The sequence below is a fragment of the Pseudoclavibacter sp. VKM Ac-2867 genome, from assembly GCF_015351275.1.
GTDB lineage: Bacteria > Actinomycetota > Actinomycetes > Actinomycetales > Microbacteriaceae > Pseudoclavibacter.
Genome location: NZ_JADKSL010000017.1, coordinates 1 through 56,643, shown reverse-complemented (window position 1 = coordinate 56,643; position 56,643 = coordinate 1). Strand labels below are relative to the sequence as shown.

Annotated in this window: 53 protein-coding genes (1 of these 53 only partly in view); 22 read left to right on the top strand and 31 right to left on the bottom strand. The window is 67.9% G+C overall.

Annotated features, from left to right (window positions below):
* The 7 genes from ITJ67_RS15330 to ITJ67_RS15300 form a co-directional block, all read right to left on the bottom strand.
* On the bottom strand, positions 1–554 hold the 5' portion of the coding sequence (locus ITJ67_RS15330; RefSeq protein WP_194678217.1) for a Gfo/Idh/MocA family protein. 445 nt of this gene lie to the left of the window's left edge; 554 of the gene's 999 nt are visible here — the first part of the coding sequence; its start codon is at positions 552–554; its stop codon lies off the left edge, out of view.
* Positions 539–1,633, bottom strand: a complete 1,095-nt coding sequence (locus tag ITJ67_RS15325) for a LacI family DNA-binding transcriptional regulator (RefSeq protein WP_194678216.1) — start codon at positions 1,631–1,633, stop codon at positions 539–541. The genes ITJ67_RS15330 and ITJ67_RS15325 overlap by 16 nt, the downstream gene beginning before the upstream one ends.
* The gene (locus tag ITJ67_RS15320; protein ID WP_194678215.1) at positions 1,623–2,159 is read right to left on the bottom strand and encodes a gluconokinase; all 537 of its coding nucleotides are present in this window, start codon (positions 2,157–2,159) and stop codon (positions 1,623–1,625) included. Before ITJ67_RS15320 ends, ITJ67_RS15325 begins: the two co-directional genes overlap by 11 nt.
* Positions 2,149–3,387, bottom strand: a complete 1,239-nt coding sequence (gene manD, locus ITJ67_RS15315; RefSeq protein WP_194678214.1) for a D-mannonate dehydratase ManD — start codon at positions 3,385–3,387, stop codon at positions 2,149–2,151. Before manD ends, ITJ67_RS15320 begins: the two co-directional genes overlap by 11 nt.
* A 32-nt stretch (positions 3,388–3,419) precedes the next feature.
* Complete coding sequence (gene uidA / locus ITJ67_RS15310) at positions 3,420–5,213, bottom strand: beta-glucuronidase (RefSeq protein ID WP_194678213.1); 1,794 nt, start codon at positions 5,211–5,213, stop codon at positions 3,420–3,422.
* A gap of 88 nt (positions 5,214–5,301) precedes the next feature.
* Entirely contained in the window at positions 5,302–6,573 is a 1,272-nt protein-coding gene (locus tag ITJ67_RS15305) for an MFS transporter (protein WP_194678212.1), read from the bottom strand.
* A gap of 14 nt (positions 6,574–6,587) precedes the next feature.
* Positions 6,588–7,814 carry a family 1 glycosylhydrolase gene (locus tag ITJ67_RS15300; protein ID WP_194678211.1) on the bottom strand — a complete coding sequence of 409 codons (1,227 nt, stop codon included), beginning with the start codon at positions 7,812–7,814 and terminating at the stop codon, positions 6,588–6,590.
* A gap of 98 nt (positions 7,815–7,912) precedes the next feature.
* On the opposite strand from ITJ67_RS15300, the gene ITJ67_RS15295 reads away from it, so the two are divergent.
* A complete protein-coding gene (locus ITJ67_RS15295) occupies positions 7,913–8,533 on the top strand; it encodes a TetR/AcrR family transcriptional regulator (protein WP_194678210.1) in 621 nt (206 codons plus the stop codon).
* Here ITJ67_RS15295 and ITJ67_RS15290 read toward each other — a convergent pair.
* The 7 genes from ITJ67_RS15290 to uxaC form a co-directional block, all read right to left on the bottom strand.
* On the bottom strand, positions 8,509–9,972 hold the full coding sequence (locus ITJ67_RS15290) for a glycoside hydrolase family 43 protein (protein WP_194678209.1): 1,464 nt from the start codon (positions 9,970–9,972) through the stop codon (positions 8,509–8,511). The genes ITJ67_RS15295 and ITJ67_RS15290 overlap by 25 nt on opposite strands.
* Positions 9,969–10,799 carry an ATP-binding cassette domain-containing protein gene (locus ITJ67_RS15285; RefSeq protein WP_194678208.1) on the bottom strand — a complete coding sequence of 277 codons (831 nt, stop codon included), beginning with the start codon at positions 10,797–10,799 and terminating at the stop codon, positions 9,969–9,971. Before ITJ67_RS15285 ends, ITJ67_RS15290 begins: the two co-directional genes overlap by 4 nt.
* Positions 10,796–12,592 carry a dipeptide/oligopeptide/nickel ABC transporter permease/ATP-binding protein gene (locus ITJ67_RS15280; RefSeq protein ID WP_323741482.1) on the bottom strand — a complete coding sequence of 599 codons (1,797 nt, stop codon included), beginning with the start codon at positions 12,590–12,592 and terminating at the stop codon, positions 10,796–10,798. The genes ITJ67_RS15285 and ITJ67_RS15280 overlap by 4 nt, the downstream gene beginning before the upstream one ends.
* A gap of 29 nt (positions 12,593–12,621) precedes the next feature.
* Complete coding sequence (locus ITJ67_RS15275; protein WP_194678207.1) at positions 12,622–13,563, bottom strand: ABC transporter permease; 942 nt, start codon at positions 13,561–13,563, stop codon at positions 12,622–12,624.
* A 54-nt stretch (positions 13,564–13,617) separates the two neighbouring features.
* Complete coding sequence (locus tag ITJ67_RS15270; RefSeq protein WP_194678206.1) at positions 13,618–15,168, bottom strand: ABC transporter substrate-binding protein; 1,551 nt, start codon at positions 15,166–15,168, stop codon at positions 13,618–13,620.
* A 132-nt stretch (positions 15,169–15,300) separates the two neighbouring features.
* On the bottom strand, positions 15,301–16,668 hold the full coding sequence (locus tag ITJ67_RS15265) for a mannitol dehydrogenase family protein (protein ID WP_194678205.1): 1,368 nt from the start codon (positions 16,666–16,668) through the stop codon (positions 15,301–15,303).
* Positions 16,665–18,146: a glucuronate isomerase gene (gene uxaC, locus ITJ67_RS15260; RefSeq protein WP_194678204.1), complete on the bottom strand. Its 1,482-nt coding sequence runs from the start codon at positions 18,144–18,146 to the stop codon at positions 16,665–16,667. Before uxaC ends, ITJ67_RS15265 begins: the two co-directional genes overlap by 4 nt.
* A 147-nt stretch (positions 18,147–18,293) precedes the next feature.
* On the opposite strand from uxaC, the gene ITJ67_RS15255 reads away from it, so the two are divergent.
* From ITJ67_RS15255 to ITJ67_RS15240, 4 genes are all read left to right on the top strand, one after another.
* Positions 18,294–18,923, top strand: a complete 630-nt coding sequence (locus ITJ67_RS15255) for a FadR/GntR family transcriptional regulator (RefSeq protein WP_194678203.1) — start codon at positions 18,294–18,296, stop codon at positions 18,921–18,923.
* 168 nt (positions 18,924–19,091) lie between these two features.
* The gene (locus ITJ67_RS15250; protein ID WP_194678202.1) at positions 19,092–20,948 is read left to right on the top strand and encodes a flavin-containing monooxygenase; all 1,857 of its coding nucleotides are present in this window, start codon (positions 19,092–19,094) and stop codon (positions 20,946–20,948) included.
* Positions 20,945–21,976 (top strand): SMP-30/gluconolactonase/LRE family protein, encoded by a 1,032-nt coding sequence (locus ITJ67_RS15245; RefSeq protein ID WP_194678201.1) that lies wholly within the window; start codon positions 20,945–20,947, stop codon positions 21,974–21,976. Before ITJ67_RS15250 ends, ITJ67_RS15245 begins: the two co-directional genes overlap by 4 nt.
* A gap of 59 nt (positions 21,977–22,035) precedes the next feature.
* Entirely contained in the window at positions 22,036–22,524 is a 489-nt protein-coding gene (locus tag ITJ67_RS15240; RefSeq protein ID WP_194678200.1) for a MarR family winged helix-turn-helix transcriptional regulator, read from the top strand.
* A 28-nt stretch (positions 22,525–22,552) separates the two neighbouring features.
* Here the strand turns inward: ITJ67_RS15240 and ITJ67_RS15235 are convergent, their stop codons facing one another.
* Positions 22,553–24,013, bottom strand: a complete 1,461-nt coding sequence (locus ITJ67_RS15235; RefSeq protein WP_228503038.1) for an MFS transporter — start codon at positions 24,011–24,013, stop codon at positions 22,553–22,555.
* Between the two features lie 116 nt (positions 24,014–24,129).
* On the opposite strand from ITJ67_RS15235, the gene ITJ67_RS15230 reads away from it, so the two are divergent.
* Both ITJ67_RS15230 and ITJ67_RS15225 read left to right on the top strand, forming a co-directional pair.
* Positions 24,130–24,579: a MarR family winged helix-turn-helix transcriptional regulator gene (locus ITJ67_RS15230; protein ID WP_104301490.1), complete on the top strand. Its 450-nt coding sequence runs from the start codon at positions 24,130–24,132 to the stop codon at positions 24,577–24,579.
* A 74-nt stretch (positions 24,580–24,653) separates the two neighbouring features.
* Entirely contained in the window at positions 24,654–25,700 is a 1,047-nt protein-coding gene (locus tag ITJ67_RS15225; RefSeq protein ID WP_228503035.1) for an NADPH:quinone oxidoreductase family protein, read from the top strand.
* Between the two features lie 32 nt (positions 25,701–25,732).
* Here the strand turns inward: ITJ67_RS15225 and ITJ67_RS15220 are convergent, their stop codons facing one another.
* Positions 25,733–27,034 (bottom strand): type II toxin-antitoxin system HipA family toxin, encoded by a 1,302-nt coding sequence (locus ITJ67_RS15220; protein ID WP_416362331.1) that lies wholly within the window; start codon positions 27,032–27,034, stop codon positions 25,733–25,735.
* Between the two features lie 14 nt (positions 27,035–27,048).
* The gene (locus ITJ67_RS20465) at positions 27,049–27,366 is read right to left on the bottom strand and encodes a helix-turn-helix domain-containing protein (protein WP_194678197.1); all 318 of its coding nucleotides are present in this window, start codon (positions 27,364–27,366) and stop codon (positions 27,049–27,051) included.
* A 196-nt stretch (positions 27,367–27,562) separates the two neighbouring features.
* On the opposite strand from ITJ67_RS20465, the gene ITJ67_RS15210 reads away from it, so the two are divergent.
* The 4 genes from ITJ67_RS15210 (at position 27,563) to ITJ67_RS15195 (ending at position 33,337) form a co-directional block, all read left to right on the top strand.
* Positions 27,563–28,387 (top strand): PRD domain-containing protein, encoded by an 825-nt coding sequence (locus ITJ67_RS15210; RefSeq protein WP_104332752.1) that lies wholly within the window; start codon positions 27,563–27,565, stop codon positions 28,385–28,387.
* Between the two features lie 106 nt (positions 28,388–28,493).
* Positions 28,494–30,446: a beta-glucoside-specific PTS transporter subunit IIABC gene (locus ITJ67_RS15205; protein WP_194678196.1), complete on the top strand. Its 1,953-nt coding sequence runs from the start codon at positions 28,494–28,496 to the stop codon at positions 30,444–30,446.
* Positions 30,443–31,990 carry a glycoside hydrolase family 1 protein gene (locus tag ITJ67_RS15200; RefSeq protein ID WP_194678195.1) on the top strand — a complete coding sequence of 516 codons (1,548 nt, stop codon included), beginning with the start codon at positions 30,443–30,445 and terminating at the stop codon, positions 31,988–31,990. The genes ITJ67_RS15205 and ITJ67_RS15200 overlap by 4 nt, the downstream gene beginning before the upstream one ends.
* 135 nt (positions 31,991–32,125) lie before the next feature.
* Positions 32,126–33,337, top strand: a complete 1,212-nt coding sequence (locus ITJ67_RS15195; RefSeq protein WP_194678194.1) for an MFS transporter — start codon at positions 32,126–32,128, stop codon at positions 33,335–33,337.
* Between the two features lie 78 nt (positions 33,338–33,415).
* On the opposite strand, the gene ITJ67_RS15190 is transcribed toward ITJ67_RS15195, so the two are convergent.
* Positions 33,416–34,345, bottom strand: a complete 930-nt coding sequence (locus ITJ67_RS15190) for a DMT family transporter (protein ID WP_323741481.1) — start codon at positions 34,343–34,345, stop codon at positions 33,416–33,418.
* Positions 34,346–34,781: 436 nt separating this feature from the next.
* On the opposite strand from ITJ67_RS15190, the gene ITJ67_RS15185 reads away from it, so the two are divergent.
* From ITJ67_RS15185 to ITJ67_RS15170, 4 genes are all read left to right on the top strand, one after another.
* Positions 34,782–35,108 (top strand): ribbon-helix-helix protein, CopG family, encoded by a 327-nt coding sequence (locus ITJ67_RS15185; protein ID WP_160074545.1) that lies wholly within the window; start codon positions 34,782–34,784, stop codon positions 35,106–35,108.
* 56 nt (positions 35,109–35,164) lie between these two features.
* A complete protein-coding gene (locus ITJ67_RS15180; protein WP_160074547.1) occupies positions 35,165–35,911 on the top strand; it encodes a DUF429 domain-containing protein in 747 nt (248 codons plus the stop codon).
* A gap of 66 nt (positions 35,912–35,977) precedes the next feature.
* Positions 35,978–36,742, top strand: coding sequence for a class I SAM-dependent methyltransferase (locus ITJ67_RS15175; RefSeq protein WP_160074549.1), 765 nt, complete (start codon positions 35,978–35,980; stop codon positions 36,740–36,742).
* Positions 36,743–36,787: 45 nt separating this feature from the next.
* Positions 36,788–37,225, top strand: coding sequence for a VOC family protein (locus tag ITJ67_RS15170; protein WP_160074551.1), 438 nt, complete (start codon positions 36,788–36,790; stop codon positions 37,223–37,225).
* Positions 37,226–37,619: 394 nt separating this feature from the next.
* On the opposite strand, the gene ITJ67_RS15165 is transcribed toward ITJ67_RS15170, so the two are convergent.
* Together ITJ67_RS15165 and ITJ67_RS15160 are read right to left on the bottom strand one after the other, a co-directional pair.
* On the bottom strand, positions 37,620–38,471 hold the full coding sequence (locus tag ITJ67_RS15165) for an SDR family oxidoreductase (protein WP_160074553.1): 852 nt from the start codon (positions 38,469–38,471) through the stop codon (positions 37,620–37,622).
* Positions 38,468–38,839, bottom strand: coding sequence for a winged helix-turn-helix transcriptional regulator (locus tag ITJ67_RS15160; protein WP_104244573.1), 372 nt, complete (start codon positions 38,837–38,839; stop codon positions 38,468–38,470). Before ITJ67_RS15160 ends, ITJ67_RS15165 begins: the two co-directional genes overlap by 4 nt.
* Before the next feature lie 179 nt (positions 38,840–39,018).
* Between ITJ67_RS15160 and ITJ67_RS15155 the strand changes: the two genes are divergently transcribed.
* A complete protein-coding gene (locus ITJ67_RS15155) occupies positions 39,019–39,663 on the top strand; it encodes an NAD(P)-dependent oxidoreductase (RefSeq protein WP_160074555.1) in 645 nt (214 codons plus the stop codon).
* A gap of 173 nt (positions 39,664–39,836) precedes the next feature.
* On the opposite strand, the gene ITJ67_RS15150 is transcribed toward ITJ67_RS15155, so the two are convergent.
* From ITJ67_RS15150 to ITJ67_RS15140, 3 genes are all read right to left on the bottom strand, one after another.
* Entirely contained in the window at positions 39,837–40,862 is a 1,026-nt protein-coding gene (locus ITJ67_RS15150) for an NAD(P)-dependent alcohol dehydrogenase (RefSeq protein ID WP_194678192.1), read from the bottom strand.
* Between the two features lie 131 nt (positions 40,863–40,993).
* Positions 40,994–41,656 carry a GAP family protein gene (locus ITJ67_RS15145; RefSeq protein ID WP_194678191.1) on the bottom strand — a complete coding sequence of 221 codons (663 nt, stop codon included), beginning with the start codon at positions 41,654–41,656 and terminating at the stop codon, positions 40,994–40,996.
* A gap of 258 nt (positions 41,657–41,914) precedes the next feature.
* Complete coding sequence (locus tag ITJ67_RS15140; protein WP_201297757.1) at positions 41,915–43,246, bottom strand: aspartate aminotransferase family protein; 1,332 nt, start codon at positions 43,244–43,246, stop codon at positions 41,915–41,917.
* A gap of 235 nt (positions 43,247–43,481) precedes the next feature.
* Here ITJ67_RS15140 and ITJ67_RS15135 point away from each other — a divergent pair, with 235 nt between their 5' ends.
* The 3 genes from ITJ67_RS15135 to ITJ67_RS15125 all read left to right on the top strand — a co-directional run bounded on the left by ITJ67_RS15135 (position 43,482) and on the right by ITJ67_RS15125 (position 46,414).
* Positions 43,482–44,531, top strand: coding sequence for a phosphotransferase enzyme family protein (locus ITJ67_RS15135; RefSeq protein WP_194678190.1), 1,050 nt, complete (start codon positions 43,482–43,484; stop codon positions 44,529–44,531).
* A gap of 154 nt (positions 44,532–44,685) precedes the next feature.
* On the top strand, positions 44,686–45,939 hold the full coding sequence (locus ITJ67_RS15130) for an ammonium transporter (RefSeq protein WP_160074565.1): 1,254 nt from the start codon (positions 44,686–44,688) through the stop codon (positions 45,937–45,939).
* Positions 45,940–46,075: 136 nt separating this feature from the next.
* Positions 46,076–46,414, top strand: a complete 339-nt coding sequence (locus ITJ67_RS15125; protein WP_104332770.1) for a P-II family nitrogen regulator — start codon at positions 46,076–46,078, stop codon at positions 46,412–46,414.
* A gap of 186 nt (positions 46,415–46,600) precedes the next feature.
* On the opposite strand, the gene ITJ67_RS15120 is transcribed toward ITJ67_RS15125, so the two are convergent.
* From ITJ67_RS15120 to ITJ67_RS15085, 8 genes are all read right to left on the bottom strand, one after another.
* Positions 46,601–47,209 (bottom strand): 2'-5' RNA ligase family protein, encoded by a 609-nt coding sequence (locus ITJ67_RS15120; protein WP_323741480.1) that lies wholly within the window; start codon positions 47,207–47,209, stop codon positions 46,601–46,603.
* Between the two features lie 18 nt (positions 47,210–47,227).
* Positions 47,228–48,121 (bottom strand): dihydrodipicolinate synthase family protein, encoded by an 894-nt coding sequence (locus ITJ67_RS15115; RefSeq protein ID WP_228503033.1) that lies wholly within the window; start codon positions 48,119–48,121, stop codon positions 47,228–47,230.
* Positions 48,114–48,833: an NUDIX domain-containing protein gene (locus ITJ67_RS15110; protein WP_194678189.1), complete on the bottom strand. Its 720-nt coding sequence runs from the start codon at positions 48,831–48,833 to the stop codon at positions 48,114–48,116. Before ITJ67_RS15110 ends, ITJ67_RS15115 begins: the two co-directional genes overlap by 8 nt.
* 55 nt (positions 48,834–48,888) lie before the next feature.
* Positions 48,889–49,533, bottom strand: a complete 645-nt coding sequence (locus ITJ67_RS15105; RefSeq protein WP_194678188.1) for an HAD-IA family hydrolase — start codon at positions 49,531–49,533, stop codon at positions 48,889–48,891.
* Between the two features lie 102 nt (positions 49,534–49,635).
* On the bottom strand, positions 49,636–51,096 hold the full coding sequence (locus ITJ67_RS15100; RefSeq protein WP_160070622.1) for a PTS ascorbate transporter subunit IIC: 1,461 nt from the start codon (positions 51,094–51,096) through the stop codon (positions 49,636–49,638).
* Between the two features lie 72 nt (positions 51,097–51,168).
* On the bottom strand, positions 51,169–51,459 hold the full coding sequence (locus ITJ67_RS15095; RefSeq protein WP_160070623.1) for a PTS sugar transporter subunit IIB: 291 nt from the start codon (positions 51,457–51,459) through the stop codon (positions 51,169–51,171).
* Positions 51,456–51,905 carry a PTS sugar transporter subunit IIA gene (locus tag ITJ67_RS15090; protein WP_160070624.1) on the bottom strand — a complete coding sequence of 150 codons (450 nt, stop codon included), beginning with the start codon at positions 51,903–51,905 and terminating at the stop codon, positions 51,456–51,458. Before ITJ67_RS15090 ends, ITJ67_RS15095 begins: the two co-directional genes overlap by 4 nt.
* Positions 51,906–51,911: 6 nt before the next feature.
* A complete protein-coding gene (locus ITJ67_RS15085; protein ID WP_160070625.1) occupies positions 51,912–52,667 on the bottom strand; it encodes a GntR family transcriptional regulator in 756 nt (251 codons plus the stop codon).
* A 153-nt stretch (positions 52,668–52,820) separates the two neighbouring features.
* Here ITJ67_RS15085 and tkt point away from each other — a divergent pair, with 153 nt between their 5' ends.
* The 3 genes from tkt (at position 52,821) to ITJ67_RS15070 (ending at position 56,571) form a co-directional block, all read left to right on the top strand.
* Positions 52,821–54,887: a transketolase gene (tkt, locus tag ITJ67_RS15080; RefSeq protein ID WP_194678187.1), complete on the top strand. Its 2,067-nt coding sequence runs from the start codon at positions 52,821–52,823 to the stop codon at positions 54,885–54,887.
* Positions 54,888–55,052: 165 nt separating this feature from the next.
* Positions 55,053–55,634, top strand: a complete 582-nt coding sequence (locus ITJ67_RS15075; protein ID WP_194678186.1) for a nitroreductase family protein — start codon at positions 55,053–55,055, stop codon at positions 55,632–55,634.
* Positions 55,635–55,791: 157 nt separating this feature from the next.
* Positions 55,792–56,571 carry an isocitrate lyase/PEP mutase family protein gene (locus ITJ67_RS15070; protein WP_194678185.1) on the top strand — a complete coding sequence of 260 codons (780 nt, stop codon included), beginning with the start codon at positions 55,792–55,794 and terminating at the stop codon, positions 56,569–56,571.
* Positions 56,572–56,643 lie beyond the last annotated feature (72 nt).

Genomic DNA, 56,643 nt, shown 5'->3' with positions numbered 1-56,643 from the left:
TAGATGCCGCGATCCCGCAGGGCGCTTCCGGCCTGCGCAGGGCTCGTGCGCCCACCACGTGCATGGAAAGGCGTGCCGAAGCTCGCCCTGACCGAGCTCACCTCACCCAGCAGACCCGCTGCAACACGTCGTTCGATCTCCGTGTGCAGCGGATTGAATTTCATCCACATTGCCTCCATCGCGAAGAGGCCCTGCGCTGCCGCGACATCGAAGATCTCGCGCGCCTCAGCGGCCGACATGGCAATCGGCTTCTCGATGAGCACGTGCTTTCCTGCCCTCAGCGCCTGCACGGCGATTTCGCAGTGCGTCTCTGAGGGAGTGGCGATGTAGACGACGTCGACGTCCCCGCGCCCGAGCAGCTCAGCGAGGTCGTTGGTCCACGATGGGATCCCGAACTCGGCGGCGAACAGTCCCGCACGCTCCTCGGATCGCCCCCAGACAGCCGTGATGGAGCCCATCGACACCTCGCGCAGATCCGCGATCACTCGCCGCGAGATGTCCCCCGTGCCGATGACGGCCCAGCGAAGCCCCGAGGCGATCATCCCGTCGACCACGGACCGGACCGAGCCTCCGCGGTGCTCTCGCGCACGATGAGCTTCGTCGCGAGGGGTTCGTCGACGGCGACATCCGCGTCGTCATCGATCTGCCCGAGCAGCTTCTCAACCGCAAGTTGCCCCGCAAGGACAAGCTGGGCCCGAACAGTCGTGAGCGCTGGCACGATGAGCTCACTGCCGAAGATGTCGTCGAAGCCAGCCACGCTGAGCGAGCCGGGCACGTTGACACCTGCGGCAGCGGCCGACTGGATCACGCCGATCGCCATGAGGTCGTTGAAGGCGATGACCGCCGTGGGGCGCGCTGCGATCACGCGACGCCACGCAGCCCGGCCACCCTCGATCGTCGGAGGATTCGGCCCGATCTCGACCAGCCCGACATCGAGTCGTTCCGCGACGTCAAGGAGGATCTCCCACCTGCGGCGGCTGATCCAGGAGTTCTCCGGGCCGGAGAGGTACGAGACAGTGCGGTGACCGTGCCCGACAAGATGCTCGAGGAGGTCGGTGACACCTGCCTCGATCTCCGGCAGCACGCTCGCGACGCCGCCGATGTCGCGGTTGATGGCGACGAGGGGCTTGCGAGCAGCGATCTCGGAGATGCGCTCGTCGTCAAGACGGGTGGTCGCCAGCACGAGTCCGTCGACGCTCGGCAGGACGCGGGAGATGGCCTCGGCCTCGTTCGCCCCCGACTCCTGGGACTCGGTGATGATGAGCGTGTACCCGGCGGCCGAGGCCGCCTGCTCGGCCCCGCGGACGATACCGAAGAACATAGGGTTCGTGATGTCCGCGACGACCAGCGCGAGCGTGTGCGTCCGACCCGTCGGCAAGGCACGAGCCATGGGGTTGAACCGGAACTCAAGTCGCTCTGCCGCGGCGCGGATGCGCTTCTCCGTCTTCGCGCTGATGCGCCCCGGCTTGCTGAGCGCCCGCGAGACTGTCGACGGGTTCACCCCCGCCAGCTCGGCGATGTCGTAGATGGTTGCAGTTCCGCCCCGCTTCTGCAGCCTCGCTGCGAGCTCAGGTGGCAACTCGTCGGGCAGCGCATCCTCCGCGTCGAGGGCGCTCCTCTGCTCAGCTGGCATGCTGGGCGTATCGCTCGACTGCCTCGTCGACGATCTCCTGGACGGTGCCGCTCACGTCGAGCGCGAACCCCGTCTCGTCCGAGTCGAGGGGCTCCAAGGTGTTCAGCTGCGTATCGAGCAGGCTCGCTGGCATGAAGTGCCCTTCTCTCAAGACCGCACGCCTCGCGAGGAGCTCCCGGCTGCCGACCAGGTGCACGAAGACCAGACCGGCTGCCCGCGCGCGCATGCGATCGCGGTAGACCCGGCGGAGCGCCGAGCATGCGACAACTATGCCACCTGCCCGACTCTCCGCCTCGATCCTCGCTGCCACGTCGTCCAGCCACGGCCAACGGTCTTCGTCTTCGAGCGGAATCCCCTCGGCCATCTTCTCGATGTTCGCCGCCGGATGCAGGTCATCCGCATCCACCCACCGCGTGCCGAGCCTCGCGGCCAGCCCCGACGCCACCGAGCTCTTTCCGGCAGCGGAGACGCCCATCACGACGATGCGCGGCCCCCCGGCGCCAGCGAGAGGTGGATCACCAGTCATGGACGGTTCCGTCGTGCAGCCGGTTGAACGGCAGATAGGCCTGCACATACGGGTACTTGCCTGCTTCGTCCACGTCGAGCTCGACGCCCAGCCCGGGAGCGTCGCCGGGGTGGAGCATGCCGTTCTCCCACGTGAAGCTCTGCTTGAAGACCTGGTCGGTCTTCGCACCGTGCTTCATGTACTCCTGGATGCCGAAGTTGTGGATGGAAAGGCCGAGATGCATCGCGGCCGCCATGCCGACGGGCGAGATGTCGGTCGGACCGTGCATGCCCGACTTGATCTGGTACTGGGAGGCGTAGTCGAGGACCTTCTTGAGGTGCGTGATTCCGCCCGTGTGCGTGACCGCGCTGCGCACGTAGTCGATGAGCTGCTCGCGGATGACCGTCTGGTAGTCCCAGACGGTGTTGAAGATCTCGCCGATGGCCAGCGGCGTGGTCGTGTGCTGCCGCACGAGGCGCAGCGCCTCCTGGTTCTCCGCCGGCGTCACGTCCTCGAGCCAGAACAGGTCGTACGGCTCGAGCGACTTGCCGAGGCTTGCTGCCTGGATGGGGGTGAGCCGGTGGTGGGCGTCGTGCAGCAGCGGCAGCTCCGGGCCGAACTCATTGCGGACCGCCTCGAAGACCGTCGGGACGTGACGCAGGTAGCTGCGGGTGTCCCAGTCCTCCTGGTTGGGCAGCGCGCCCCGCTGGGCGGGCTCGTGGTCGTAGCGCACGCCCTTGTTGCTCTCGTAGGTGGCATTCGAGGCGATCCCGTAGATGGACTTGAGGCCGGGCACCCCTGTCTGCACCCTGATCGCCCGATACCCCTGCTCCTGGTGCGAGCGAATGGAGTCGAACACCTCCTCGGTGGTCTTACCGGAAGCGTGCCCGTAGGCGAGGAGCCCCGTGCGCGAGGCTCCACCGAGGAGCTGGTAGACGGGCATCCCCGCGGCCTTGCCCTTGATGTCCCACAGCGCCATGTCGACGGCGGCGATCGCGGCCATCGTCACGGGGCCGCGTCGCCAGTACGCGCTCCGGTAGAGGAACTGCCAGGTGTCCTCGATGCGGTGCGCGTCGCTGCCGAGCAGCAGGGGCACGACGTGCTCACTGAGGTACGCGACCACGGCCAGCTCTCGGCCGTTGAGGGTCGCATCGCCAATGCCTGTGAGCCCGTCGTTCGTCGTGAGCTTCAGCGTCACGAAGTTCCGGTCGGGACTCGTGACGATGACTTCTGCCTTGTCGATGATCATGATGATTCCTGTTCCTTCGCGCTTGTCGCGGCTCAGTCGTCACTGCCGGGCTTGCGGCCGTCGAGCCCGCGCCAGCGTCGGCGGAGCTCATGGGCGGCGGCCTTCGGCTTGCGGTCGCGGGTGAAGACCCCCTTGCGGTTGCCTCCCACGCGATGGAGACCGTTGGTGGTCGCGAAGTCGGCGAAGTTCCAGACCTGCTCGCCGACGAACTCTGGCAGGCGGTCGAAGACGCGGTGGTACATGGCGAGGAACGAAGCCTGGTACTCCTCCGTCCACACCTGATCCCAGACCGAGTGGAGACCCTCCTGAGTGTCCGCGCCGTACTCGGACATCATGATCGGCTTGCCGGTGCGCTCGATCCAGCCTCTCAGGTCGCCCTCGAGCATGAGCTCCGCGCTTGCGAGGTCCCCGGCTGTCACGTACCAGCCGTAGTACCGGTTGATGCTGACCACGTCGAAGAGGTCGATGATCTGGTCGTTCTTGAACGTCGCGAACATGACGAGCGAGTACGTGATCGGTCGCGTCGGGTCCAGCTCGCGGACGAGGTTCACGAGCGGCTCGAAGTACTCGCGAGCTCCATCCTCGTTCGAGGCCGGCTCGTTCGCGATCGACCACATGACCACCGAGGGGTGGTTCTTGTCGCGGGTGATGAGCTCTCGCAGGTGCTGCTCGTGCGCCGCCTGCGTCCGCTCGTTCGCGTACTGCTCGGAGAAGGTCGGGAACGGGGGTGTTCCCGACATGCCGCCGACGACGCCCATGTTCAGGCCAACGGCGGCCGTCTCGTCGATCACGAGGATGCCGTGGCGGTCGGCGAACTCGAGGACCTCCTCGGCGTACGGGTAGTGAGAGGTGCGGAATGAGTTCGCGCCTGTCCACTCGAGGAGCTGGAAGTCATGCACGAGGTAGGCGTTGTCGTGCCCCTTGCCCCGCACCGTCGTGTCCTCGTGCTTGCCGAAGCCGGTGAAGTAGAACGGCTCTCCGTTGACGAGGAACTGGGCCCCGCGCACCTCGACCGTGCGCACGCCGACGGGGACCGGGTAGCTGTCGACGATCTCGCCACCGTCGAGCGCTTCGACCGTGAGCTCGTAGAGGTAGGCGGCGCCCGGCTGCCAGAGCGTCACATCCTGCACGGACAGCACGCCAGTTGCGCCGTCGGCTGTAGCCACCACTGCTCCGGATGCGTCCGCGAGTCGCACACGCACGTCAAGTCCGTCGGCTGCGTCCACCCGGTAGTCGACGGCACCGACCTCGCCTTCGAAGGTCGTGCGCACCGTGACGTCGCTGATGCTGCGCACGGGCACGCTGTGCAGCGACACCGATCGCGCGAGGCCTGCGTAGTTGTAGAAGTCGTGGAAGTACGTCTGCTTGCGCTTCCCGTCGAACCCCACCTCGATCTTGCCCGGCGGGATGGTCTCGTTCGTGAGGTCTCCGCTGACGGCCACGGTCAGCCGGAAGGCGGAGCCGGCGGGTGCCAGGTCGGTGATGTCGATGTCGAAAGGCGTGTATCCGCCCACGTGCTCGCCCACGAGCTGGTCACCCACGTAGACGCGTGCGGCGTGTGTTGCCGCGTCGAAGCGGAGTAGGACCCGCTCGTCTGTCCAGCCGCGGGGCACCCGCACCTCCCGCTGGTAGTAGACCCAGCCGACGTGGTCGCGAATCTCAGGGTCGGTGAAGAGGTCGTTGTAGGACGCGGGAACCGCGGCCTCGAGCGGCGTCTGCAGCGGGCCAGCCCATGGCTCGTCGCCGAGTCGGGTGTCGATGCCGAACTTCCAGACGCCGTCGAGGTTGACGAGCTCGCGGGTGGGTGTGGGCTTTGGCTTCAGCATGTGGGCCTCTCTGCGCTTCATTGCGATGTGGTGTGGGTCGAGTCAATCAGAAAACGAAATGTTTGGCAATCGGTTGCACTAGGTCGAATCAACGCACACCGGTGGCCCGAGTGGCGATGATGCCGCCCCCGAGAACCGCCAGCAGCGCCGATGCTGCGTAGAGCACCGTGAAGTTCTCCTCGCCGCCGCCGACGAGCAGGAGCAGCGGTGCGAGCAGTGGGGCGAGCACGCCGGGAATCTTCTGCGCGAAGAGCGTGATTGCCATGTACCGACCGGCCTGCGACTCCCGGTCCGGCAGGACATCAAGCACGAGGGCCTGGCCCGCCGTCGAGAACAGTGCGATGCCGAGCGAGCTGATGAGCATGCCGATCAAGATGGAGGTGAAATCGCCGGCGAAGGCGAGCACGAGACTCCCTGCGCCGAACAGGAGCGAACCAAGGAAGACGAACGGTCGCCGGCGACCCAGGCGGTCGCTGAGCCAACCACCGCCCAGCGAGCCGAACGTGGCCGTGATCATGCTCAACGCCGAGACGAGCGCCATGACTCCGACCACGTCTGCCACTGCCAGGTCGAGACGCTGCGCGATGAAGTACACGGTGAAGCTCGTCGTCGCCGTCAACCCCAGGAAGAACACGAACCTGCCGAGCCAGGCCCAGGCGAAGTCCGGTGCCGCACGGGGGCTGAAGAGGAAGCTCCGCAGCACCATCCGCAGGGTCAGGCGCTCCTCCTCCAGCGTCATCCCGCGAGTGTCATCCTCGGGCGCGAAGACGACGAAGAGGCCGACCAGGACCAGTGCCACACCCGCTGGCACCAGGAAAGCGAGGTCCGTGCGTCCACTGAGCGGAGCGACGACGAGCATCCCCACGACCGGCGAGACCTGCATGGCCAATCCTGTTGCGCCGGACACGGAACCGCGCTGCCTGGCCGGAAGACGGTCGGCCTGCCAGTTGCCGATGGACCCGGTCGCCGTCCCCCAGCCCGCGGCCGCGACCACCCAGCCGAGGGTGAGCACTCCGACGTTCGGCGCTGCGATCATGATCGCGACCGAGAGCAGCCCGAGGGCGAGACCTGCGACCGTGAACGGCCTCCGCCGCCCGAAGCGCGTCCGAGTTCGGTCGCTCAGGATGCCCGAGAGCGGTGCGACGACCAGCGTCGTGGCCGAGCCGACACCCAAGACGATCCCGAGCGCGCCCACTTGCCCCGGAGCGAGCTGGTCGAGCCGAACCGCGAGCGTGTACGTCATTGGCACCAGCATCGCCATGCCCGCCCCGAAGGTCGCGGCGACGACGAGGACAACCGCCCACCAGGGGACAGGGTCGCGACGAATCGCAGCCCCGCCCTCCGGGGTGAGTTCGGCCACAGCGAGGACGCCGGTCAGCCGAGTTCGTTGCGGACTGCGACAGCTCCAAGCCAGGCGAGGCTCGGCTTCGGTGTGCGCTCGAAGGTCTCCCGATCCACCGCGACGAGCCCGAAGGTCGGCTCCCAGTGACCCCACTCGAAGTTGTCCAGGAGCGACCAGTGCAGGTAGCCGCGTACGTCGATACCGTCCTGCATCGCCCGCTGCAGCCCCTGCAGCGCCTCGTCCGTGTAGCGGATGCGCTGCTCGTCGTCCGAGGTGGCGATGCCGTTCTCGGTGACGACCACCGGCACTCCCCCGGTGACGTCCCAGGCATGACGCACGGCCATCTCGAGGGCATCGGGACGGTACGCCGTACCCACGAGCGTGTTGTCCGGGCGGTCAGGGTGCGGCACGAGCCCATCGGCGTCGACCTCCTGACTCGAGTAGGCCTGCACACCGACCCAGTCGTCACCGCGGCTGCCCTCCCAGAAGACATCCTCCTTGCCGTAGCGGATCTCGAGCATCCGCGCCTCGCCGCCGGGCTGGGCCGTCAGGGCGCCCGCAGCGATGGTCCAGCCGACCTTGGCGCCAGTCAGCTCACGCACGACGTCCCGGGCGGCGTGGTGGATCTCGACGAACCTGCGACCGATCGCAGGGTCCGCGCTTGCAAGGAAGTTGCGGGATGAGCGCTTGCGGTCTTCGTCCGACTGCTCGGTGTCGACGGTCGGGCTCTGCCAGGTCGCGTCCTGCTGCTGACTCATGCGCTGCATGGCAGTCATGATCGCCGCCTGCATGTTCGGCTCGTTCATGGTGGCGACCCACTCGACATCCTGCAGGATGCCGCACGCCTCTCGAACGAATCGGGTGAAGATCTCGAGCGCATCCGGGGATGACCACCCGCCCTGTTCGGCGAACCAGTTCGGGGTCGTGAAGTGCTGGAGCGTGATGACGGGCTCGAGGCCGAGTTCCCGACAGGTGTCGATCATGCGGCGGTAGTGCGCAAGCTCCGCCTTCGAGAACCGACCGGGCAGCGGCTCGATGCGAGCCCACTCGAGCCCGAACCGGTACGAGGTGAGCCCGGCATCAGCGAGGAGCTGCATGTCCTCGCGGTACCGGTGGTAGCTGTCGCACGCGTCGCCAGAAAGCTCCATGCCGGGCATCTGCTGCTCACGCACCCACCAGTCGCTGTTGACGTTGTTGCCTTCGATCTGATGGGGGGCGGTCGCAGCGCCCCACAGGAATCCAGCTGGGAAGTTCGTCATCGGACACCCTCTTCTCTTCGATCCGGGATCACGGTTTTGACAACCGGTTGCACGACCGTAGCATAAACTAGTGAACATCTACGACTTTGGGGGATGCCATGGCCGAGTATGCAAAAAGCGCGCGCATCCGCGCTGGGATCGTCGACGCCTGCGCCCGTGTGTTCAGGGAGTCCGGGTTCCACGGCACGTCCATGGCCCAGATCGCCCGCGACGCCGAGGTCAGCTACACCGGTCTCCTGCACCACTTCCCGCGCAAGGAGCAGCTCCTGACCGCGGTCCTCGACGTCGAGGACCAGCGGCGCGCCGAGTTCCTGCGCGCACACCGCACCTTCTCAGCTGAGGCCGACCCGGTGCAGGTGCTCCGCGAGCTCAGCACGATGCTCCTCGACCGCAAGACGGAGCCGGGGCTCATCCAGCTCACGGCCGTGCTCGTCGGCGAGGCGACGAGCACCACCCATCCTGCCCACCAGCACTTCGTCGAGCGATTCACGAATATTCGCTCGTTCATGACCCGCCTGTTCACGAGCCTCCACGAGCAGGGGCGAACCTCTGGGCCGCTCACCCCTGCGGAGATGGCGGCCGTCACCATCGCGACCATCGATGGCCTCCAGACGCAGTGGCTGTTCGCCCAGGGTGAGATCGACACCGAGAAGCTCGTCCGCGGCGTGCTCTCGATGCTCGTGCCCGAGCTCGCTCAGGACGCCGATCGTGGCGAGTAGCTGAACCGTCGCACTATGACGCCGTCGCCGAGAGCTTCGACGCCAACCACGCGGCCCGTGAAACCGCCGGCGACCTCAGTGGAGAGGTAGCGCCCGTCCACTGCCGCCAGCTCCTGATAGAGGCCGGTGGACGACCACCCGAGGCTGATGGTGTCCGGTCCGATCCGGGATGCGGAGACGCGGTGCTGCGGCGCCACCCGGATCGACAGCGCAAGGTCCCCAGCCGGCAGCGGTGTGGAGTGCAGCACCTGCTCGACCGGCCCCACGACCATGTGCACCTCGAGGCGGCCGTCGAGTCGTCGCACTGCCACGCGGTGGAGCTCGTCGATACGCACGCTGAGCGCCAGGTCACCATCGGCCGCGACATCAACTTCCCATTCGTGATCCTGAACTCGGCAGGCGAGGAGAGCAGGGACCGCATTCCCATCCACAGCCGTCTTCGCGAGGCGCAGACCGTTGGCGCTCGGCTGGGCGAAGCTGGTGGGATCGATGCCCGGCGCGACCCAGCGAGGGTCGAGGCCTTCTCCGCGGAACTCGTCGGTGAATTCGAGCTGCCCTGCGGGCGCCTCGAAGCGGGCTTCGTCGACAACCGGCCAGCCATCGGCCCAATCGATACCGACCAGGAACGTCTCCCGGCCGAGCACGTGCCAGCGGGGGAAGGAGCCGAGCGGCCGAGTCCCCAGGTGCACCATCGCCCAGCTGCCGTCGACGAGCTCCACGAGGTCGGCGTGACCGGTGGACTGGACGGGATCGCTGGTACTCCGATGGGTCAGGATCGGGTTGGCCGGATTCGCTGCATAGGGGCCGTCGATGGAGGCGGCTCGGGCGACGGTGACCATATGCCCGGGGCCGGTACCTCCCTCCGCGGCGAGCAGATACCACCATGAGCCGCGCCGGATGATGTGGGGGCCCTCGATGTTCGATCCACCGGTGCCATTCCAGAGAGCGACCACCTCACCAAGCGACTCGCCGGTGTGCGGGTCGATCGGCATCTGCGAGATCCCGCCTCGAATGACGTCGCTCCACGTCAGGTGGCAGACGTCGTCGTAGTCCCAGGCGATATCGGGGTCGATGCCGATCGCGCCGGGGATGCGAACGGGCGTACTCCAGGGACCCGCCGGGTCGACGGCGGTGGAGAGCAGGTGCCCCTCCGCGACGCTGTGGATGCTCGTCGTGATCAGCCAGAAGCGCCCGTCGTGGAATCGGAGCGTCGGCGCGTAGATCCCTCCGCTCGCCCCGTCGATCCCGGGCCGGACGTCGAGCTGCTCGCTCGTGGTGAGCGCGTTGCCGACCTGAGTCCAGGTGCGCAGGTCGGCACTCTCGAAGATCGGAACCCCCGGGAAGTACTCGAAGGACGAGTTGGCGAGGTAGTACCGATCGCCAACCCGGCAGACGGTGGGGTCCGGATAGAAGCCGGCGAGGATAGGTGCGCCGCTCATGCTGTGGCCGCCTCGGCGAGTCGGTGCCGCTCCTCACGCCGGGCGCGCTGGGCGATCGGGTCGGCGACGGGGGCCGCTAGGAGCAGCTTCTTCGTGTACGCGTGGTCTGGGTCCTTGGTGACCTTCGCAGCAGGACCGGTCTCGACGAGATCGCCCCGGTACAGCACCGCGACACGATGGCTGATGTGCCGCACGACGGAGAGGTCGTGGGAGACGAAGAGGTAGGCGACTCCCGTTGCGCGCTGGATCTCGATGAACAGGTCGAGGACACGCTCCTGCGTCGAGAGGTCGAGCGCCGAGACGGGCTCGTCGCAGACGATCAGCTTGGGCTCGGGAGCAAGAGCGCGGGCGATGGCTACACGTTGGCGCTGGCCGCCGGAGAACTCCCTCGGGAGACGTTCGATCGCGTTCGAGGGGAGCCCCACCTGGTCGAGGAGCACTCTGACTCTCGCTCGCGCATCCTTTCCCGATGCCCCCTCGACGACAAGCGGTTCCGCGAGGATGTCGCCGATCGTCATCGATGGATTCAGCGAGGTGTACGGGTCCTGGAACACCACCTGGATGTCCTTCGACAGTGCGCGTCGGGCGCGCACCGGCAGATGGTCGATCCGCTGCCCGTCGAAGTCGATCTCGCCCGCGGAGGGCTGGACGAGCCCCAGCACGGCACGACCGATGGTCGTCTTGCCGGAGCCCGACTCACCCACGAGGCCGAGGCACTCTCCGCGGCCGACCTGGAGCGAGACACCGTGCAGGATCTCGACGGGCTTGGCCCGCCACCCCCGGCCCGGGAAGGCGACTTTCAGGTCGCGGACATCGAGCAGCGTCATCGTGTGTGCCTTCCTTCTGCAGCCGCCACGGGCGGGTCGGCTCGCACGGTCTCCTCGTCGAGGATCGCTCCGAGAAGCATCTTGGTGTAGTCGTGCTGGGGCCGCAGGAAGATGTCGATGGCAGAACCTGTCTCCAGGACGACACCGCTCTGCATGACCGTGATCTTGTCGCAGACATCCGCGACGACGCCGAAGTTGTGCGTCACGAGCAGCACAGCCATGTCGAGTTCCTCCTGCAGGTCGCGCAGGAGATCGAGGATCTCGGCCTGCACGGTGACGTCGAGTGCCGTGGTCGGCTCATCGGCGATGAGCAGCTTGGGTCGGCTCGCGATCGCAGCGGCGATGAGCGCACGCTGGGCCATGCCACCCGAGATCTCGAACGGGTACGAGTCGAAGGTGCGCTGGGGGTCTGCGATCCCGCAGCGCTGCAGGAGCTCCAGGATGATCCGGTGCGCTTCAGCCTTCGAACCTCCGATCGCCGCCCGCACACCCTCGACGAGTTGCGCGCCGACTCGGAAGTTCGGGTCGAGGTTCGACATGGGCTCCTGCGGGATGTAGGCGATCTCGGTGCCGCGGACGGCGCGCATCTCTCGGTCGGTGAGTCCGATGAGCTCGCGTCCATCGAATCTGATGGAACCACCGACGATGACGGCCTCGGGAGGGAGGACACCGAGCGTTGCGAAGGCGGTCTGCGACTTGCCGGAGCCGGACTCTCCGACGAGGCCCATGATCTCGCCACGGCGCACGTTCAGGGAGAGACTGTCCACGACGACGTTGAGCTCACCGCTCGGGCTCGGGTAGGCCACCATGAGGTCGCGGATGCGCAGGAGGACTTCGCGCTCACCTTCTGCAGGCTCTTCCTCGGGAAGATCTTCGATGACCCGCTGGCCCTTGCCCATCTTCACGGCCTTGGGCTTGGAGCCCTCGAGCGTGTCCCGGAGCGCGTTGCCGAGCAGGACGAGGCAGGCGGTGATCACTCCGAGCGTGAGGCTCGGCCAGAGGAACTGGGTCGGCTCGATGTACAGGTTGCGGAATCCGGACGCGATCATGGCGCCGAAGCTCGGGATCTGCACGGAACCGACTCCGAGGAACGCGAGGCCTGACTGCACGGCGATCGCAGATCCGGCCATGAACGCGCCCGCGATGATGATGGGCCCCCTGATGACGAAGAGGACGTGACGGCTGAGGATGCGGACGTTGCCGAGACCTGAGACTCGTGCCGCGTCGACGTACAGCTCGTTCTTGACGCCGAGCACCAGGTTCCGCACGATGCGGTAGACGCCAGGCGCGAGGAGGACGCCGAAGATCAGCATCGTGACCCGGTAGTCGCCGCCTGTGACCGGCATGAGGATGATGAGCAGAAGCACACCAGGGAAGGTCATGATGAGGCTGAAGAGCCATTCGGTGGCCCCCTGCAGCCTGCGGCCGAAGTAGCCGCCGACCAAGCCGGCGATGACGCCGACGAGGAGCGCCATGCTCGTTCCGATGAGGGCGGAGATGCCCGCCGTGTTCACCGAGTGCAGCAGGCGGGTCCAGATGTCTCTGCCTGCCTCATCACCGCCGAGCGGGTAGCCGGGCGTGCCGACAGGTGCGTTCACCATGCTCAGGTCGGCCTCGTTCGGGCCGTGCTGGGTGAGGAACGGCGTGAGCACGCCGAGCGCGAAGATGATGAGGAGGATGGATGCAGTGACGACTGCCTGCGGATCCTTGAGCAGGCGCCGCCAGATCGATGTTCTGGCGACCTCGGCAGCGTTCTCGACGGTGGCGATGGTCTCGGTGGATGGGACGGCCACCGCTTCGGTCTTCGGGGGTTGTTCGAGACTCAATTGACTCTCGCTCTCGGGTTGAGCCAGCCGTTGGCGAGGTCGGTGGCGAGGTTGACGACGGTGACGAGGATGACGCTCCAGGCGGCGACGCCGAGGATGACGGGGATGTCGCCTTGCAGCGAGGCGTTGAAGGCGAAGCTGCCGTAGCCGGGCAGGGCGAAGACGTTCTCGATGATCAGCGCGCCGCCGAACATCTGGATGAACTCGAGGGACATGACCGTGAGCGCCGGTCCACCCGCGCCGCGGAGCGCGTGCTTGAGCACGATCGATTTCGAGGAGATCCCTCGGGTGCGCAGAGTGCGAACGTAGTCGCGGCGCAGCTCGTCGATCATGCGGCCGCGGACCTGCGCCGCCATGTTGGCGACGCCGCCGATCGTGAGCACGATGACGGGGATGGTGATGCTGCGGACCCATCCCCCGAGATCTTCCGTCGGCGGGGTGTAGCCGGTCGCAGGAAGCCACTTGAGCTGGACAGCGAAGATCACGACCAGTCCGATCGCGAGGAGCAGCGCCGGGATGAGGTACCCGACGAGCGAGATGCCCTGCGCGAAGCGATCCACGAAGCCCCCGCGGGAGGCGGCCCACACACCGAGCACGGTGGAGAGCACGACGGTCAGCGCGAGCGCCGGAACGATGAGCGCCAGCGTCACCGCAAGGCGCTGCAGCACTGAAGGCAGCACCGGAAGGCTGGTGTAGACGGACTGCCCGAAGTCACCCTGAAGCGCGTGCAGGAGCCAATCGCCGTACTGGACGATCGCTGGTCGGTCCCAGCCTCGGGCCTGCATGAGCGCCGCGACCGTCTCCGGTGTCGCGGATGGCCCGAGGATGGTGCGAGCGACGTCCTCGAAGGAGGTGCTGAGCAGCATGAAGGTGATGAAGGTGACCAGCAGCGCGAGTATGACGCCGGTGCCGAGTCGCCGAAGAATGTAGGTGGTCATTGGTGCCTCCAGGGCTTTGCGGGGCGGTGGGAGCTCCCACCGCCCCGCGGCGCGTTACTCGGCGATCTTGAACAGGCGCCAGGTCGACAGCGTGTTCGCTTCTGCCTCGAAGACGATGCCGTCAGTGGTCACCCAGTTGGAGCCGGTGAAGACGATGGGGATCTGGAAGGCCTGGTCGACGGTGTAGGCGTTGAGCTCCTGGTAGGTCGGAACCGCATCCTGGAACTCGATCGTGCTGTTGATCTTCGCGAACAGCTCGTCGATCGTCGGGTCCGTGAAACCGCGCGGGTTGCCGAAGCCTGACGCCGAGAAGTTCGTGGCCGCATCTGCCGGGTCGGAGCTGAAGCCCAGGATCTGGTACGAGAGTCCGTACTGGCCGGAGGAGACCGCCGACTGCGCCTGCTGCGGGGGCACCGTCACCCACTCGATCTCGAGCCCGATGTCGGTGAAGGCCTGCGACAGAACGGGCTCGATGCTCGTGGTGAGGAAGGTGCTGGGGATCTGGAACTTCTCTCCCGCGAAGCCCGCCTCCTCGACGAGCTTCTTCCCTGCTTCCGGGTCGTAGGCGTAGGTGTCGTCGAGGCCCTCGTCGTACGCGCTGCCGTACGGGCTGAACATCTGCTCCGTCACGCGGCCGGTGCCCTGGTAGATGCCGTCGAGAACACCCTGCCGGTCGATGGCCAAGCTGATCGCCTGCCTGACTCGGGGGTCACCGAGCGCTGGCCACTGCTCGCCGGCACGGTCGAGCACGTTCAGGTAGGCGACAGCCACCGCATCGATCGTGGTCGTCGTGTACTGCGAGGCGTCGAGCTGGCCGAGAAGCTGCGCCTGCACGGTCGTCGCGTTGATCTCCCCAGACTGCAAGGCGTTGAACGCCGCCGTCGGATCCTGGAGAACCCGGACGGTGATGGATGAGTACGGGATGTTCTCCGCGTCCCAGTAGTCATCGCGCTTGGTCAGCACGTAGCTGCTGCCCGGCACTGTCTGCGCGGTATCGAGGACGAAGGGGCCGGAGCCGACCGGGTCGGTGGCAGTGCGCTCCTCGTCCATCGTGGCCGGGTCGCCGATAGCCCCGGGGCCCTGGGCGAGGTTCTCGACGAACTGCGGGTCGAACGACTCGAAGGAGACCTGCACGGTCTTGTCGTCAACAGCTGTGACGTCGGTGACGAGCTTGAATCGGGGCTGCACCTGTCCCGGCGTCTCCTTGGACCTGAGCATCGTCGCTGCGACGGCTTCCGCAGTGACCGGGTCACCAGAGCTGAAGGTGAGCCCGTCGCGCAGCTTGAGCGTGAGCTGCGTGCCGTCTTCGTTGTACTCCCAGGACTCGGCGGCGTTCGGCTGCAGTTCACCGCTCATCGGGTCTCGTTTGAGGAGCGTGTCGAAGAGAGCGCTCCAGACGAACATCTGCTGCCCGTCCACGAGCTGCGAGGGATCAAGCGAGTTTGGCGGCGAGACCGCCGACACCTTCAACGCGACCTCCGGTTTGCCACCGGTTTCCGCGACATCACCGCTTGAGCATCCGACAAGCGCAAGGGCCGCTACGAGCCCGGTGGCCAGCGCAGCCTGCCACCCGGGGCGGCGCTTGTTTCTGGCATCAGTGGTCATAATTCAAACTCCTTTGTAAGAACTTCCATCTCAGCCGCCACCACCATCCAACGACGGGATGTGGTGGCAACGTTGCGTTCAGTAAAGCACTCGGGGGTCGATTTGACAACCGATTGCCAAATTGACCTCGAATCAGAGCGTGAAGCCGCGCTGGTAGTCGGAGACCTTCGCGTCGACACGAGCGACGAAGTCACGATCTTCGGCAAGACCATCACTGACTGCAGCGATGAAGTCCGTCGTCGGAGTGGCTGCATCCGAGCCGGAAAAACCGGGAACGAGCCCTCGACTGGCGGCAGCTATCCATGCCGCGATTGCCGCCGCGCAGCCGTCCGCACGCCTCCCCGCCGCCAGCTCGAGCTCCGCGACCGGAGAGATGCGGAGCCGCACCTTGGTCGAGGAATCGGCTGCGATCTGCGCGAGACGGTGCTCGATGCGCGGGTTCTCGAAACGGCCGATGAGGGCCTCGCGATACTCGGCAACCATGAGATCCGCTGGCAGATGGCGCTCCGCCTCATCCCAGAGGAGCCCTACGGCACGGAGACACGCACTGTCGTTGATCGCCTGGGCGACGGTCCGATGCCCACGCAGCTGACCGAGCGAGGCAAGCAGCGTGTGGGCGCCATTGAGCATCCAGAGCTTTCTGGACTCCCATGGGGCGAGCTCGTCGGTGAATCTGGCGCCCGCGGTCTCCCACATCGGGCGACCGGCCGGGAAATCGCCCTCGAGCACCCAGTCCGAGAATGGCTCGGCGACCACAGGCGCGAGGTCACCGTAGCGCGAGGAGAGGCGCTCCAGCTCCTCGCCGGAGAGGCGCGGCGTGATGCGGTCGATGGACGTGGAGACGAAGGAGACGTGCTCCTCGCACCAGCCGACCAGCCCGGGGAGGACCTCCGCCATCTGCAGGAGCGCGGCTCGGAGCAGCGCTCCATTGTCCGGAATGTTGTCGCAGGAAATGAGCGCGATCGCGCCGCCTTCGCTGCGGCGCCGAGCTTCGAGTCCGAGCGCGAGCTTTCCGAGGGCAGTCGTCGGCTTGGCGCCCGCGGCAGCAGCCCCTCCAGCAGCACGCAGGATCTCCAGATCCGAGAGCACCTCGGGGTCATCCGAGTCCAACGTGCCATCGGCGACGAGACAGTAGCCGCGCTCCGTGATGGTGAGCGTCACGATCGCCGTTGCCGGACTCGCGAGATCCGCGACGAACTCGTCGACCTGTCCCCCCGGATGCGCGCGGACCACGCTGTCTACTCGAGTGGCAGTGTCCACATCACTGCCCCGCTCGACCAGCGTGTACACGCCGTCTTGACGCTCGAGAGCGTCCGAGAGCTCGTGGCTGCGCCCGGTGTACGCGCTGATACCCCAGCTCTCGTGGTCCTCCGCTCGCGAGGTGTACCAGGCCGTGTGCGATCTGCTGAATGCCCCCAGCCCCAGATGGACGATCCGAACCGGGGGTGCAGGCTGGTCACGGAGGAGCACTCTGCGCGCTTCCTGTTCTGCTGTTGTCATAGCTTGAAGACTCTCCTTGGCTGGGGCCCGACGAGGTCGTCGATGACCCGTTGGGCAGTGGTCATGGCGATGCGCTCCTCGACGACAAGGCGTGCCAGGTATGCAGCGTCTGCTCGCCTGGCGGTGTCGTGCCTTGCTGGGATCGAGAGGAACGCGCGGGTGTCATCGACGAAGCCCGACCCACGCGAGAAACCTGCGGTCTCCGTGACGGCTGCACGGAAGCGCTGCATCGCGTCAGGCGCATCGAGGAACCACCACGGTGCGCCGACGTAGACGCTCGGGTAGAAGCCCGCCATCGGTGCCAGTTCGCGCGAGTACACAGCCTCATCGACTGCGAAGAGCACCAGATGGAGGGACCGCTCGAGTCCGAATCGCTCGAGGAGCGGGCGGAGTCCGCGAACGAAGTCGGTCTGCCGCGGAATATCGTGTCCGCTGTCCGCCCCGAATCGTCGATGCGTGACCGAGCTGTGGTTTCGCACGACCCCGGCGTGGACAGTCATGACCAGACCGTCCTCAACGCTCAGCTCGGCCATGCGCAAGAGCATGTGTCCGCGAAACATCCGTCTCTGCGATTCATCAGCGGTACCCGAGAGCACACGCTGGAAGAGCTGTTCGGCATCGTGATCCGAGAGATCGACGGTGTACGGCTCCTCGACACCGTGATCCGTGGAGACCGCACCGTGACGGATGAAGTACTCCCGACGCTGGCGAAGCGCATCCAGATAGCCGGCGAATGTCGCCGGACTGCCGGTAGCCCCGAGGAGCTCCGGGACGCAGGTTCGAAAGCCCTCCTGATCTGGATCGAGGTACCGATCGGGGCGAAATGTGGGCAAGACTCGGCCGGGGAGACTGCTGCGAGCAATCGCCGCGTGGTGTTCGAGCCCGTCGAGTGGGTCATCAGTCGTCGCGAGCACTTCAATACCGAACCGCTCGAACAGAGCCCTGGGCCTGAACTCGGGAAGCTCGAGCTTGAGTTCTATCTCGTCGAAGATGGAGTCGGCAGTTGTCGGGCTCAGATCGCTGGTGACACCGAGTACTTCGATCAGCTCTTCGCGAATCCAGTAGCCGGAAGCAGTGCCTGCGAACTTGTCCCAGTGCTCAGCGAACAGCCGCCACGCTGAACGAGGTGCGACGACGTTCCCTCCGACTCCGAGTTCCGAAAGCGCAACGCCGGAGGCATGGAGCAGACGCGTCACGTAGTGATCGTGGGTCACCAGCAGCTCGGTGGGATCGGCGAACTGTCGATCCTCCGCCAGCCACGCGACGGGCACGTGTCCATGCGGCGACAGGATGGGCGCTCTTGCCACGCTGTCGTAGAGGTCTCGCGCGACGCTTCTGGTGGTGGGATCTGCAGGAAAGAGCCTGTCCCGGTCTGCGCGAGCCTCGGCGGCTCCCGATTCCGGGTTGACCCCGGTCGCCGAGACGAGACTGCCGCGGCCTGCGGTCTCACGAGTTGCAGATGATTGCGGCCTCGGCATTGAGGGCTCTCACTTTCTCTGGAGGACTGGGCTGAACGCCCTCGGGTAGTGAAACACAGATTCCAATCTAAGTGCAACCGGTTGCCGAACTGGGTGACGAGTGTCAGACTCGGGCATATCCCAACCACCCAAGAACCGGAGGCTGTCATGCGTGTCCTCGACGCACTTGGTGCGGACATAGCTGGCGGATACCTGGAGCCGGGGACGGTCCTCACGCTCAACGATCTCCAGGAGAAGTACTCCGTATCCAGGACCGTGGTCAGGGAGGCCACCGCAGCCCTGACCTCGCTGCATCTGATCGAGGCTCGACAGCGCGTAGGCCTCACGGTGCTTCCCGAGAACTGCTGGGACTCCCTCCACCCGAAGGTGCTGCTCTGGCGCCTCTCCGGCCGGAAACGGCAGACAGGGCTGACGGCACTCCGACAGCTGCATGCCGCAATTGCCCCAGCAGCCTCGGCACTGGCAGCCGCGCACGCTTCGAGCGTGCAACGCCTCGAGATCCTGGCCGCCGGCTCCCGAGCCGATGCTCACCGCGGCGAATGCGTGACCTTTCACGAACTCGTCCTGCTCTCCACGGGGAACCCCCTCATGCAGTCCTTCGCACCAACACTCGCGCACCTTGCCGACCCCGCCGACTGTCCGACCGTGACGCCTGGAGCCTCGATCGAGTTCGCCGTGCACTCGCGAGTCGCGCGAGCCATCGTCGACGGGAGCGAAGCCACCCACGCCTTGACTGGCACCCTGTTCCCGCCGCCCACGACTTCACCCACCCAGTGAATACCCAGGGAAATTACTTAGCTTCAGGTTAATTGTTCTCAAGGAACAAGACACGATCCGAAGATGCCTCGGTCGCGCGCCAGCTACGGCGGCGCCTCAGCGAGCCCCCGCGCATGCCGGTGATTTTCTGTGCGCTGCGACCATGCACCCCCCCTGAACAGGAGTCCGATGACCATCGCAACCACAGGCAACTCCAGGACAGACTCAGAAGATTCCCTTGGCATCGAGGACCTACGCCGAAAGTACCGCCGGGAGCGCGACCGCCGTGCTCCGTCAGGCTCGACTCGCAGCTACACCTCAGTGGCAGGGGAGTTCGGATACTACGCCAAGGACCCCTACACCGCGCGCACCGAGCGCGAGACTCGGACGGACGCCGTCGAGGCTCTTGTCATCGGGGCCGGGTTCGGCGGGCTCCTCACCGCTGCCAGGCTCAAGGAAGCCGGGGTCGACTCCGTGAGAGTCATGGACGAGGGAGGCGACGTGGGTGGGACCTGGTACTGGAACAGGTACCCGGGCATCCGCTGCGACATCGAGTCGTACGTCTATATGCCGTTGCTCGAAGAGGTCGGCTACCTGCCGAGATGGCGCTACGCGCCGGGCGAGGAGATTCGCCAGCACGCGATTGCCATCGCCGAGCACTATCGCCTCTACGGTGACGCGCTCTTCCACACCCGCGCGACCGGCCTGGCCTGGGATGAGACCCTCGAGAAGTGGCTCGTCTCGACCGACCGCGGCGACCGGTTCCACGCGACCTTCGTCGTGACGTCCTCCGGAACACTGACGCAGCCGAAACTGCCCGGGATTCCGGGTATCGAGACGTTCCGCGGGCACACGTTCCACTCGAGCCGCTGGGACTACTCCTACACGGGCGGGAGCGCAGATGGCGGACTGACCGGACTTGCCGACAAGCGGGTCGCCGTCGTCGGCACAGGTGCGACCGGGCTTCAGCTCATCCCCCACGTCGGTCGGGACGCCGAGCATCTGTTCGTCTTCCAGCGAACCCCATCAACGGTAGACATCCGCGACAACCGTCCCACCGACCAGGAGTGGGCCGCATCCCTGCAACCCGGCTGGCAGCGGGAGCGCATGGAGAACTTCCTCGAAGTCCTCGCCGGCGAACCCGTCGAAGAGAGCCTGGTGCAAGACGGCTGGACAGCCACCGTCAACCTGCAGCGCCAGATCCTGAGTGGAGCTGTCGATGACACCATCTCCCCTGAGGAGCGAGAGGTGCGCGACGAGCTCGACGACGCGCGCACGATGAACCGCATTCGCTCGCGGGTTGACGAAGTCGTGACTGATCCCGCAACCGCTGCCGCGCTCAAGCCCTGGTACCGCTACATGTGCAAGCGCCCGGGCTTCAGCGACGAGTACCTGCAGACCTTCAACCGGCCGAACGCGACGCTCGTCGACACGGCAGACCACGGCGGCATCACACGGATGACGGAGACGTCGGTGTTCGTCGGCGACGAGGAGTTCGAGGTCGACTGCGTGATCTTCGCGACCGGCTTCGAGGTGGGCATCTCCGGCGTTCTCTCCGGCACTCTTCCTGTCACCGGTCGCGGCGGGCAGACACTGCTCGAAGCGTGGGGGCAGGGAATTCAGACGCTTCACGGATTCGCGACCCACGGCTTCCCGAACCTCTTCCACCTCAGCGCGCTGCAGAACGCCAACTCGGTGAACTTCGCCCACATCCTGCAGGAACAAGCCGAGCACATCGCAGCGGTCATCGGAGAAGGGCGTCGTCGCGGCGCTCGGTATCTGGAGCCGACACTCGAAGCTCAGCAGGCATGGGTCCAGGAAGTCGCGGCCACCGCCTCCGATACGCGCGCGTTCCAGGCAGAGTGCACGCCCGGCTACTACAACGGCGAGGGGACTCGGTCGATCGGCGGTGCGAGCTACAGCCCCGGCCCGGTCGTCTTCCACCGACTGCTGCGAGAGTGGCGAGCGACCCGGATGCGCGAGATCCTCGTCGAACCGTCCGCCTCTCGCCAGCCGAAGGCGGTCAGCGCGGGGGTCAGCGCATGACACCGCGCGGGCATCGCCAGCGGCATGCGGCCATCGGAGCCGGTGCGGCACTCCTCACGCTCGCGCTGAGCGGATGCTCGACCACCTCTGGACAGCAAGCAGGCGACACCTCAGCATCGCAGCAGACCATCCAGGCGACGGAGGTCGCACAGGTCACGACCGTGCACGAGGCAACGGGCATGACCTTGCTCGAAGGGCCGACGTTCAGCGAAGACGGACTGCTGTACCTCGTCGATGTGACCGCCCCTCCCGGCTCCCCGAAGGTGCACCGGATCGACGTGGACACGGGCGAATCCTCGTCGATCTACACCGACGACCAGAGCGCACTCACCTCTGCGCAGTTCAGTCCAGTTGACGGACGCCTGTACGTGACCGACTTCATCGGCGGCCGCGTCCTGAGCATGACCCCTGAAGGCGAGGATCCCCGCGTCGTCTTCGAGGGCGAGCTAGACGGGGCCCCGATGAACCCGGACGACCTGTCTTTCGACGATACCGGCGCCATGTTCGTGACCGACGCGGCTGGAGCCCAGGCTCCCTATTGGGAGCCCACCGGGCGACTCGTGCGCATCTCGCCCGACGGCTCGACCGCCGATGTCATGGCCAGCGAACTCGCGTCGCCGAACGGACTCGCGTTCACGCCCGATTCGAGTGGACTCTGGGTGACACTCAACACCGGCAATCAGATCGACTACCTGACCCTGTCCGATGACGGCACCTCGGTCGCCACAGCCCACCCGGCCATACGCGTGGATACCGGCAAGGCGCAGATCGATTCGGCGGCGGTTGACGCGGAGGGAAATCTCTACGTCGGTCTGCACAATCGCGCGGCGATCCTCGTCTACGACCCCGACGGAGCGCTCATCGCGGAGATCGTCGTTCCCGACGACGCCGACGTCTCATCGGCGACCAACATCGCCATCCAGCCGGGAACGACCAACGGGGTCCTCACGGCGAGCGGCGAAGCGGGCGGCCTGGTGTACTCGTTCGAGGCGTTCGGCGAGGGCATCCGACCCTCGAACGGCGGGTAACCGAGGCCAGAGGGGAAGCAGGACGTGGCACACGGGTCGAATCGACGTACGGTGGTCATGTGCCGCGACAAGACCACGAACGAAGCGAGCTGCTCGCCCAGGCAACGGCGCTCGACGCCGTGTTCAGAGACGCGGCCCTTCGGACCTTCCTGCCTCCCCTCCTCGACCTTGACCTCACAGTTCAGCAGCTCAAAGTGCTGACGGTTCTCGTGACGACCGAGGACGGCACGACCGGCGCGAGACTTGCCGGTATGTTCGATGTGTCCATGGCCTCGATGTCGAAACTGCTCGACCGGCTCGAAGCCCGCGACATGGTGTCCAGGAACGAGGATCCCGATGATGCTCGCGCCAAGCGGGTTCGAGCGACCGACACCGGGCGATCCGCGATGCGCAGCCTCGTCGTCACCAGGCCCGAGTTCGGAGACGGCATCCTCGCCGACCTGGAGCTCGGGGATCTGCGCGCCTTCGTGCGAGGCATGACCGCGATCTCCGACGCCCTGGCGGCACGCGCGGGACGAGCACACCAGGGCGCTGACGCGTCGGAGTGAGCCCGCTGCCCGCTCCGACGCGCCGGTGCTAGCGGCTCGACAGTACCGAGTCCGAGTCGTTCGACAGCTCTTCAGCAGATCCGGTGCTGCTTTCAGTCTTCTTCTCTCCCGCCGGGATGCAGCAGGCGATGACCGTCGCGAGCACCGCGACACCAGCTCCGATCACCAACACGACCCGGAACCCTGTCTCTGACGGCATGGCTGGGCCGGGCCCGGACTGCAGCGTCATCTGCGCGAGGACGACCCCGACGATCGCCGCACCAACCGTCGTACCCAGCGAGCGCATGAGCGTGTTGAACCCGTTCGCGGCAGCGGTCTCAGAGATCGGGACTGCCCCCATGATGAGAGCTGGCATCGCCCCGTAGGCGAGCGCGACGCCGCTGTTGACGACCAGCGAGGTGGCGAGGATCCCCCAGACGCTTCCCATGCCGAAGAGCGCAACCCCGTAGCCGAGCGCTATGACCGCGGAGCCGAGTGCGAGCGTGAACTTGGGCCCACGTCGGTCGGTCAACCGGCCGCCGACGGGTGAGAGCACGAGCATCATGAGCCCGGCGGGAGCCATCCAGAGCCCGGCGGCCAGGACGCTCTGGCCGAGGCCGAACCCAGTGCTCGTCGGAAGCTGGAGGACCTGGGGCAGAACGAGCATGCTGGCGTACATGCCGAAGCCGACGAAGATCGAGGCGAGGTTGGTGAAGAGCACGCGGGGCCTCACTGCAGTGCGCAGGTCGATCAGGGGATCCCGTGTTCGAGTCTCCCAGAAGCCCCAGGCGACGAAGACGAGGGCCGCGACGGCGAAGAGGCCGAGCGTCACACCCGAAGTCCACCCCCACAAGGACCCCTGCGAGATCGCCAGGATCAGCGAGACGAGGCCGATTGCGAGGCCGATCGCACCGGGTGCATCGAACCGCTGGCCGGCAGCGGCGGCTGGGACAGCCGGGAGCACGAGGCGAAGCGCGAGTGCGGCCAGCACGGTCACTGCGGCGCTTCCCCAGAAGAGTGTGCGCCAATCGGCGAACTCGATGACGGCGGCTGCCACTGGTAGACCGATCGCACCGCCCACGCCGAGTGTGGCGCTCACGGTCGCGATGGCCGACGACAGCTTCTCGCGGGGGACGGTGTCTCGCAGCATGGCGATGCCGAGCGGTACCAGGCCGGTCCCAGCTCCTTGCAGCGCGCGTCCGGCGATCATGACCTCGACACTCGGCGCTATCGCGCACAGGACCCCTCCGAGAATGAGCGGCACGGTCGAGATGAGGAGCATGCGCCGCTTCCCGAAGAGATCGCCGAGGCGCCCCGCGATCGGCACGGCGACGGCTCCCGCGAGCAGCGTTGCGGTGACGATCCAGGCCGTGTTCGACAGCGATGTGTCGAAGATCGCGGGGAGCTGGGCGATCAAGGGAGTGATCATCGTCTGCGTGAGCGAGGCGGCGATGCCTGCGAAGGCCAGCACGGCGACGACGCGTCCGGAGCGAGTGGGGGAAGTAGCCAACCTGTTCTCCTGAAGATGCATAGTGCAATTGATATGTATTCTGCAATTGCAGGATACACACCCGAGTAGACTCAGGCCACACCAACGCGGATTCACGGCGTTGAGACGGAGGCTCCATGGATCGACGCATCGCCGATATCGAGTACCAGCAGATGCTGCTCGGCCGCTTCTCGGCGTCACAGCACCGCCACGACGAAGGAGTCGAACGCAGCGCCTACCTGCTGCTGAGCAGACTCCACCAGCAGGGTCCGATGTCGATCGGCGAACTCAGCGTGGCCCTGCGACTCGACACCTCCACCGTCCACCGACAGACCAGCTCGGCCATGCAGGCGGGCCTGCTCGAGCGCATCCATGACCCCTCTGGGGGCATCGCACGAAAGTTCAACGTCACCGCAGAGGGAGAGAAGCGCCTCCTCGCCACACGGCAGCGCTCGCTCACAGCCCTCGAGCACATCCTCGACGAATGGCCAGACGACGACGTCAATCGGTTCGCCGACTACCTGAGCAGGTTCAATCTGGCAATCGAGGGCTACAGCGAGGCCACCAGGGCCCAGGAGCAGCGCTGAACTCACCGCTTCCGCGACGGTCGAGAACCCGCCCACGGAGGTCGCCTCTCACCGAAGCGGCTAACGTGAAATGCATGCCGGATGCTCTGCCAGACCAGCCCACGCACGACGCGCCACGCGACCATGTGCGCGACCGAGCCACTGGGATGCGGGCGGTCGCGAACTCGACGGATGGCGGCCCGCGGCGCTTGCAGCTCCGCGAGGTGCCTGTGCCCCACCGAGCTCCCGGTCACGTGCTCGTGGAGGTGCGGGCGGCCGGCGTCGCGTTCCCCGACGTGCTGCAGTCGCGCAGCGAGTACCAGCACCGCATCCCGACTCCGTTTGTGCTCGGCAGCGAGTTCGCGGGCGTCATCGCCGAGGCCGGCGAAGACTCCGGGTTCGCGCCAGGCGACCGGGTCTTCGGCGTCGCCAGCCATGGCGCCTTCGCCGAGTACGTCGTCGCACCGGCCGACCGGGTGCTGCCGCTGCCCGACTCGATCAGCTTCGTGGATGCCGCGGCGCTGCCCATCAACCTCCTGAGCGCCGACTTCGCCATCCGCGACCGCGGGCAGGTGCGGGCAGGGGAGACCGTCCTCATCCAGGGGGCCGCCGGCGGGCTCGGCGTCGCGCTCATCCAGCAGGCGAAGCTCATCGGCGCCACCGTCATCGCCGTCGTCTCGACCGAGGAGAAGGCTGCGCTGGCACGCTCGGTCGGCGCTGACCACACGGTGTTCGCGGCTGATTTCCTCGCCGAGGTCCGCCAGCTCACCGACCATCGCGGCGTCGACGTCGTCCTCGACCCCGTCGGTGGCGACCGCTTCACCGACTCCCTGCGGTGCCTCGCGAAGCGCGGGCGCCTCGTCGTGCTCGGCTTCACCGGCGGCAGCATCCCGACCGTCAAGACCAACCGGCTGCTGCTTGGCAACATCTCCGTCGTCGGCGCGGCTTGGGAGGGGCTCATGCCCGAGTGCCTCGTGTCGCTCCCCGAGCAGTGGGCGCGGCTCTCGCCCGCCGTCGAGCGCGGCGAACTACGCGCCTCGATCACCGCGGTCGTCCCCCTCCGCGAAGCAGCCGAGGCCGTCGCGAGCCTCGAGGAACGCCGCGCCCGCGGCAAGGTCGTGATCAACCTCGGCCTGGAGTAACGAGGCACGCGGACGAGCCAAAGGTCGGCCTATCAACCGAATCCAGCGCGGACGTCGCGCAGCCGCGCGTCGATGACGTCAGCACGAGGCGCACCGAGCCGCGCCTCGTTCGCGAACTCTCGCCACCGCGCGATGGCATCTGCAACCTCCCCCACAACTGCCCGATAGCCGGGCACATCAAAGCGATCGCCGAGCGCGTGGAGCTGGCGTCGCGTGATCATGCCGAACTCACCGTCGACGCTCATCAGATGCTGCGACGTCCACGCACCCGCCGGGTTGTACGCAAAGGTGAGGTCATAGGCCGGGGCCAGAGACCAGACACCAGACTCGTCCATAAGGAACGCGTGGTTCTTCGTGTGATCGTCGTTGTTGCTCGCGAGGACGTTGAACGAGGCCCGGCGCAGGAGCTGCACCCCAACAGGCCCCGCTACCTCCAGACCAAGCTGACGAGCTGTGGTGAAGAGCGATGCATAGTCGTGGACGCCGACCTGGTTAAAGTCCGCGCCGGCCAGAGCACAGAGCGACTGCATGTGCAGTCTCTGCTCATCAGCACCCGTGCCGATCCGGTCGAAGCGCTTCGTGAAGAAGTGGGCACGACCGCCCTCCTCGACAAGCTGAGTCTCGGACATCTCGACACCAGCAGCGGCAGCCATGCGCGAGTACGCGAATTCGGTTCTCCCGTACTCACCGCCCGCGCCCAGCTGCTGGTCAGCGCCAACTCCATCGAATTTGAGGAGCCACTGCTCGAACCCATCAGGTGCCGCGATCCCACCGGCGCGCATCTCATGAGTGCTCGGGTTGTAAGCCACAACGGCTTTCGCTCGCGCTCCTCCCGCGCTCGTTCCCACTGAGAGCAGCTGATTCAGGCTCTCCGTCGAGCCCCTCTCATCGAGGGTCCCGTCAACCGCAGCCCGCGCCGCCTCGACGAGACGCTGCAGCTCAAGAGACGTCGGCTCCAGGCGCGGAGCGGTGTCCGGGATGAACGTGAGCGCCCCCATCCCGCGCCTTCCCACGTATGAGAGGCGATCAAGCGCGCTGACTTCACCAGGCGCGACGCCCTCACGCGCAAGCGCCGCATCGATGATCCCGTTCCCGAAGCGATCGGGGGCGCTGTCAGCCAGCATCGGCGGCAGCCCCATGAACGTCTCCGCATTGAGCTGCGGGAACTCGAACTGACGACGGCCACGCGTTCGGGCTGGCATGAGGAGCGGAGCGAGCTGCAACCCGCTCCGCAACCACGACGGTTCGTACTCGAAGGCAAACACCCGACCCGTCGTGCTGGCCGCAACAGCCCCGACCCTCCGACCGAAGATCTCTACGCGGAGGACCTCCACGTTGCGGTAGGCCACTACGACCTCCTCCGGTTGCTTGCACGCCGCGGCTCGTGGCTTCTCTCCTGCGCGCGCGCCAGCGCCAACGGGCTCCTGGCCCGCTCAGGCTCAAGGGAGGCGAGCCAGTCCTCACGCCCAAGCGCCCGGCAGACACGAATCAGCGTCTGCACCCTCGCACCGCGTCCGTGTTCAAGGTTGGCAAGCGCACCGACGCTGACGTTCGCCCGCTCAGCGAGACTGGCCTGGTCGACATCTTCGATCAGGCGGGCTCGCCGCACCTGCGCACCGAGCGCGGCCTCCCATTCCTCGACCGAGGAGTCTCGTTTTATCTCCATAAAAATGACGATAACAGCCGTAGAGGCGGATAATCAATACTTTTCCGTGGATAATCCACCCGAGCGCGATGGCCCGAATCCGCTTGCCATGTCTCGAGGATGTGGTTACAGTGACAGCGGCTTGTCACTGCTTCCGCAGGCAACACCGCAGCTGTTTCGACGACGATTTCAGCAAGCGTGTTCCTAGGAGAGCAAGATGATCATTCGGCGGGTACTCAACAACAACGTTGTTGACGCGTTGGACGACTCCCTGCAGGAGGTCATCGTCTTCGGCAAGGGACTCGGCTTCCGCTCGAAGCCGGGCGAGCGCGTCGACCAGTCGCTCGTCGAGAAGGTCTTCCGGCTCGAGGACGACGCTGCCAGCCGGCACTTCGCCTCCATCGTCGACTCGATCCCGGCCGAGATCCTCACCGCCACCGCCGACCTCGTCGCCCGCGCGCGCGCCGAGTTGAGCGCGAAGATCAGCGACAGCCTCTACGCGAGCCTCGCCGACCACTTCGTGTTCGCCGTGCAGCGCGCCCGCGACGGCGGCGACTTCACCGTGCCGCTCGCCGTCGAAGTGCGCCGCTACTACCCGAGCGAGTACGCCTTCGCGAAGAGCGCCGTCGCCGAGCTCAACTCGCGCCTCGACGTCGACCTCCCCGAGGAGGAGGCGACGAGCATCGCCCTCCACGTCATCAACGCCCAGGTCGGCGGCGCCGCCGACAGCGCGGCCCGCCTCATGGAGCTCACCCACTCGATCCTCGACATCGTGCGCCTCCACTTCGGCCTGCACTACGACGACGCCAACTCGTCGTACCTCCGCTTCGTCACCCACGTGCGCTTCTTCGCGCAGCGCGTGCTGCTCGGCGAGACCGTGCAACGCGACGACGCCGAGCTGCTGCGCATCCTCACCGAGCAGAAGCCGGCCGCGTTCTCGAGCGTCGACAAGGTGGATGCGTTCGTGAAGCGCAGCCACGGGCACGCGATGAGCGCCTCCGAGAAGGTCTACCTCGGCCTGCACATCGCGAACTTCCTCTGACACGGCACCGCCGCATCCACCCACAGTTTTCAACACCCCCAAGAATCCACCGCAGCGTGAGGGCAACCGCGTGAAGCCGGGATTCTCCCCAACCAGGAGACACCCCATGAAGTATGAGAAAGACGCCGCAGCGATCATCGCCGCCGTCGGCGGCGAAGAGAACATCTCCTCGCTCTACCACTGCGTCACCCGCCTGCGCTTCGGCCTGAAGGACAACACGAAGGCAGACCAGGCCGCGCTCACCGCGATCGGACCCGTCGTCGGCGTCAACGACGCCGGCTCGCAGTACCAGGTCATCATCGGCAACGACGTGCCGCTGGTGCACAAGGCGATCGTCGCCGAGCTGCCGCGCCTCGCGAGCTCCGAAGAGGGCGCAGCAGATGCATCCGCCGGCACCGAGGGCGGCAAGCAGAAGCTGCACACCCGCTTCTTCGACTTCATCTCCGGCGTCTTCGCCCCCATCCTCCCGGCCATCGCCGGCGCGGGCCTCCTCAAGGGTGTGCTCGCCCTCATCAACGCGTTCGGCTGGGTCGACCCGAGCTCGCAGACGTTCCTCATCTTCTCGGCCATCGCCGACGCGGTCTTCTTCTTCCTGCCGATCGTCGTCGCCGTCTCGGCAGCGCGGAAGCTCAACGCGAATCCCTACGTCGCGGCGTCCCTCGGCGCGGTGCTCGTCTACCCGGCGCTCACGACCATGCTCAGCGCCGGCGAGCCGGTCGCGCTCCTCGGGGTCACGGTCACCTCGGTCTCCTACGCGTACTCCGTCATCCCCGTGCTGCTGGGCGTCTACCTCATGTCGTGGGCTGAGCGCCTCTTCACGAAGATCATCCCGTCGTTCCTGAAGCTGACGTTCGTGCCCATGCTCACGCTCGTCACGGTTGTCCCGATCACCCTCGTCGCCCTCGGCCCGCTCGGCACCTTCGTCGGCAACGGCGTCGCCGGCGGCATCAACTGGGCGCTCGACAACGGCGGCGCACCCGCCGGCTTCGTGATCGGCGCGCTGCTCCCGCTCATCATCATGACCGGGATGCACTACGCGCTCGTCCCGTTCATCCTGCAGAACCTCGCCACCCTCGGCTACGACAAGTTCCTGCCCCTCACCTACGTGCAGACCTTCGCGACCGCCGGTGCCGTCTTCGGCGTCTTCCTCCGCGCCAAGAACGCGCAGATCAAGGCACTCTCCCTCTCGACGACCTTCACGGCTCTCATGGGCGTCACCGAGCCTGCCCTCTACGGCCTCGCACTGCCGCTGCGCCGCCCGCTCATCGCCTCCATGGCGGGAGCCGGCGTCGGCGGCGCCATCTCGCTCGGCTTCGGAGTGCAGGCCTACGTGCTCGCCGGCAACGGCGGCCTCCCCGGGCTGCCGGGCCTCGTCGGAGCCACCTTCGGGTGGGCGATCCTCGGCATCGTCCTCGCGTTCATCGTCTCGACCGTCGTCTCCGCCATCCTCGGCATCGACGAGTCGATCCTCGCCAAGGCCTCCCAGACCGTCGCGGCGAACGAGAAGCCGGCGTCCGCAGCCACCGCAGCCAGCGCCACCTCGACGACGGATGCGCCCCTCGCGCCCTCGAGCGGCGAGCTCATCGCCTCCCCCATGGCGGGCGAGCTCATCTCCCTCGACGAAGTGCCAGACAAGACGTTCTCGCAGCGTCTCGTCGGCGACGGCGCCGCCATCCGCCCGACAAGCGGTCACGTCACGTCGCCCGTCACGGGTGAAGTCGTCACCGTCTTCCCGACCAAGCACGCCGTCGCCATCCGCAGCGATCAGGGCACCGAAGTGCTCATCCACATCGGCATCGACACGGTCTCCCTGCAGGGCCGCGGCTTCGAAGCGCACGTGGCGGAAGGCGACCGCGTCGCCATCGGCGACCCGCTCATCGACGTCGACCTGGACGCCGTCAGCGCCACCAACGACACCGTGACGGTCATCGTCATCACCAACCTCGGCCTGCGCTCGATCGTGCCGAGCACCCCCGGCACGCGCGGGAACGGCGACGCGCTCATGCACGTCCTCTCCACCATCGACGCCGAGGCCAGCCACAAGGAGGCAACCGCATGACCCGCACCACCGAGCAGCTCACCGCAACCGACCCGAGCCCGCACGGAGCATCCGGCGCCTTCCCAGACGGATTCCTCTGGGGCACCGCGTTCGCCGCGAACCAGGTCGAGGGTGGCTTCGACCAAGACGGCAAGGGCCTCTCGCAGGCCGACGTCATCCCGTTCCGCAAGACGGGCGACTACGTCGACATCACCTCGCTCATGAAGGCGACGGATGCGCAGATCGCCGAAGCCATCGCCACCCCGGGCGCAGCCGGCTACCCCAAGCGCTCGGCAAGCGACTTCTACAACCGCTGGGAGGGCGACGTCGAGCTCTTCGCGGAGCTCGGCCTGAAGTCACTGCGCATGTCGATCGCCTGGTCGCGCATCTTCCCCAACGGAGACGACGCCCAGCCCAACGAGGAAGGCCTCCTCTTCTACGAGCGTCTCTTCACGCGCCTCCGCGAGCGCGGCATCGAACCGGTCGTCACGATGTCGCACTACGAGATGCCCCTGCACCTCGTCACCGAGTACGGCGGATGGTCGAACCGCGCCGTCGTGGGCCTCTTCGAGACGTACGCGAGGACCATCCTCACGCGGTACCGGGGACTCGTGCGCTACTGGCTGACGTTCAACGAGATCAACACGACCCTCATCGAGCCGTACACGGGCGGCGGCATCATCGAGCGCGAACCCGAAGACGGCGTCGACCCACGCCAGGTCGGCTACCAGGCGCTGCACCACCAGTTCGTCGCGAGCGCCCTCGCCACGAAAGCCGCCCGCGAGATCGCCCCGGATGCGCAGGTCGGCTGCATGCTCGCCCGCATGGCCCACTACCCGGCCACCTCGGCGCCCGCCGACATCGTGCGGGCCCAGTGGGACAACAACATGAACCTGTTCCACACCGACGTGCAGGTGCGAGGCCGGTACTCGGGAACCGTGCGGCGCTTCTGGCGCGACACGGGCATCCACGTCGCCATGGAGCCGGGCGACGAGGCGCTCCTTGCCGCCAACACGGTCGACTTCATCTCGTTCAGCTACTACATGAGCCTCGTCTCCTCCGTGAGCCCCGAGCAGTACGGCGCAACGGGCGGCAACCTGTTCTCGACGATCAAGAACCCCCACCTGCAGACCACCGAATGGGGCTGGCACCTCGACCCCGAGGGCCTGCGGTTTGTGCTCAACGACCTGTGGGACCGCTACCAGGTGCCGCTGTTCATCGTCGAGAACGGCCTCGGGGCGACGGATGTGCTCGAAGGCTCCGGCGACGAACGGGCGGTGCACGACGAGTACCGGATCGACTACTTCCGCCAGCACCTGCAGCAGGTTCGGGAGGCCATCGAGGACGGCGTCGACCTGCTCGGCTACACGTCGTGGGGCGGACTCGACATCGTGAGCGCCTCCACGTCGCAGATGACGAAGCGGTACGGGGTCATCTACGTCGACCTCGACGACGAGGGCGCCGGCAACGGTGACCGCGTGCGGAAGGACAGCTTCCACTGGTATCGGGAGCTCCTCGCCTCGAACGGCGCGACGCTCCAGGCGCTGCCCGCAACCGGCGCGTAGGCACCGGCCGGCGACCCCGGCCATCCGTCCTGAGAGGGCCGCCGTGCGTGCATGGCGGCCCTCTTCCGCTGCGCCGCATCGGCCAGCCGGGCGATACGCTCGAAGCCACGCCCCCCCATCTGAGACGGACCCCAATTGCCCGCTTCCCCCCAGCGCCGCCGCTTCGCGCTGTTCGTGCTCTTCTTCCTGCCGGGCATCACGATCGCCTCCTGGGTGACCCGGACCCCCGACGTTCGGGATGCGCTCGGCGCGTCGACCGCGGAGATGGGGTTGATCCTCTTCGGCCTGTCGGTCGGGTCGATGGTCGGCATCCTCAGCTCGGGCCGCCTCGTCAGCAGGTTCGGCGCGCGCCCGGTCATCGCCGTCGGCATGACCCTCGTCGCGGCGAGCGCGCTGACGATCGGGGCGGGTGCGGCGCTGGCCTCCGGCGTCGTCGTGGCCCTCGGGCTCGCCCTCTTCGGCCTCGGCATGGGTGGCGCCGAGGTGGCGCTCAACATCGAGGGGGCCGACGTGGAGCGGCAGCTCGGCAAGTCGACGCTGCCCGCCATGCACGGCTTCTTCAGCCTCGGCACCACCATCGGCGCGGTCGGCGGCATCGTCGCAACCGCCACGTCCTTCCCCATCCTGGCTCACCTCAGCATCGCCGCCGTGGTCGTCGCGGTGGGGCTCGTCGTCTCCATCCGCCTCCTTCCCCCGGCTACCGGCAGGGCGGCGCTCGAGGCGAGCGTCGTCAGGGAAGATGCGCCAGCCAGCAGCCCGCTCTGGCGCGACAGGACGCTGCTGCTGATCGGCGTCATCGTGCTGGCGCTCGCCATGGCAGAGGGCAGCGCCAACGACTGGCTCCCTCTGGTGATGGTCGACGGGCACGGTTTCGACGCGGCCTGGGGCTCCGGCATCTTCGCGGTCTTCGCCCTGTCGATGACCGTCGGACGCTTCGTAGGCGGCTCGTTCGTCGACCGCTTCGGCCGGCCCGCGGTGCTGTGCGCGAGCGCGCTGATCGGCGCGGCAGGGTTGGCGCTCATCATCTTCATCGACAACCAGGCGGTCGCCGCCTGCGCCGCGATCCTGTGGGGCCTCGGCACGGCACTCGGCTTCCCCGTCGCCCTCTCGGCCGCAGGTGCCTCGGGCGACCGGCCGGATGCGCGCGTCGCGTTCGCCGCGACGCTCGGCTACATCGCGTTCCTCGTCGGGCCGCCCGCACTCGGCTTCCTCGGCGAGGACTTCGGGCTCCGGTCCGCGCTCATCGCCGTGCTGGCCCTTGTCGCCGTCGCGGCCGTCGCGAGCTGGCTGGTCGGCCGCAGGGCACCGCGGCAGGAGCGCTCCGACGTCGCAGTCGCATCACGATAGAACTCCGAGAATTCGACCTCGCACCACTGAAGATGCTCGCGCGCGCCAGCTACCCAGATCGTTGCGACACAGGCCGATTCAAGCCGCCCGCCGGAACGCCTGAGCGTTGGCGACGACGACTCCGACGATGACGATCGCCCCGCCCACGAGCTGCCCGATCGTGAACGGCTGGCCCGCCAGCAGGGTGAACGCGACCGTGAACACGGTGATCAGGTTCAGGAACACCCCTGCTCGAGCCGCCGGGATGACAGCGAGCGCGCGGTTCCAGAGCAGGTAGGACAGCACCGACGGGAACACGGCAATGAGCAGCAGCGACGTGAGCGCTTCCGCTGAGACCGGGAGCTGCGGGCCGCCCGTCGCGAGGGTGACCGGCGCGACGAGGACCACGGTGATGACCGCCTGGATCGATGTCGAGGTGATCGGCGGCAGCGGCGGCGAGCGGCGGCCGATGATCGTGTAGGCCGTCCAGATGCCGACGGCGCCGAACATGAGCAGCTGCCCGATCCCGAACCCCGCCTTCAGGAACGCGCCGACATCGCCGCCGCTGACGACGACGAACACGCCGACGAGGGCGATCACGACGCCCCAGATGCCGGTACTGGTGAGGCGTTGGTTCAAGAAGACCGCGGCGGCGACTGCGATCACGGCGGGGTTGAACGCGTTGATGAGGGACGCGCTGTAGGCGTCGCTGTACTGCAGTGCGGCGTAGAGCGTCAGGTTGTAGCCGACGAGCCCCGTGCAGCTGAGGGCGAGCAGCCACGGCCAGGCTCGCAGCACCTCACGCCATTTGGGACGCTCCACGAAATGCGCGATCGCGAGCAGCGGCACGGCGGCGAGCGTCCAACGCCACAGCACGAGGCTGAGCGGGTCCATGGTCTTGAGCACTGCCTCGCCGACGATGTAGTTGCTCGCCCAGAACAGGGTCGCCCCGAGCAGCGATAGCACCGCGATCACCAGCGAGCGACGAGCGGATGCATCCTGCGCCGCACCCAACGAGCCCACACTCACGAGCACCCTCCCTGACCCGGGCAGCGGAACGCGGCTCGACCACGTCAGCCTAGCCAGGCGGTACCGCGAGTACGGTCGCTTCGCACCGGACGGAACCTGGCCGCGTGCTTCTGAGCATCCACGAAATGTACAACGGGTGTTATACACTCGATCATGGTCAGAATCACCTGGGACCCTGACGCGGTCGCGCACATGCGCGACCGTCATGGAGTCGAACCCCACCAGGCTGAGGAAGCGCTCGACGACCCGGAGGCTCTCCTCCGCTCACCGGACCCAGCAAGTCGATCCGGCAGATCAGACCGGTACATCGGATGGAGCACATCACTTCAACAGCTACTTGTGGTGATCGTGATCAGGCACGATGGATGCCTCTTCGGCGGCAACGCCTGGCCTGCCAATGCTTCCCATCGAAAACTCTACGAAGAACGGCGAGACAATGACTGACGCACTCCCCCAGGACGCACGCGACGCGATCCGCGCCGAGCTCGAAGCGGACAGCCCCGAGTATCGAGAGGCCACCGCTGAGGGGCAGTGGACGAAACCCAACCATGGGCCATCTCCGCTCTTGACGCTCCGGGTACCCGCGGAGACGCTTGAGGCACTGCAAGCACTTGCGGCGAAGAATGGCGTGTCGCTGTCGACACTCACTCGAGGGTTCATCTTGGAGGGGCTCGCCGCGCACCAGGGCGACGATCTGCGCGTCGCGATCGAGCGCCTCGAGCGTGACCTCGCAGCTGTGAAGGCGCGCGCCCTCGCGAGTTGAGGAGACCTGGCGCGAGTCGCAAAGGGGCCCAGTCGCGTTCCCGTAGCGTTGCTCGTGTGAGAACCGTTGGCGTTGACCTGGCCGCCGAGCCCACCCGGACGGCGCTCGCCGCCATCGAGTGGGGAGCGGATACGGCCCGTGTGGCCGAGCTGCGGCTCGGCATCCACGACGCGGACATCGTCGACCTGTCGGTGGATGCGACGAGCATCGGCATCGATTGCGCGTTCGGCTGGCCCATCGAGTTCGTCGAGTTCGTGACGGCGCACGCAGGACGGGCGACGGGGGCGCGCACGCACTCCGGCATCGACCTGCGTCGGCGTCTCGCCTACCGAAACACCGACCGGGTCGTGCGCGAGCGCACAGGGCGGTGGCCGCTGAGCGTATCCACGGACCGGCTCGGCATGACGGCCATCCACTGCGCCGAGTTGCTCGAGGCGTTCGAGTCGACCGGCGAGGAGGTCGACCGCTCCGGCGGCGGACGCTTCGCCGAGGTCTACCCCGCCGCAGCCCTGCGCGCCTGGGGGCTGCTCACTCCCGGGTACAAGACGAAGCCGGAGGCGCGCGTCCTGGCGGCGGCGGCGCTGCTGGATGCGCTCCCCTGGCTCGAGACGACCGCCGAACAGCGAACGCTCCTCGGCCACTCCGACGACGCCCTCGATGCCCTCGCCGCGTCACTCAACGCGCGCGCCCACGCGCTCGGCAAGACGCTGCCCGTCGCACCAGACCTGCTCGACGCCGCGAAGGTGGAAGGCTGGGTCGCCCTGCCGACCTGCTCCATCGCCGAGCTGGCACCCCACGCCTGACCCCTGACTCCTGACTCCAGCCGGAACCGCCGCCGAGCGCTCAGCCGCCGCACCTAGCATCAGCGCATGACTCGAGCTGCGCGCAACTGGTTCACCGAGGGCGGGCGGGCCTACGCCGACTTCCGCCCCAGCTACCCCGCTTCCCTGGCGGCTGAGCTGGCCGAGCTCACGCCGAGCCCGCACCTCGCCCTCGACGTGGGCTGCGGGAACGGCCAGTTCACGACCACCCTGGGCGACGTCTTCGACGAGGTCATCGGCCTCGATCCGAGCGAGGAGCAGATCGCCAACGCCGCGCCGCATCCGCGCGTCGAGTACGTGCAGGCGCCCGCCGAGTCGCTGCCGATGAGCATCCACGACAACTCCGCCAGCCTGGTCAGCGTCGCCCAGGCCGCGCACTGGTTCGACCTACCCCAGTTCTACGACGAGGTCACCCGAGTGAGCGCCGACGGCGGCATCCTCGCACTCCTCTGCTACGGCATCCTCCACGTCGACGATCCGGCAATCGACGACCGCGCTCAGCGCTTCTACGCCGATGACCTCGACGCCTACTGGCCACCGACGAGGCGCCTCGTCGAACGCGAGTACCGCGACCTCCCCTTCCCGTTCGAGGAGCTCGAGTTCCACGCCCCCAGCATCGAGAAGAACCTCACGCTCGATGCGCTGCTCGGCTACTTCTCGACCTGGTCGGCCGTCCGCGCTGCCCGCGAGGCCGGCCGGGAGCATCTCCTCGAAGACGTCGGCCGTGACCTCGCAGAGCTCTGGGGCGACCCCTCGACCGAGCGCCGGACGACCTGGCCCATCGGCGGTCGGGTCGGACGAGTGAACCGGTAGCGCGGGTCCCGCATCCGCTCGGCAAAGCTGAGTAGCATGCGGACCATGCCCATCAAACTCGAGAACGTCGGCATCGCCGTCCGTGACCTCGAAGCGACCATCGCCTTCTTCACCGACCTTGGCCTCACCGTGCTCGGCCGCGACGAGGTGAGCGGCGAGTGGGCATCCACGGCCGTCGGCCTCGACGGGAACCACGCGAAGATCGCCGTGCTGCAGACCCCGGACGGCCACGGACAACTCGAGCTCTTCGAGTACCTCAACCCCGAGGCCATCGAGACCGAGCCGACGCTGCCCAACGAGATCGGCATGCACCGCGTGGCGTTCTCCGTCGACGACCTCGACGCTTCGCTCGCCATCGCCGCCAGGCACGGCTGCCATCCGCTCCGCGGCGTCGCGAACTACCAGGACGTGTACAGGCTCACCTACCTTCGGGGGCCGAGCGGCATCATCGTGATGCTCGCTCAGGACCTCACGAAGAGCTGACACGCCGCGCAGCAACCGCGACCCCGGTGCCCGGATCGCCGACGAGCGGAACTGAGGACGGAGACCGAGTCGGCAACCGAACTCCAGACCGCTCCCGCCACCTCCGCGGCGTCGCCTACCGTGACCAGCATCAGTGCAAAATCGCTCGAAACCGAGCGCAGATTGGCCAAGCGGGCCGAATCTGCACTGATGTTGGTCAGCCTCCGCCCGAGTCGCCTCCGGTGAAGCGGATTTTCGGCAGCACAACCTGATCCCCGTCGGAGACGGACGCGTTCGACGCGGACTGGAGGTCCCTGACCGACGCGAACCTCGTCACGGAGCTCCGCGTGCGCTCGTCCCTGATCGCGCGCCTGGAGATCGGCGCACTCGGGGGTTCCGCGATCGGTGACGTCGGCTACGCTCTCGCCAGGTACTGGGCGAACGAGACGGGGGTCCTGCCCGTGACCCGTTCGACGTCGACCGAGACCCTCGACAGCTCACCGCTCGCGATCGCCGTGTACGTGCTCACCCAGGCATCGTTCTGCCAGGGCGGCGCGCCCCACTTCACCCGCGACTCGTACGCCTCCTCGAGCGTCTCGTCGTGGAACGTGACGGCGGTGCCGCTGGCGAGCGCGATCGCGTCGGCAATCTCGGCTGCACTGAGGGCCTCTGGCCCCGTCAGGTCGTAGATCGCACCCTGGTGCGCATCAGGTGCGAGCAGCACGCTCGATGCGACCGCGGCGACGTCGGCGCGGCTCACGATCGACACACGCCCGTCTCCCGCGGGGCCGCGCAGCACGCCATCGTCGCCCACGAACATGGGCATGACGTCCATGTAGAAGTTGTCGCGTAGGAAGGTCCATGCTATCCCCGACGCCTTGAGGTGCTCCTCCGTCGCGAAGTGGTCTCGCGCCAGCGTGAACGTCGAGTCCGGCGACGCCCCGAAGAACGACGTGTAGACGACGTGCTCCACTCCGGCGTCTGCCGCCGCGTCGATGAACGCGCGATGCTCGTCGAGACGGGTCTCGCTCTCGGACGCCGACACCATGAAGAGCGTGCGCGCTCCTCGCAGGGCGGCCGTCGAGGCGGCACGATCCGCGTAGCTGAAGGGAGCGACGACGCAACCCGGCAGCTGTGGCGCCTTCGCCGGCGTGCGCGCGAGGAGGAGCTGCGGGGCTCCCGCATCCGCGAGCTGCCTGGCGACGCGTCCGCCGACAGCGCCCGTGCTGCCGGTCACCGCGATGCGGTCCACACGTGATTCGCTCATGCCGCCCTGCTCTCGTCGTACCGGAGCTGCGCATCCCCGACGTCGGACATGTGCTCGGCCGCCCAGTCGGTGAGGATGCGGAGCGGGCCGAGCAGGCTGCGGCCGACCTCCGTCAGCTCGTAGTCGACACGGGGCGGCACCTGCGGGAAGACGGTGCGCGTGACGAGGCCATCGCGTTCCAGTCCGCGGAGCGTCTGGGTGAGCATCTTCTGCGAGACGCCATCGACGGCCGCCTGGATCTCCGAGAATCGCTTCGGCCCGTCGTGCAGCGTGCCGACGACCAGCACCGTCCAGCGATCGCCGATTCGATCAAGCAGTCGCCGCGACGGGCAGTCACGGACGTACGGGTCCCACAGCGGCTCGGACATGGCCCACCCTTCTTCGGAGTATCCACAGGTTACTCAGTCACCAGCAGAGACTCAAGAGCTGCACAAAGGGCACTTCGCGGTAACCGACTCCCCGCAAAGTGCCTTCTTCCCCTCCCCGCAGTCGGTCTCCTACGGTGACCTTCGGCGGCTGAAACGGCCGCCGCGACGAAAGGACCATCATGGCCAAGATCACCATCCTCGGCGGAACCGGATACGCCGGCAGCCACCTCGTCCGGGCGGCAGCCGCCGCTGGCCACGAGGTCACCTCGTTCAGCCGCTCGCGTCCCGCAGAGCCGATCCACGGCGTCAGCTACGTCAACGGCAGCGTGCTCGAGGACGGCACGCTGGAGCACGCGATCGACGGCGCCGAGGTCATCGTCTCCGCACTGGCACCCCGCGGCGAGCTCGAGGGAAGCACCCGCGGACTCCTCGCGAAGGCCGCCGAGCTCGCGGCTTCCAAGGGAGTGCGCTTCGGCGTCATCGGCGGCGCCGGCTCGCTGTTCGTCGCAGAAGGCGGCCCGAGGCTCTTCGACACGGAAGGCTTCCCGGATGCGGTGAAGCCCGAGGCCTCCGAGATGGCGGGCGTGCTCGACGACCTGCGCGCATCCGCCCCCGAACTCGACTGGTTCTACGTGAGCCCTGCCGCCGCGTTCGGCGCCTGGGCGCCGGGCGAGGCGACCGGCGAGTACCGCATCGGCGGCGACGTGCTCCTCACCGACGCGAACGGCGACTCGAACATCTCCGGCGCCGACTTCGCAGCGGCGATCGTCGCCGAGATCGACACCCCCACCCACCGCCGCGCCCGCTTCGGCGTCGCGTACTGACTGACGGCAGCCCCAGCCTCACGCTGCTTGCACTCTTCCTCATCCAGTCGCAGACCTGGGGGTTACGCATGCTCGTTGCTCGGCAAGCATGCGCAACCCCCACGTCTCCGGGAGATGCGACAGCCAGGCGGCCAGACTGACCGGCGGGCCGGTGACACTCAGGCGAGGGCTGCCTACGGGACGATGACCGCGCGACCGCGGATCTCGCCCGCGTGCAGCTTCTCGTAGGCGGTGGTGGCCTCGTCGAGGGAGAACCGTTCGACGTGGATGTTGATGGCCCCGCGCTTCGCGAGCTCGACGACCTCCATGAGCTCCGTCCTGGAGCCCCAGTTGATAGCGCGGCCGGTGACGTCGAGCGGCACCGTCGTCTGACCGATCGGCACCGCACCACTCGCGACGCCGACGACGACAACGGATCCGGCGGCCGCGACCATCTTCGCGGACAGGTCGGCCGTCGGCTGGATGCCGACGAAGTCGAAGACCACCGTCGCGCCCAGGCCGCGGGTGAGGTCCTTGACCGCGGGGACGGCGTCCGGGTTCGACAGGAACGTGTGGTCCGCGCCGACGGTGCGGGCCAGCTCGAGCTGCGGCTCGCCGACATCGAGCACGACGACCGTCGCCGCTGAGAGCGCCTTGAGCAGCTGGATGGCGACGTGGCCGAGGCCGCCTGACCCGATGACCACGGCAGTCGAGCCGGGGACGAGCTTCGGGAGCGCCGACTTCACGGCGCGGTACGGGGTGAGGCCGGCGTCGGTGAGCGACACGTTCTTGACCGGGTCGAGGTCGCCGATCGGCACCAGGTGCCGGGCATCGTCGACGATCATGTACTCGGCCATGCCGCCGTCGCTGAAGATGCCAGGCGCGCGCATCCCCTTCTCGCAGTTCTGCTCAGCTCCGCTTGCGCAGTGGTAGCACCGGCCGCACCCCCACGGGCCGTAGACGATGACCGATTCGCCGATCTCGACGTCGTGGACGCCGCTGCCGATCGCCTCGACGACGCCCGCGACCTCGTGGCCGAGCGTGAGCGGGAGCGGCTTGAAGTAGTACTCCTCCTCGGAGGCACCCATGATGAACTCGTCCGAGTGGCAGGCTCCAGCGGCCGTCACCTTGAGCAGGATCTCGCCGGCAGCAGGCGTCGGGGTGTCGATCTCGACGAGTTCGGGGCGCGAGCCGATCGCGCGGTACTGCAGTGCTTTCATGGCGCTGCCTCTCTCCGGGCGGAGGGACGGCCCGGCGTCATTGGGCGACGCGAAGCGCCGCGAACCCGGAAGGGGGGTCCCGTCCGATGCTACGCCTCGCTATGTGCCGAGTCAGCGACTGCGCGTGAGATTCAGATGAAGAACAGCGCGACTGCGAAGCAGCCAGCCGCGAGCGCGAAGTGCAGCGCCGCCATCTTGTGACTCGCTCTCACTTCCCCTGTCGTGAGACGCGCGTACACCTCGCGGAAGCGCTCCCGGGGTCGATCCTTGAAGAGGATGCCGAGCACAAGCGCGATCACGGTCGGCACCGCGTAGATCACCGTGTATCCCGCGAGCGCTGCAACCGCGGTCGGGGCCGAGACCTCGGCGTCGATGAGGCGCTCCACGGCGAAGAACATGGGGAACGCGTTCGGCAGATCCGCGACCGTCGCGACGACGCCGAGCGGGAACGCGGTGCCCGGATTCACCCAGCGCAGCAGCGGGTACCCGCGGCGCTCACGAGTTCGGAAGCGTCGCACCCCGAACACGAGGAACATGACCCCGAAGCCGAGAAAGATGATGCGGCGCATCCACGCGGCGAGGTCGTCGACGAGCGTCCCGGCGAAGCTCGCCCCGAAGTACACGAGCATCGTCAGCCCGAAGAAGGCGACCGCCGCGCCCGCCGCGTAGACCCAGCCCGTCGGGACGGGTCGCTGCACGGTGAGCAGGATGAGGATGACAACCGCGATCGTCGACAGGTTCAGCGAGTCGATGACGGCGAGGCCGATGAGCGCCGCGACCAGACCGCCGCTCACCCCTCGCTCCCCCACATGCCGTGGACTCTACCGGGCGGGCCGTCCGCCGACTCGCCTCGCCGGCCTCGATGCCCCTCGCGCCTGACCAACTTCAGTGCACATTCGGCTGGAAACGCTCTTCAAAGCCAGCCAGGCTCCGGATGAGCACTGAAGTTGGTCAGGCGGCCCGGGGCAGGGCAGGCGGGGCGAGCAGGGAACGGCAGCTCAGGCAGGCAGCGGCGACCGCAGTCCGGGACCGCGCGCCCTCGCCTCAGCGCATCAGCGCACCGGCACGTCCGCGAGCGCCGCGGCGAGTGCATCCGTGAACCGGTCGATGTCGTTCTCCTGGAACGACAGGGGCGGCCGCACCTTGAGCACGTTGTTGCTGGGACCTGCCGTCGAGGTGAGCACGCGGTGCTCGCGCAGCGCGTTGACGAGCGCGAGCGCCGTCACCCCGTCAGCTTCCTTGCTCGATGCGTCGGAGACGATCTCGACGCCCGTGAACTGCCCGGCGCCGCGGACGTCGCCGATGCGCGCGTCCCCAACCGAGCGGATCGCGGCGCGCAGCTGGTCGCCGACGCTCGCCGCACGTTCCGGCAGCCCTTCGTCGCGCAGCACATCGAGCACCGCCTGCGCGGCGGAGATCGCCACCGGGTTCCCGCCGAATGTGTTGAAGTACGGGATGTTCGTGGCGAACGGCTCGAGCACCTCGGGGCGCGCGGCCATGCCGGAGACGGGGATGCCGTTGCCCATGGGCTTCCCCATGGTGACGATGTCGGGCACGATGTCGTGCCTCGCGAAGCCCCACATGCGTGGCCCGAGGCGACCGAAGCCCGGCTGCACCTCGTCGGCGATCCACACGCCGCCTGCCTCGTGCACGGCGTCGAACGCCGGCTTGAGGAAGCCGCTCGGGTCGGCGGCGACGCCATCGGAAGAGAAGACGGAGTCGGCGAGGAAGGCCGAGAACTTCACCCCGTGCCTGGCGAGGTCGGCGATGGCCGAGCGGATGTCGGCGGCGAGCTTCTCGCCGACGAGCTCGGGGGCGGTTCGGTACGTGTCCGGCCCCGGCACGGTGCGCACCTCGAGCCCGAGCGTCTGCCCACTGCCGAGGGCCGGGGAGACACCCGAGGTCAGCCCGGAGGTGCCGTGGTAGGCCTCGCTCGTGACGATGACGCCGCTGCCGCCGGTGTACGCCGCGGCGACACGCAGGGCTAGGTCGTTCGCCTCCGACCCCGTGCACTGGTACATGACCTGGCCGATCTCCGCCGGCATCGTCGAGAGCAGGTCCTCCGTGTAGTCGAGGATCGCCTCGTGCAGGTAGCGCGTGTGGGTGTTGAGGGTGCCCGCCTGCGCCGCCATCGCCGCCACGACCCGCGGATGCGCGTGGCCGAGGCTCGCGACGTTGTTGTACATGTCGAGGTACTCGACGCCGTCGTTGTCGTAGAGGTACGTGCCGCTGCCCCGCACGAGGTGGACGGGGTTCGAGTAGAAGAGGCGGTAGGAGGGTCCGAGGAGCCGCGTTCGCCGCTCGACCATGGCCTCGGTCTCTGCCGCCGCTGAGGACTCCCCCACCCGGTAGCTGTTGCCGTCCATGATCGTCGATCTGCTCACGTGACGTGTCCTCTCCCGCGGGCGCACTTCGCCCGGTCGGCGCTTCGATCCTGTCCGGCCCAGTCGAGCACACTGTTTCCTCCCGGTAAATCGTGTGTAACGAGTGCCCGTACATCGCTCATCTTCAGCGAATCAGCACCTAGACATGGATCACCCCGCACTCAGCCGGCACACACCAGAGCCGCCGCGATCTGCACTTCCGCTGCACGAATCGCCCCAGCCCGAGGAGACGACCATGATCGAGGCAACGCTCAAGCAACCCGTCTCGGGGCTGCGCGTCTTCGACGCCCTCGTCAAGGGGGAATCGGCTCCCGCCTGGCTGCACGACGGGATGCTCGCAGCCTTCGGGCTCCCGTCCGAGGCCGCGACGAAGCTCATCTCCGTCTCCGAGAACGCGTCGTACCTCGTCGAGCTGGCAGGGCAGCAGATCGGGGTCGTTCGCCTGCAGCAGCCCGGCTACCAGGAGGGCGAGGGGCAGCTCCGCTCGGAGATGCTGTGGGTCGAGGCGATCCGCGACTCGGGATGCGCGGAGGTTCCCTCTCCCATCCCGGGCGCCGACGGGCAGGTGACGCAGAGCATCCCGTCGCCGGACGGGATGGCCCTCAAGGCGGTGTACTTCGAGCATGTTCGCGGCTCGATCCTGCAGGACGTGGAGGACGCGACGCCGTGGTTCACCGAGCTCGGGCAGATCACGGCCCGCCTCCACGACCACGCGCGCAGCTGGCGGCGACCCGCGGGGTTCGACCGCTTCACGTGGGGTCTCCCCGACCTCCTCGGTTCGACCGCGAGGTGGGGCGACTGGCGCCGCGCTTCGCTGACGCCAGCGCAGCTCGACCAGCTGGAGCGCGCCGAGATGTCGGCACTCAGCCTCGTGCAGGCGGCGCCAGCTGGCTGGCAGGACTGGGGGCTCGTGCACTCCGATCTGCGCCCCACGAACGTGATCCGGGACGGCGATCGGCTGGTCGTCATCGACTTCGACGACTCCGGCTTCAGCTGGTTCCTCTACGACTTCGCGTCCGCGCTCACCTTCCAGGAGCACAAGCCCGAGGTGCGCGTCATGGCCCGCAACTGGATCGATGGGTATCGATCCGAGGGGCGCCTGACGGAGGCGCAGCTCAAGCTGGGCTGCGCGCTCTCCATGGTGCGCACGCTCACGATGCTCGGCTGGAGCACGACCCACCGCGATGAGGCGCTCCCGCCGGACCTGCAGGGCGGTGGTGTCATCGACGCCGCGCTGTTCACCGCCGACCGGTTCCTGACCTCCCCGACCTGGCTCATCGACTGACCCTCGCGGCCGACCTCCGCCGACCGCCGCCGCGCACCCGAGGCCGAAGGCCCCACGAGCGTGGCACGCCCGCGAGCCGCCCGCTCCCCAGACTGCTCCACCCGTGCATCCCGCACGCCATCTCCCTCCATGACCCCAACACAAGGAGCCATGTATGCCCGCTGCCGATCTCGCCTGGATGCTCGCCGCATTCGGACTCGTCCTCCTGATGTTCCCCGGAATCTCGTTCTTCTACGGAGGAATGCTCAACAGCAAGAACATGCTCAACATGGCCATGATGGTCTTCGGCTCGATGGCCGTGGTCGCCGTCATCTACGTGCTGTTCGTGCACGGAATGGTGCTCGGAAACTCGGTGGGGGGCGCCGGAATCATCGGTGACCCGCTTGCGTTCGTCGGCATGGAGTCGTTCATGACCGACTCGTCCGAAGGCGACATCATCGCCGTCGACGCCTACTGGGGTGCCTTCTACATCCTGTTCGCCGCCATCAGCATCGCGATCGTCGCATCCGGTGCGGCTGGGCGCATGAAGTACTGGGCGTGGCTGATCTTCGCCGCGCTGTGGACGATCCTCGTCTACGCGCCCCTCGCCCACTGGGTCTTCGCGTTCACGAGCGACGACGGCGAGACGGTCGGCGGGTGGATGCGCAACGTCCTCGGCCTACACGACTACGCGGGTGGCACGGCGGTGCACATGAACGCCGGCGCTTCGGCAGTTGCCCTCGCGCTCGTGCTCGGCCGCCGCAAGAACACGGAGCTTCGCCCGCACAACATGCCGCTTGTCCTTCTCGGCGCCGGCCTGCTCTTCTTCGGCTGGATCGGCTTCAACGGCGGAACGGCCGCAGGCGCGAACTTCCTCGCCGGCTACGTGGTGCTCACGACGACCCTGTCCGCGCTGACCGGCGCGTTGGGCTACCTGCTCATCGAGCGCATCCGCGACAAGCACGCCACGACGCTCGGCATGGCGACGGGCATGATCTCGGGCCTCGTCGGCATCACCCCGGCAGCGGACGCGGTCACCCCGCTCGGCGCGCTGGCCCTCGGCTTCATCACGGGTGCCGTGGTGGCGCTCTGCATCAGCTGGAAGAACCGTGCCAAGGTCGACGACGCGCTCGACGCGTTCTCGGTGCACGGCATCGGCGGTATCGTCGGGGCCCTGTTCGTGGTGTTCCTCGGCGCAGCCGCGGCACCGGCTGGCATCGCGGGCCTCTTCTTCGGCGGGGACCCGAGCCTCCTGTGGCGTGAGCTCGTCGCCATCGTCGTCACGTGCGTCTACGCGTTTGTCGTCACGTACCTGATCGCGTGGGTCATGAACAAGATCGTGCCGATCCGCGTGCCCGACGAGGTGGAGTCGGTCGGTCTCGACCGCGGCATCCACGCCGAGAGCGCCTACGAGTTCGAGGCACGTTGACCATGATGGAGACAGGCCGCTTCGGGGCGCTCGGCAGGTCAGAGTTCACCCCGCGCGATCAGAACACCCAGTCGACGCGCGACCCCCACGACCAGAACGCACAGACAACGCCAGCACAGAAGAGGAGCGCACGCCGATGAAGCTCGTGACCGCAGTGATCCAGCCGACGAAGGTCGACGATGTGAAGGATGCTCTCGAGGCCGCAGGCTTCACGGGCCTCACCATCACCGAGGTGGAGGGGCACGGCCACCAGAAGGGCCTCACCGAGTACTACCGGGGGCAGGCCGTGAAGGTCTCGTTCCGCGCCAAGACACGTGTCGAGGTGCTGGTCGCCGACGAGACGCTCGAGAAGGCTCTGGACGTCGTGGTCGAGGCGGCCCGCACCGGCAACGTCGGCGACGGGAAGGTGTGGGTGACGGATGTCAGCCACGTCGTCCGCGTGCGCACGGGCGAGTCGGGCCCCGCGGCCGTGTAGACCGCGCACCGTGTAGCTCACGCCATCGCGGCGCCCCAGATCGTTGTGGCCCGTTGCTGTTCCCGGCACTGGGAGCAGCAACGGGCCACAACTTTGCGGTTGGGGAGAGGCGCGGGACGAGGCGAGGGCGGGCGGGGGCGAGGGGGCGGGGGTGAGGGCGGGCGAGGGCAGGCGAGGGCGAGAGGGTCAGGCGCCGCGGAGCAGTTGGACGGTGCCGACGCGCGCATCCCAGAGCCGAAGCTCGGTGGCCAGTGCGTGCAGCGGCGCCAGCTCGAGTGCGGACACCGCCAGCTCCAGGTCGGCGAGCTTCAGGCGCCGGGCGAGCGTCACGTGCGGCGTCCAGGTCCCCGGTGTCGTGTGCGGCAGGTCGACTGCGATCTCCGCGTCGCCCGCACGCTCATGCAGCTGGGCATGGAACTCGAGCAGGCCAGCGGATGGCACGACGCTGCGGGCCAGGACGGCGCGCGTTCCGGACGTGAACAGCTGCGGCCCGCCGAGCGTGAGGGCGATCGGCAAGCCGCCTACTGCATCCCGGACGGCATCGATGTCGAGCAGGGGCGGCCCGCCAGGACCCGCTTGGCCGGAAGCCGCGTCAGCAGGCGCACTCTCCCCCTCGCCGCGCGCATCATCTGGCGACGGACTGCGAACGAGCAGCGACAGGTGCGGACGGTTGCTGGCCCCGGTGTGCGCGCCCATGCTGGACACGCCCAGCTCCTGCAGCACCCGCCATTCCTCCCGGATCTGCGTCTCGGTAGCGGTGTCGAACAGCAGCTCGAGGCTGACGATGTCACTCACGGCTCACGCTCCAGCACCTCAGAGAGCGCGGAGTGCGCCGGCGACGGCACGCTGCCCTGCGGCGTCGAGCTCGTGGACGGGCCGCGGGAGGTTCACGGTCGGCACGAGGCCGAGCTGGGCGGCGATGGCGGATGCGACCCGGTAGCTGCCGTGCGCGCGGAACAGCTCCCACAGCGGGTCGAGTCGCGCGGAGAGGCTCATCGCGAGTTCCGCCTCCCCGCCGAGGGCGGCTCGTGTGATGGCGAGGCAGGGCTCGGGTAGGACTCCCGCGAGCACCGAGTACCAGACGTCGCAGCCGCCGAGCAGCCCGGCGGCCGCATATGGGTCTCCGCTGATGCCGACGGAGATGGGCGAGCCGACCTCGTCGCGGAGGGCGGTGACGCGGGCGCTCACCTGGGCGACGTCGAGCGATGCCGGCGGGATCTTGATGGATCGCACGAGGTCGAGGCCGGCGATGCGCGCGTGCAGGGTGTCGCTCACGACGATCCCGGTGGTGGTCGGGTTGTCGTAGACGATGATCGGGATGCCCGAGGTGGCGGCCACGTCCTCGTACAACCCGTACACCTCGTCTTCGGTGAGGGGCTGGTAGGAGACGGGAGCGAGCAGGACCGCCGAGGCCCCCGCGTCCTCCGCGGAGCGCAGGTTCTCGAGCACGTCGCGGGTGCGGAGGGCGCCGATGCCGACGATGACGGGAACAGCGCCAGCGTGCTGGACGGTGAGCTTCGCGACGGCTGCCCGTTCGGCGAGGTCGAGGTAGGCGTAGCTCCCGGTCGAGCCGAGGGCGCTGATGGAGTCGACGCCGGCCGACTGGAGCCGTTCGACGAGCGCCGCATAGCTCGCTGCATCGATGCCCGCCGATGTGACGGGCGTGAGGGGGAAGGCGCTGACGCCCTCGAACAGCGAATCAGACATGGGCTCCCCCTTGGGCGTCGGCGTTCGCGGCGGGCCACGCCAGGTTCAGGGCGGCCCAGTGCAGGAGGAGCACGGTCTTGGCGTCCTGGATCTCACCGCTGGCGACCATGCGAAGCGCCTCATCGAAGTCGAGCGCGACGGATTCGATCTCCTCGCCCTCTTCCTCGACACCGCCACCACCGGTGACCGGGGTGCCCGCCGACCAGGGGGCCGCGAAGAAGTGGATGCTCTCGGTCACGGAGCCCGGGCTCATGAACAGCTCGAAGACGGGCGTCACCTCCCCGACGACGACGCCGAGCTCCTCCTCGGCTTCGCGGCGGATGGCGTCTTCCGGCGAATCTCCGTCGAGGAGGCCGGCCGCGGTCTCGAGCAGCATGCCGTCGGGGTGCCCGTTGACGTAGACGGGGTAGCGGAACTGGCGGCCGAGCAGCACTTTCCGGCTCTCGAGGTCGTAGAGGAGGATCGTGGCGCCGTTGCCGCGGTCGTAGGTCTCACGCTGCTGCGTCGCCCACTCGCCGTCGCGTCCGCGGTAGCGGAACGTGGTGCGACGCAGCACGTGCCACCCGTCGGAGGTGACCTCGACGTTCTCGATCTCGACGTTCGGGTTGCGGGTCAGCTCGCGACCAGCCTGGTCGAGCCCGGTGCGGCCACGACTGTCGGGCACGTCGACGCCGAGGTGACCGTGGGTGAGTGCGTGCTCGTGAGACGACATGGCCTAACGATGCTTCATGCGCCCAGCGAGAGCAAGACGGGCGGCGTGGGAACTTCTAGAGCGCGTCGGCGATCGACAGGCGGCCATCCTCGTAGCTCAGCGCGCGGAGGTCGAGAACGTGAGCGTCGACGACGGCACCTTCGAGGTGGTCGCCGACGCCGATGATGAACCCGACTCCTGCGGCTCGAGCCGCTTCCACGCCCGCCGGGGCATCCTCGAGCGCGACGCAGTCGGCCGGGTCGAGCCCGAGCAGCTCGGCTCCTCGCCGGTAGGGTTCGGCGTCCGGCTTGCCCTTCGTGACGCTCTCGGCGGTCACGAGCGCGGCCGGGACGCGGTGGCCCGCTGCGAGCAGTCTCGCCTCCGCGAGGGCCCGGGTACCGGAGGTGACGACGGCGAAGCTGGCGTCGGGGATGCTCGTCGTGAGGTCGACGGCGCCAGGGATGGCGAGCGTCGCATCCGCTCCCGCGATCTCCGCAGCTTCGAGGGCGGCGAATGCCCCGGCGAACGAGTCGGGCGACACCAGCTGCGCCACGGTGTCCGCGGCGCGCACGCCGTGCTCGACCTGCGTGCGGAAGTCGTAGCCGGGCGCGTGGGTCTCGGCCCACGAGTCCCAGGCGACCGCGGCGGCTTCGAGCGAGTCGACGAGGACGCCGTCGCAGTCGAACAGGAACCCGGCGACGGGGTGGACGGTGGAGGTCATCTGTGCCCTTTCGAGAGCTGGAGGAAGGGGGGTGCGGGCGGGCAGCGACGCGAGCAGGGCGGGAACGTGTGTTCCCGCCCTGCTCGCGTGCGTTGCGCTGCCTTAGCGGCGGGAGCCTGAACCCGTCGAGGTGGACGCTCCAGCCGAAGCCGTGGCTGAACCGAGCTGCGCCGACTCGTCGATGTCCGCAACCTCGGCGCGCAGCTTCGCGCGGTCTCGGCGACCGAGCACGAGGGTGAGCGTGTAGAGGATGGCGAGTGCGACGAAGAGGCCCACGACGATGGCGATCTGGCCACCGGCGATGGAGAGGCCACCGAGCAGCAGACCGAAGACTCCGTAGTCGGCATCAGAGAACGTCGAGTTCGCGAGGCCGACCTCGCCGAGCACCGGCAGGAGGAGGAGCGGCAGGAACGAGATCGCGACACCGTTCGCGAAAGCGCCGAGCACAGCGCCACGGCGCCCGCCTGCAGCGTTGCCGATGACACCGGATGCCGCGCCGGTCATGAAGTGCGCGACGACGCCCGGGACGATGATCGTCGTTCCCATGCCGACCATCGCGAGCATCGCGACGATGCCGCCGACGAAGCTCGAGAGGAAGCCGATGAGCACGGCGTTCGGTGCGAAGGTGAAGACGATCGGCACGTCGAGCGCCGGCTTCGCGTTCTTGACGAGCTTCTCGGAGATGCCCTTGAAGGCGGGGACGATCTCGGCAAGCACGACGCGGACACCGGCGAGGATGATGAACACGCCCGCAGAGAACGTCGCGGCCTGCAGGAGCAGGAAGACGATGAAGTTCTGGCCGTCGGACAGCTCGGTCTCGATGTAGTCGGCACCCGCGAAGAGGCCGACGATGACGTAGATGATCGCCATCGAGATGGCGACGATGACCGTGGTGTCGCGGAGGAAGCCGAGGCCCTTCGGGAAGTTCAGGTCCTCCGTGGACTTGGAGGTTCCCTTGCCGCGGGTTGCGAGGGCCACGAGGCCGCTCAGCGCGATGCCGGTGCCTCCCGTGTGGCCGAGGGCGACGTCATCGGTGCCGGTGACCTTGCGCATGAACGGCTGCACGAGCGCCGGCGAGACGACCATGTAGATGCCCTGGGCGATCGAGCCCCAGAGGATGACGGCCCACGGCTCGAATCCGGCCGCGCCGAAGATGACGGCGAACATCGCCGCGATGTAGAACGCCACGTGACCCGAGAGGTAGACGTACTTGAAGCGCGTCGTCGCGGCCAGGAAGATGTTGACGACCATGCCGAAGAAGAAGATGAGCGCGGCCGCGGCGCCGTAGTCGAGCAGCACCTGCGCGACGATGGCCTCGTTGTTGGGCACGACGCCCTGCACGTCGAAGGCGGCCTGGAACATCACGCCGAACGGGTCGAGGGACCCGACGACGACGCCGGCGCCGGCCGCGAGCACGAGGAAGCCGACGAGCGTGCGGACCGTGCCCTTCAGCACGTCGCTGAAGCCCTTGCCCTGGACCGCGAGCCCGATCAGGGCGATGAGCGCGACGATGACGGCGGGCTGGGTGAAGATGTCCAAGAAGACATCGAGTACTGCATCCATCGGATGCTGTCCTTTCGATGGAGCCGAAGACGCGGGAGAGCGCTCCGGAAAGTGGGGAGAAGGAGGGGCCGGCTACGCGGTCGCGATGCCGTTGCGGTTGAGTGCTTCGCCGACTTTGGCGCGCAGCTCGTTCAAGTCGATGATGCTGTCGAGGGCGACGACGTCGCCGAGGTCCTGGGCTGCTTCCGCGATGTCGCGTCCGACGAAGATGGTGTCGGCGTCACCGCGGCTCACGGAGCCGAGGTCGGCGTGGTCGACGGTCACGTCGGTGACGCCGAGCTCCTTGAGGACCTTCTCGATGTTGAGGTGGACCATGAAGCTGCTGCCGAGGCCTGAGCTGCAGACTGCGAGGAATTTCGTCATTGATGTTCTCCTGCGTTCAGGACCGCCATGACTTCGGCGGTCGTTGTCGCAGCGAGCAGGGAGTTGCGGGCTGCGTCGTCGGTGAGGAGCTCTCCGAGCTTGGCCATCGTGGCGAGGTGACTCGATGAGTCGGTCGCCGCGAGGCAGAGGAAGAGCGTTATGGGATGCGCGGGTTCGTCGTTGAGCAGCACCGCTGGGCGGACCCAGAGGGCGGAGAGCCCGGTCTCGAGCACGCCGTGCTCGGGGCGCGAGTGCGCCAGGGCGATGCCGTAGCCGAGGTCGATGTAGGTGCCGCCTGCGGCGATGGACGCGAGCATCGCATCCACGTACTGCCGTGTGATCGCGGCCGATTCGAGGAGGGGTTCGCTGACGAGTTCGATCGCGTCGCGCCACCCTTCGACGTGGTCGGCGAAGCGGATGTTCTCGGGGCTCAGATGGTCGATCATGTTCGGTCAGTCCTCCTGTGAAGGTGCGCCGCTCGAGCGCAGGCTCAGTGAGATCTCGCTGTTCTCCGGCGTGTGCCAGGCCGTGCCTTCTGCCACGGCCCGGCCATCGGCGTCGAACACGGTCGAGGAGATGCCGAGGAGCCGCATCCCGACGGGGATGTCGAGGTTGAGGGCGATCTCGGGAGTTGCCTCCTCGACGGTCACGACGAGGTCGTTGCGGTGCAGGGTCACGCCGTAGCGCTCGTTCAGGTACGCGTACAGGGACGCCTCGGAGAAGTCGGCGGTCTGCGCGTCGGGAAAGCGCTCGTAGGGCAGGTACGTGACGACGTACTGGTGCAGCTGGTCGTTCACGTAGCGCAGGCGGACGAGTTCGACGACGGTTGCGGCGAAGTCGATGCCGAGGAGCTTCGCGATGCTCTCGGAGGCCGGCGCGAGGCCTTGCCGGAGCACACGCGTCTTGACGGTGTGCCCTGCCGAGGTCTGCTGACGGTGGAAGCCGGTGACCTCGTCGGCGAATCGCTCGGGGTAGTGGACGCCGGCCTGCGGTTCGGAGACGAAGGTCCCTCGTCCGTGCTCTCGCGTGAGCCTGCCGTCTTGGACGAGCCCGTCGACAGCGTGCCGGAGCGTGATCCGGCTCACTTCGAACTCCGCGCACAGGGTGGGCTCGGCCGGGAGCCGTTCGCCGATCTCCATCGTCGATACCCGCTCGAGCAGGCTCTTGCGCACCGCCAGGTACTTGCTGGTGCCGGCGTTTGCCTCCATGATCGCCTCCTCGCGCTCATCTGTGCCAACTACATTCGTTATGTCGTCATGATGACACGAAGCTCGACAGAGCGCAACGCCGAGCACGCACCCCCGATTTTCCGGGCTTCCTGCGGCTTGCTTCCCAAGTCGTTATGACGACATAATCACTCCATGACACTCACCACGGAGCCCTCCCCCGACGCGACCCTCGACAACGACCTCGACGCCGACGTCGTCATCGCCGCGCGACTGCTCTCGCTCGACGCCGTCGAGCAGGCGAAATCCGGCCACCCGGGGGCCGCGATCGCGCTCGCGCCGCTCGCGACGCTGCTCTTCCAGAAGCACATCCGCCACGACCCCAGAGACCCCGAGTGGGCCGGACGCGACCGCTTCGTCCTCTCCTGCGGGCACGCCAGCATCCTCCTCTACACGCAGCTGCACCTGACCGGCTACGACGTCACGCTCGACGACATCCGCGCGTTCCGCACCCTCGACTCCCGCACCCCGGGACACCCCGAATACGGGCACACGGCAGGCGTCGAGACGACCACGGGACCGCTCGGCCAGGGCCTCGGCACGGCCGTCGGCATGGCCATGGGGTTCGCGCACGAGCGCGCGCTCTTCGACGCCGACGCAGACGCTGGCGAGTCGATCTTCGACCGCCGCGTCTGGGTGCTGGCCTCTGACGGCGACCTGCAGGAAGGCATCTCCTACGAAGCCGGTGCACTCGCCGGTCGCCTCGGCCTCGACAACCTCACCGTGGTCTACGACGACAACGACATCCAGATCGAGGGCGACACCCGCCTGACGAGCAGCGAACGGACCGCCGACCGCTTCCGCGCCCAGGGGTGGCACGTCGAGGAGGTCGAGCTCCGGGCCGACGGCGAGGTCGACACCGCCGCAGTCGATGCGCACCTCAGCGCCCCCGGCCCCGCCGGGAAGCCGCGCCTCGTGATCGTGAAGTCGCAGATCGCGTTCCCCTCCCCCGGCGCCGTCGGCACCGCTGCCTCGCACGGCGCACCACTTGGTGCCGTGGAGGCATCCGCTCTCCGGGAGGTGCTCGGAGTCACGACGGGGCCATTCGAGATCGCCGACGATGTCCTGCGCACCGCGAGGAAGGCCGTCGACCGCGGCGCCGAGCTGCACGCACGCTGGGACGCGGACGCCGCAGCGTGGCGGGCGGGCAGGCCAGAGCTTGCCGCCGCGCACGCAGCCTTCGCCTCCCGCCACCTGCCCACCGACCTGGACAGCGTGCTGCCCTCGTTCGAGATCGGCACGAGCGTCTCCACTCGAGACGCCTCCGGCGCCGCCATCCAGGCCCTCGCCGCAGCGACTCCTTCGCTCTGGGGCGGCTCGGCGGACCTCGCGGAACCGAACCGCACAGCCATCCACGACGGCGGCTCGTTCCTGCCGCCCTCCACCGAGCTGGGCTCCTACGCCGGGCGCAACATCCACTGGGGAGTCAGGGAGCACGCGATGGCCGCCGCCATGAACGGCATCGCCCTCTCCGGCGGCTGGCGCGTCTTCGCCGGCACGTTCCTGGTCTTCAGCGACTACCAGCGCCCCTCCATCCGCCTGGCCTCGCTCATGGGAGTGCCGGTGACCTACGTGTGGTCCCACGACTCGGTCGCGCTCGGCCAGGACGGGCCGACGCACCAGCCCATCGAGCACCTCGCGAGCCTGCGCGCCATCCCCGGCTTCACGGTCGTGCGCCCCGCAGACGCGAACGAGACCGTGGCCGCCTGGAGCGCCATCGCTCGCAGCGAGCGGCCGAGCGGACTCGTGCTCGGTCGCCAGGGCGTGCCGGTCCTTGACCTGCCGGCCGACGCGGTCCGTGAGGGCGTGCCCCGCGGCGGGTACGTCGTCTCCGACGTCGAATCGCCCGCAGCCGTCGTCATCGCGACGGGCAGCGAGGTGGCGCTCGCCCTCGAGGCCGCGGAACGTCTCGCCGCCGACGGCGTGCTCGTCCGGGTCGTCTCCATGCCGAGTCGCGAATGGTTCGCGGCCCAGGACGCCGACTACCGCGAGGCCGTCATCCCGAGCCAGCTCACGGCTCGCGTGATCGTCGAGGCTGCGACCTCGTTCGGCTGGCACGACCTCGCCGGCGCGCACGGCGAGATCGTCGGCATCGACGAGTTCGGCCTCTCGGCGCCCGCCGACCAGGCGCTTGCAGCCCGCGGCATGACCACCGAGCGAGTCGTCGAGGCGGTGCGGGCGACGATCAGCCGCTCTGCGTGAGGCTCCCCGCGTTGCACCGACGAGCCTCGTCGGTGCAACGCGGCGTCATGTAACCCGGCGGTCCCAGGTCACGGGAATAGCTTGCAGGTACAAGCGGTTGTTGTCCTTCGGGTTGCAACGACCATGCCCCACAGACCCCGCGCATCGCGCATCGAACGGAGACCCATGACCGAGCAGCTGACCGTCCGCAACGAGACCTCCGTCCCGATCCTCGACGCCCTCTCCGACCGCTGGAGCCCCCGCGGCTTCGACGCGAACCACGCCATCGCGGATGAGGACCTCAGGGCCATCTTCGAGGCGGGACGCTGGGCTCCGTCGGCGAGCAACACGCAGCCCACGACGCTCGTCGCCGGAGTCCGCGGCACGGCGACGTTCGACAAGATCTACGGCACGCTCATGGAGTTCAACCTCGCCTGGGCCGACCGGGCCTCCGTGCTCATCGCGGTCACCGTCGAGCACGAACGCGACGGCAAGCCCCTGCGCTGGGCCGAGTACGACGCCGGCCAGGTCGCCGCACACCTCTCGATCGAGGCGCAGTCGCGCGGCCTCCACACGCACCAGCTGGGTGGCATCCACGTGGATGCCCTCGCGGAGGCCCTCGAGCTGCCTGCGGGCCGCGCCCCGATCACGGTCATCGCCGTCGGCCAGCACGACGACTCCGACGCCGTGAGCGAGGAGATCCGCGCCCGCGACACCTCGCCCCGCTCGCGCCGGGAGCTCAGCGACTTCGCCCAGATCGAGCGCTGAGAGCGACAGATCGCAGCGGGCGCCGCCGCATCCCCGGCTCGCCCCAGCCGCGTGGCGTATACACGTTGACGGCGGACGTCCCCACCGCCGGTTCCGGGCACCGAGCCCCGGCACCGCAGGACCCAACTTCATGACAGCAGGAGCAGAGGAGCGCACAATGACAAATGTCAGCACCGCCGACCGCGCCAACCGTTTGGCTGAACTTCACCAGGCCCCGGAGATCCTCCGAGTCGTGAACGTGTGGGACGCGATCAGCGCCCAGACGGTCGCGGCGCTCCCGGAGACGCAGGCCATCGCGACCGCGGGCCACTCGATCGCGGCCTCCTACGGCTACCCGGACGGCGGCATGTCGCTCGACGTCGCCCTCGCAGGGGCGAAGGTCATCGTGGATGCGGTGGACCTGCCCGTCACGGCAGACCTCGACGACGGCTACGACGACCCGGCGGAGACCATCCGTCGCGCGATCGGCCTCGGCATCGTCGGCGCGAACGTCGAGGACCGCCTGCGGCCGTTCGACGAGTCCGTCGCCCGCGTCGCCGCGATCATCCGCGCCGCTGAAGCCGAGGGCGTCAACTTCCAGCTCAACGCCCGAACCGATGCCATCGCGCGCGGCGGCGAGCGCCCCATCTCGGAGAGCATCGACGACGCCATCGCGCGCGGTCGCGCGTTCCTCGATGCGGGTGCGTCCCTCGTCTTCGTCCCCGGCGCGGTCACCCGCGAGACGGTGGAGCCGCTCGTCGAGGGCCTCGGCGCCGGCAAGCTGTCCGTCATCGGCCTCCCCGGCGCGCTCACCGCCGCCGAGTTCCAGGAGCTGGGCGTCGCCCGCGTCTCCTACGGACCGCTCACGCAGAGGGTCGCCCTGCGCGCGCTGCGCGACCTCGCCATCGACCTGTACGGCAATGGGGTCATCCCGACTGACACCCCGGCACTCAACTAGGCACGAGCATCCACGCCCCGAGCGGGGCGAGACGCAGAGCGGACTTGTGGTCGTCAACCCTCACGGTTGACG

Excerpts from the sequence above, each read along its gene's own strand:
- ITJ67_RS15325 (WP_194678216.1), bottom strand. The coding sequence starts at position 1,633 with ATGCCAGCTGAGCAGAGGAGCGCCCTCGACGCGGAGGATGCGCTGCCC.
- ITJ67_RS15320 (WP_194678215.1), bottom strand. The coding sequence starts at position 2,159 with ATGACTGGTGATCCACCTCTCGCTGGCGCCGGGGGGCCGCGCATCGTC.
- manD (WP_194678214.1), bottom strand. The coding sequence starts at position 3,387 with ATGATCATCGACAAGGCAGAAGTCATCGTCACGAGTCCCGACCGGAAC.
- uidA (WP_194678213.1), bottom strand. The coding sequence starts at position 5,213 with ATGCTGAAGCCAAAGCCCACACCCACCCGCGAGCTCGTCAACCTCGAC.
- ITJ67_RS15300 (WP_194678211.1), bottom strand. The coding sequence starts at position 7,814 with ATGACGAACTTCCCAGCTGGATTCCTGTGGGGCGCTGCGACCGCCCCC.
- ITJ67_RS15295 (WP_194678210.1), top strand. The coding sequence starts at position 7,913 with ATGGCCGAGTATGCAAAAAGCGCGCGCATCCGCGCTGGGATCGTCGAC.
- ITJ67_RS15290 (WP_194678209.1), bottom strand. The coding sequence starts at position 9,972 with ATGAGCGGCGCACCTATCCTCGCCGGCTTCTATCCGGACCCCACCGTC.
- ITJ67_RS15285 (WP_194678208.1), bottom strand. The coding sequence starts at position 10,799 with ATGACGCTGCTCGATGTCCGCGACCTGAAAGTCGCCTTCCCGGGCCGG.
- ITJ67_RS15275 (WP_194678207.1), bottom strand. The coding sequence starts at position 13,563 with ATGACCACCTACATTCTTCGGCGACTCGGCACCGGCGTCATACTCGCG.
- ITJ67_RS15270 (WP_194678206.1), bottom strand. The coding sequence starts at position 15,168 with ATGACCACTGATGCCAGAAACAAGCGCCGCCCCGGGTGGCAGGCTGCG.
- ITJ67_RS15265 (WP_194678205.1), bottom strand. The coding sequence starts at position 16,668 with ATGACAACAGCAGAACAGGAAGCGCGCAGAGTGCTCCTCCGTGACCAG.
- uxaC (WP_194678204.1), bottom strand. The coding sequence starts at position 18,146 with ATGCCGAGGCCGCAATCATCTGCAACTCGTGAGACCGCAGGCCGCGGC.
- ITJ67_RS15255 (WP_194678203.1), top strand. The coding sequence starts at position 18,294 with ATGCGTGTCCTCGACGCACTTGGTGCGGACATAGCTGGCGGATACCTG.
- ITJ67_RS15250 (WP_194678202.1), top strand. The coding sequence starts at position 19,092 with ATGACCATCGCAACCACAGGCAACTCCAGGACAGACTCAGAAGATTCC.
- ITJ67_RS15245 (WP_194678201.1), top strand. The coding sequence starts at position 20,945 with ATGACACCGCGCGGGCATCGCCAGCGGCATGCGGCCATCGGAGCCGGT.
- ITJ67_RS15230 (WP_104301490.1), top strand. The coding sequence starts at position 24,130 with ATGGATCGACGCATCGCCGATATCGAGTACCAGCAGATGCTGCTCGGC.
- ITJ67_RS15225 (WP_228503035.1), top strand. The coding sequence starts at position 24,654 with ATGCCGGATGCTCTGCCAGACCAGCCCACGCACGACGCGCCACGCGAC.
- ITJ67_RS20465 (WP_194678197.1), bottom strand. The coding sequence starts at position 27,366 with ATGGAGATAAAACGAGACTCCTCGGTCGAGGAATGGGAGGCCGCGCTC.
- ITJ67_RS15210 (WP_104332752.1), top strand. The coding sequence starts at position 27,563 with ATGATCATTCGGCGGGTACTCAACAACAACGTTGTTGACGCGTTGGAC.
- ITJ67_RS15205 (WP_194678196.1), top strand. The coding sequence starts at position 28,494 with ATGAAGTATGAGAAAGACGCCGCAGCGATCATCGCCGCCGTCGGCGGC.
- ITJ67_RS15200 (WP_194678195.1), top strand. The coding sequence starts at position 30,443 with ATGACCCGCACCACCGAGCAGCTCACCGCAACCGACCCGAGCCCGCAC.
- ITJ67_RS15185 (WP_160074545.1), top strand. The coding sequence starts at position 34,782 with ATGACTGACGCACTCCCCCAGGACGCACGCGACGCGATCCGCGCCGAG.
- ITJ67_RS15175 (WP_160074549.1), top strand. The coding sequence starts at position 35,978 with ATGACTCGAGCTGCGCGCAACTGGTTCACCGAGGGCGGGCGGGCCTAC.
- ITJ67_RS15170 (WP_160074551.1), top strand. The coding sequence starts at position 36,788 with ATGCCCATCAAACTCGAGAACGTCGGCATCGCCGTCCGTGACCTCGAA.
- ITJ67_RS15165 (WP_160074553.1), bottom strand. The coding sequence starts at position 38,471 with ATGAGCGAATCACGTGTGGACCGCATCGCGGTGACCGGCAGCACGGGC.
- ITJ67_RS15160 (WP_104244573.1), bottom strand. The coding sequence starts at position 38,839 with ATGTCCGAGCCGCTGTGGGACCCGTACGTCCGTGACTGCCCGTCGCGG.
- ITJ67_RS15155 (WP_160074555.1), top strand. The coding sequence starts at position 39,019 with ATGGCCAAGATCACCATCCTCGGCGGAACCGGATACGCCGGCAGCCAC.
- ITJ67_RS15150 (WP_194678192.1), bottom strand. The coding sequence starts at position 40,862 with ATGAAAGCACTGCAGTACCGCGCGATCGGCTCGCGCCCCGAACTCGTC.
- ITJ67_RS15135 (WP_194678190.1), top strand. The coding sequence starts at position 43,482 with ATGATCGAGGCAACGCTCAAGCAACCCGTCTCGGGGCTGCGCGTCTTC.
- ITJ67_RS15130 (WP_160074565.1), top strand. The coding sequence starts at position 44,686 with ATGCCCGCTGCCGATCTCGCCTGGATGCTCGCCGCATTCGGACTCGTC.
- ITJ67_RS15125 (WP_104332770.1), top strand. The coding sequence starts at position 46,076 with ATGAAGCTCGTGACCGCAGTGATCCAGCCGACGAAGGTCGACGATGTG.
- ITJ67_RS15115 (WP_228503033.1), bottom strand. The coding sequence starts at position 48,121 with ATGTCTGATTCGCTGTTCGAGGGCGTCAGCGCCTTCCCCCTCACGCCC.
- ITJ67_RS15110 (WP_194678189.1), bottom strand. The coding sequence starts at position 48,833 with ATGTCGTCTCACGAGCACGCACTCACCCACGGTCACCTCGGCGTCGAC.
- ITJ67_RS15105 (WP_194678188.1), bottom strand. The coding sequence starts at position 49,533 with ATGACCTCCACCGTCCACCCCGTCGCCGGGTTCCTGTTCGACTGCGAC.
- ITJ67_RS15100 (WP_160070622.1), bottom strand. The coding sequence starts at position 51,096 with ATGGATGCAGTACTCGATGTCTTCTTGGACATCTTCACCCAGCCCGCC.
- ITJ67_RS15095 (WP_160070623.1), bottom strand. The coding sequence starts at position 51,459 with ATGACGAAATTCCTCGCAGTCTGCAGCTCAGGCCTCGGCAGCAGCTTC.
- ITJ67_RS15090 (WP_160070624.1), bottom strand. The coding sequence starts at position 51,905 with ATGATCGACCATCTGAGCCCCGAGAACATCCGCTTCGCCGACCACGTC.
- ITJ67_RS15085 (WP_160070625.1), bottom strand. The coding sequence starts at position 52,667 with ATGGAGGCAAACGCCGGCACCAGCAAGTACCTGGCGGTGCGCAAGAGC.
- tkt (WP_194678187.1), top strand. The coding sequence starts at position 52,821 with ATGACACTCACCACGGAGCCCTCCCCCGACGCGACCCTCGACAACGAC.
- ITJ67_RS15075 (WP_194678186.1), top strand. The coding sequence starts at position 55,053 with ATGACCGAGCAGCTGACCGTCCGCAACGAGACCTCCGTCCCGATCCTC.
- ITJ67_RS15070 (WP_194678185.1), top strand. The coding sequence starts at position 55,792 with ATGACAAATGTCAGCACCGCCGACCGCGCCAACCGTTTGGCTGAACTT.